Genomic DNA, 55788 nt, shown 5'->3' on the forward strand with positions numbered 1-55788 from the left:
CAACGATAGCAATATCCTTGCCCTGGCACGGGTTGTGCCATTCAGGAGTGGTGATGGAGTTCTTTGATATCCGTAAAATGCCGGTCAGCCTGTGGCGCAATGGTGCGGGTGAAACGCGTGAGATTTGTTGTTTCCCTCCCGCGACGCGTGATTTTCACTGGCGTGCCAGTATCGCGACTATCGCCAGCAACGGCGAATTCTCCTCTTTCCCCGGCGTCGATCGGGTGATTACCTTGCTGGAAGGTGGGGAGGTGACGCTGGATGCCGGTCAGGCGTTCTTCCATACCCTGAAGCACCATCAGCCCTATAGTTTTGCCGGCGACCTGCCGGTGAAAGCGCTGCTGTCCGATGGGCGGATGGCGATGGACTTCAACATCATGACCCGTCGCGACTGCTGCCGGGCGAAGGTGCGCGTGGCTGACCGTACCTTTACCACCTTTGGCACACGCGGGGGCGTGGTGTTTGTGTTAAGCGGGGCGTGGCAACTGGGTGATAAATTGCTGACGGCCGATCAGGGCGCCAGCTGGGAGGAAGGTACCCATACGCTGCGTCTGCTGGAGGCTCAGGGTACCTTATTGTTCAGCGAAATCACGTGGCTGCCAGGCCATTGAGTTCAATGATCTCAAACTTACCGGCCAGCACAGGTTTACAGAGAATTTTGTAGCCATCGTGGTCAAATCCGGCGGGCGTGCGCAGCAGGGTTGCCGCGTCGTTGATATCGTCTACAGCGCCCAGCCAGAGCCAGTTATTGACGATGTGGTACTGGGTCATCGCGTCACCCACTTCTTTGAGCGCAACGGCGCTTTCCCAGGGCCAGCACTTCACGCTGATGGCCCCCAGACCGGAGAGGAGCCGTGCGTGGTGCGCCTCAACGCTCTCTTTGCCACAGCAGGCACCGGCACAGCGCTTCAGCGCGGATCGAAAACAGGCGCGTCCGCGCGTGGTCGCCTCCAGGCCCAAAAGGCTGTAGCAAAGCTGGAGCTCGTCCGCCAGCGTCTGCAGCGCCTGAAGTGCGGCACGTTTATTGGCGAACAGTCCGTAGAGATTCGGGGCATGAGAAAAATCGACGTCGCGCGCGTAGACGACCTGTGGCTTGCCTTCGTTGATCTGCAGGGAGCAGAGCTGACGGTTGCGGCGCAGGCGCTTGTTGAAAAGCGGCTGTTGTTCTTTTATCAACCGCGCCTCCAGCAACAGCGCGCCCATTTCTCCCGCCGTCTGGAACCAGGTAATGCGTCGCGACTGGCGCAGCATGGCGGCCTCGTCCGGCGTACGCAGATGGGATAATACCCGACTGCGAATGTTAACGCTCTTGCCGATGTAGAGCGGCAGGGTGTCGCTTTCGCCGTGAAAGATGTACACGCCCGGCTGTTTAGGCAATGCTTCAAGCCAGGGGCGAAGGTGCTCGGGATATTCGTAGATAGCCGCCGCTTCAAACTCAAGACGCGGGGCGGATTGACGCCTGCTCACATACTGCTCCATATACTGTTCAGGTATACAGTGTAGCAGGAGTGTGGTGGTTAAAAAAGAGCCGGGTGGCGGCGACGCCTTACCCGGCCAGGACGTGCGGCCTGATGCCCTCACCCCAACCCTCTCCCACGGGAGAGGGCGCAAACACAAAAAACGGTAACCTTGGTTACCGTTTTGCCTTTATTTCCAGAAGTCGTCAAACACCGTAATCGGTGGGCGACGCTTGTGCTCGGTTTTCAGATACCAGCCTTCGATGATCTTCGCGGTGCCTTCATCCAGCTTTTTGCCTTCCAGATAATCATCAATGTTGTCGTAGGTGACGCCAAGGGCCGCTTCATCCGGCAGGGAAGGGCGATCGTCTTCAAGGTCAGCTGTCGGTGCTTTCTTATACAGATGCTCAGGGCAGCCCAGCGCGGCAAGCAGTTGCTTGCCCTGACGCTTGTTCAGGCGGAAGATCGGGTTAATGTCGGTGCCGCCGTCGCCATATTTGGTGAAGAAGCCGGTGATCGCTTCGGCCGCATGGTCGGTGCCGACCACGACGCCTTTGGTCATCCCGGCGATGCTGTACTGCGCTTTCATGCGCTCGCGTGCCTTTTCATTGCCGCGAACGAAATCGCTTAACTCAATGCCCGCCTCGCGTAACGCCTGCTCGCTTGCCAGCACCGAGCCTTTAATATTCACGGTCAGTACGCGGTCAGGCTGAATGAAGGCAATGGCGTCCTGGCAATCCTGCTCGTCTGCCTGTACGCCGTAAGGAAGGCGCACAGCGATAAACTGCAGCGTCTCATCGCCCGTCTCTTCGCGAAGCTCTGAAATTGCCATCTGGCAAAGCTTGCCGGTCAGCGTTGAATCCTGGCCGCCGCTGATGCCCAGCACCAGAGATTTCAGGAAAGAGTTCTTCTTTAAATACGCTTTTAAAAAATCCACGCTGCGGCGGATCTCTTCATGTGCATCTACCGCAGGCTTCGCGCCCAGCGCCTGGATAATCTCTTGTTGCAGAGTCATCACGCTCTCCATAAACAGAATGTGTTAACTGTTAAAACTAACCCTTTGGGCGAGAAACGACAAGGATCACAGTTTCGAGTGCGCTATTTTGCGCCGATTTAGCAGCTTATCGTTGTTTTATTAGAATTTTCCGAAATTCGTCTGGCGTAACGCACAAAGTTGAACAATAGTACTTTTTATCCCATGCTTAGATAACACGCTGATAAACAAGAGGACGGAATATGAACAAGAACGTAGCAGGAATTCTTAGCGCAGCGGCGGTACTGACTATGCTGGCAGGGTGTACGGCTTACGATCGCACCAAGGATCAGTTTACGCAGCCCGTAGTAAAAGACGTTAAAAAGGGGATGACCCGTTCGCAGGTGGCTGCGATTGCCGGTAAACCTTCTTCTGAAGTCACCATGATTCATGCGAAAGGGACCTGCCAGACCTATATCCTGGGTCAACGTGATGGTAAGGCAGAAACCTACTTTGTCGCCCTGGATGATACCGGTCATGTGATCAACTCCGGCTATCAGACCTGTGCTGAATACGACACCGATCCGCAGGCACCTAAGGCGTAGTCACCCTGCTTGCCTGAGGATGTTAACAAACCGGCCCCGGGGCCGGTTTTTTTATGCATCAGAAAATCTTATTTCTTTTCGCGAATTATTTACCCGAAATGTGAGGGTAGTCAACAAGCCAGGTCAATGAGAGACAATTCTAGTCTATCCAGAATTATCCCCTGTCTGTACCATTGCGTATACTCACTCCAACGATAAACAACAGTACGCAAACTACCTGTCTGCCGGGACAGCGAGTCGAGTGATAGCGCGATGGCAGGTAGTCATACAAGAGGGAAATCACGATGGAAAAGAAACATATCTACCTGTTCTGCTCAGCGGGCATGTCAACCTCGCTTCTGGTCTCAAAGATGCGTGCGCAGGCTGAAAAGTATGAAGTCCCTGTGGTGATCGAAGCGTTCCCAGAGACGCTGGCGGGCGAAAAAGGTCAGACAGCCGATGTTGTTTTACTGGGACCGCAAATTGCCTATATGTTGCCCGAAATTCAACGACTGTTACCTAATAAACCGGTCGAAGTGATCGACTCGGGGCTGTACGGCAAAATTGATGGTTTAGGTGTTCTTAAAGCTGCTGTGGCAGCCATTAAAAAAGCTGCTAATTAATTTTTATTTTTCCCGTCAAAGAGTTATTTCACACACAATACGCCGTAACATGCGTTACGGCATTTAAGGGTATTTTCCTATGAGTAAAGTCATCGCTTCACTTGAAAAGGTACTCCTTCCTTTTGCTGTTAAAATAGGAAAGCAGCCTCACGTTAATGCCATCAAAAACGGCTTTATTAAATTAATGCCGTTGACGCTGGCCGGGGCCATGTTCGTTTTAATTAACAACGTTTTTCTGAGCTTTGGTGAAGGTTCCTTCTTTTATTCATTAGGAATTCGGTTAGACGCTTCCACTATTGAAACCCTTAATGGTTTTAAAGCCATCGGCGGCAACGTCTATAACGGTACGTTGGGAATTATGTCGCTGATGGCGCCTTTCTTTATTGGGATGGCACTGGCAGAAGAGCGTAAGGTCGATCCGCTGGCCGCCGGGTTATTATCCGTCGCCGCCTTTATGACCGTCACGCCTTACAGCGTGGGTGAAGCCTATGCCGTTGGCGCCAACTGGCTGGGTGGGGCTAACATCATCTCCGGTATTGTTATCGGCCTGGTGGTGGCAGAGATGTTCACCTTTATCATCCGTCGAAACTGGGTGATTCGCCTGCCGGATAGCGTACCGGCTTCTGTATCCCGTTCATTTTCCGCGTTGATTCCAGGCTTCATTATTCTCTCCATCATGGGGATTATTGCCTGGGCGCTCTCTCACTGGGGCACAAACTTCCACCAGATCATCATGGACTCTATCTCTACGCCGCTGGCGTCGATGGGTGGCGTGGTCGGTTGGGCGTATGTGATTTTCACCTCTCTGCTGTGGTTCTTTGGCGTGCATGGTTCACTGGCACTGGCTGCGCTGGACAGCGGAATTATGACCCCATGGGCACTGGAAAACGTTGCACTTTATCAGCAGTACGGCTCCGTTGACGCGGCGCTGGCAGCGGGTAAAACCTTCCATGTGTGGGCGAAGCCGATGCTTGACTCCTATATCTTCCTGGGCGGTACCGGGGCGACCTTGGGTCTGATCATCGCGGTCTTTATTGTCTCTCGTCGTGCTGATTACCGTCAGGTCGCGAAGCTGGCGCTGCCATCAGGCATCTTCCAGATTAACGAACCGATCCTGTTCGGTCTGCCAATCATCATGAACCCGGTCATGTTCATTCCGTTCATCCTGATTCAGCCGCTGCTGGCCGCTATCACCCTGACGGCGTACTACATGGGCATCATTCCACCGGTTACCAACATTGCACCGTGGACCATGCCGGCGGGTCTGGGCGCCTTCTTCAACACCAACGGCAGCGTCGCGGCCTTCCTGCTGGCGATATTCAACCTCGGGATTGCCACCCTGCTGTACATGCCATTCGTGGCGATTGCGAACAAAGCCGCCACCATCATTGATGAAGAAGAGAGCGAAGAGGATATTGCCCTCTCACTGAAATTCTAAGATTGACGGCGCGGGGAAACCCGCGCCAGCCACAAGGAGCTTAAAGATGTTAGATTTGGATAGTATTGTCGCAGACGACGCCGCCGAGAACGATCTGGAAGAAGTGGTGATGGGGCTTATCATCAACTCTGGGCAGGCCCGCAGCCTGGCCTATGCCGCACTGAAGCAGGCCAAGCAGGGGGATTTCGCCGCGGCAAAAACCATGATGGAACAGTCCCGCACGGCGCTGAACGAAGCGCACCTGGTGCAGACAAAGCTGATTGAAAGCGATCAGGGCGAAGGGAAGATGAAGGTCAGCCTGGTGCTGGTTCACGCGCAGGATCACCTGATGACCTCGATGCTGGCACGTGAGCTGGTGGCGGAGCTCATTGAGCTTCACGAGAAGATGCAGTAAGTCAGACTGAGTAGCAGGAGGTCAGCACGATGGAAATTAAAACCGCACTTGAACAGCAGCTGTTTAATGGCAAAAATTTTCACGTGGTTATCTACAACAAGACGGAGAGCGCCAGTGGTCTGCATCAGCATGACTACTACGAGTTCACGATTGTTCTGACCGGTCGCTACTATCAGGAGATCAACGGTAAGCGCGTCCTGCTTGAACGAGGGGATTTCGTCTTCCTGCCGATGGGGTCTTATCACCAGAGCTTTTACGAATTTGGTGCCACCCGCATTCTGAATGTGGGCGTCAGCAGACGTTTCTTCGAGAAGCACTATCTGCCGCTGGTGCCGTTCTGCTTTGTGGCCTCTCAGGTCTATCGGGTCAAAAACGAGTTCATGACCTGGATTGAAACGGTGATCGCCTCGCTTAACTTCCGCGACAATGAATTTGATGAGTTTATTGAAACGGTGACCTTCTACGTGATGAACCGGCTGCGTCATCATCGTGAAGAGCAGCAGGTGACGGATGATATTCCGCAATGGCTACGCAGCACCGTTGAGCTGATGCACGACAAAGGCCAGTTCAGCGAAAATGCGCTGGAAAATATGGTCTCCCTGTCGGGCAAATCCCAGGAATATCTGACCCGTGCGACGCAGCGTTATTATCGTAAAACGCCCGTGCAAATTATTAATGAAATCCGCATTAATTTTGCTAAAAAACAGCTGGAAATTACCAACTATTCTGTCACCGATATTGCTTACGAGTCAGGATACAGCAGTCCCAGCCTGTTTATTAAAACCTTTAAGAAATTGACGTCATTCACACCGAACAGTTACCGGAAAAATTTGACGGTAATTAATTAACTTTCGGCGGATTACCCGCCACGAATATTGCTTTAATGGCTTGCCCAAATAGCGGGAAGAGCACGCTATACCTTGCAGGCGATTAACCTGATACGCTAAGGAAGATATTATGCAGAAGAAATTAAAAGTCGTAACCATTGGTGGCGGCAGCAGCTACACCCCGGAATTACTTGAAGGTTTCCTGAAACGTTATCATGAATTACCGGTCAGCGAATTATGGCTGGTGGACGTTGAGGAAGGTCAGGAGAAGCTGAATATTATTTTCGACCTGTGCAAGCGCATGGTGGAAAAAGCGGGCGTGCCTCTGACCGTGCATAAAACCCTCGATCGTCGTCTGGCGCTGAAAGATGCGGATTTCGTCACCACCCAGCTGCGCGTCGGCCAGCTGAAGGCACGTGAGCTGGACGAGCGTATTCCGCTGAGCCACGGGTATCTGGGGCAGGAGACTAACGGCGCGGGCGGCCTGTTTAAAGGCCTGCGTACTATCCCGGTCATTTTCGACATCGTCAAAGACGTACAGGAAATCTGCCCGAACGCGTGGGTCATTAACTTCACCAACCCGGCCGGCATGGTCACTGAAGCGGTCTATCGTCATACCGGCTTCAAACGTTTTATCGGCGTCTGCAACATTCCGATCGGCATGAAGATGTTTATCCGCGACGTGCTGGCGCTGACCGACAGCGACGATCTCTCCATCGATCTGTTTGGCCTGAACCACATGGTATTTATTAAAGATGTCATCGTGAACGGAAAATCGCGCTTTGCCGAGCTCCTCGACGGCGTAGCCTCCGGTCGTCTGACGGCGGCATCGGTGAAAAACATCTTTGACCTGCCGTTCAGCGAAGGGCTGATCCGCTCGCTGAATCTGCTGCCTTGCTCGTACCTGCTTTACTACTTCAAGCAGAAAGAGATGCTGGCCATCGAAATGGGCGAGTATTATAAGGGCGGCGCGCGTGCGCAGATCGTTCAGAAGGTTGAGAAGCAGCTGTTCGATTTGTATAAAGACCCGAACCTGAACGTCAAACCGAAAGAGCTGGAGCAGCGCGGCGGGGCCTACTACTCCGATGCGGCGTGTGAAGTGATCAACGCCATCTACAACGACAAGCAGGCGGAGCACTATGTCAACGTGCCGCACCACGGCCATGTCGACAATATTCCGGCTGACTGGGCCGTCGAAATGACCTGCATCCTGGGACGCGAGGGGGCTAAACCGCATCCTCGTATCACCCACTTCGATGACAAGGTCATGGGGCTGATCCACACCATCAAAGGCTTTGAAGTGGCGGCAAGCAACGCGGCGCTGAGCGGTGAGCTCAATGACGTGCTGCTGGCCCTGAACCTCAGCCCGCTGGTGCATTCTGACCGCGACGCGGAGCAACTGGCCAGCGAGATGATCCTGGCGCATGAAAAATGGTTGCCGAACTTTGCCGCCACGATCGAGAAGCTGAAGTTCAAACAGCAATAAGAGGACGCACAATGGAAAACCTGCTGATCGTTAATGCTGATGATTTTGGCCTCTCGAAAGGTCAGAACTACGGCATTATTGAAGCCTGTCGCCGGGGGGTTGTGACCTCTACAACGGCGCTGGTTAATGGTGAGGCGGTTGAACACGCGGCGCAGCTGAGCCGCGAGGTGCCGGAGCTGGGCGTAGGCATGCATTTTGTGCTGACGCTCGGGATGCCGCTTTCGCCAATGCCGGGCCTGACGCGCGATGGCCAGCTGGGTAAATGGATTTGGGAACTGGCGGAGCAGGGTGCTCTGCCGCTCGAAGAGATTGCCCGCGAGCTGGAGTGTCAGTTCAACCGCTTCGTTGATGTGTTTGGTCAGACGCCGACGCACATCGACAGCCATCACCACGTGCATATGATCCCGGCGATTTTCCCGCTTGTTGCCGGGTTTGCACAGCGCAAAGGCGTGGCGATGCGCGTGGATCGCGAGGTGCACGGATTGCCGGACTGTGCTGTCACCACCACTGAGGGGTTCAGCAGCGCGTTTTACGGCGACGAGATCGACGACGCGCTGTTCCTGAAGGTGCTGGATGATTCCGCCGCGCGGGGTGAACGTTCGCTGGAGGTCATGGCACATCCTGCCTTTGTCGATAACACCGTGCGTAAAAGCGCCTACTGCTGGCCGCGTCTGGCGGAGCTGGATGTGCTGACGTCGCCGTCGTTGAAATTCGCGATTGCCGAGCGCGGGTATCGGTTGGGGACGTTCGGGGATCTTTGAAATAAAGCCCGGTGGCGGCTTCGCCTTACCGGGCCTACAAAACCAATCGAATGTAGGCCGGGTAAGCGCGAGCGCCACCCGGCTTTTTTTACGCCGGAATCTGATCGATCTTGCTGCTTCGCGACCAGACACGGTGCGCGGCGAGCAAATCAAACAGCTTCGTCATAAAGGCATCGTCAACGTTATCTCCCTCGACAATCCCGTCCTCACCCTGATCGGCCACCTTCAGCTGCGCTTTGAACTGCCGCGCGTCGCCGGACAGCGCGATCGGCTTCAGGTGCTTATAGGCTTCCAGCAGATAATAGACGGCGTCGCCGTTGGTCAGCAGGCTGGCAATATCCCCGCACGGCACGATCACCGCATCGACGGTCAGTGATGGCGCACCGGCAAAGGTCGCCGCGACCGGCAGCACAGAACCATCGTTGGCCGTCACTTCACCCATGCGGGAATAGAGCAGTTTGGCATGCACGCCCTGGGTTTTCAGCGCCTGCATAATCCCCAGCACGTCGCTGGCGCGGGTTTTATCGTTCAGCAGAATGGCGACCACACGGCCTTTAATCGAGCCGCCCGGCACCGCATACAGGCTCAGCGACGGATCTTTCTTCACGCCGTTAACCTCTTTCGGCGGAGCAAGGTTACGCTGCTCGTCGGTCAGCGTAATGCCCAGGTTGTCCGCGACACTCTGGGCAAGCTGAACATCAATATGCGCCAGCTGATCAACCACGCGCTCGCGGATGTAGGTGCGCACCACTTTGCTCAGCTCGAAGCTGAAGCCGCCGATGATGTGCTGTTGCTCAATCGGCGTCTGGCTGTTCCAGAACAGGCGAGGGTGGGCGTAATACTCACCGAACGAGGGGCTGCGCTCGCGAATTTTATTGCCATCGATACGCTCCTGATACGATTCGAATCCACCGCGTTTCGGTCCGGGAGGCGTTTCACGCGGCCAGTTATCGTTGATGGAGTTCGGCTCATAGTTTGCCGGGTTGGTATCAATATCCTGACGGTGCATCCCGTCGCGCTGGAAGTTGTGATACGGGCAGGTTGGGCGGTTAATCGGAATTTCGTGGAAGTTCGGCCCGCCGAGTCGGCTAATCTGCGTATCGGTATAGGAGAAAAGGCGTCCCTGCAGGAGCGGATCGTTGGTGAAGTCCAGCCCCGGCACGATATGCCCCGGGTGGAACGCGGCCTGCTCGTTTTCGGCAAAGAAGTTATCCGGGTTACGGTTAAGCACCATTTTACCCACCAGCTGCACCGGCACCAGCTCTTCCGGGATCAGCTTCGTCGGGTCCAGAAGGTCGAAATCGAACTTAAATTCGTCCTCTTCCGGTATGAGCTGCAGGCCAAGTTCGTATTCCGGGAAGTCGCCCGCTTCAATGGATTCCCACAGCTCGCGGCGATGGAAGTCCGGATCGCGCCCGGTCAGCTTCTGCGCCTCGTCCCACACCAGCGAGGCTTTACCCGCGACAGGCTTCCAGTGGAAGCGGACAAACGTGGCTTTCCCCTCGGCATTGATCAGACGGAAGGTATGGATGCCAAACCCTTCCATGGTGCGGTAGCTGCGCGGAATGCCGCGGTCTGACATCGCCCACATCACGTTGTGTAAGGTTTCAGGCTGCAGGGAAACATAGTCCCAGAAGGTGTCGTGCGCACTTTGTCCCTGCGGTATGGCCCAGTGGGGCTCCGGTTTTACCGCATGGACAAAGTCAGGAAATTTATGCGCATCCTGAATGAAAAACACCGGCGTGTTATTGCCGACCAGATCGAAAATACCCTCTTCGGTATAAAACTTGGTGGCAAAGCCGCGGATATCCCGGACGGTATCTGCCGACCCCGCGCCACCCTGCACGGTGGAGAAACGCACAAACACCGGGGTGATTTTATCCGGGTCGGAGAGGAAATCCGCTTTGGTGATCGCTTTCAGGCTCTTGTAGGGCTGAAAGTAGCCGTGCGCAGCGGAACCGCGCGCGTGGACGATGCGTTCTGGTATCCGCTCGTGGTCAAAATGGGTGATTTTTTCCCGCAGGATAAAGTCTTCCAGCAGGGTTGGCCCGCGCGCGCCTGCGCGAAGGGAGTTTTGATCGTCAGCAATGCGTACGCCCTGATTGGTCGTGAGCGCGAAACCTTCACCGCCTTTTCGGTGTGGTTCAAGAGATTTCAGCTTCTCGTTTCCCGTGTCCGGCGATTTCATGCTTCCCGGTGCGGTAGGCTGTTCGCCCGGTGCGGAGGGGCCAGGGGAGGGGCGGTGAGAGCCGTCAGCGGGAGCGAGAGAGTCCATACCCGGTTGAGATTCTTCAGTGCCATGAATGGGTGATTGATGTGTTTTATCTTTGTTCGACATTGCACGCTTCTCCTTTATCCATTGCTAAAAACCCTATTAAGGATAGAACAATGTCGCGACATGGTTCGCGAACTAAGAGTTTTCATATGCCGTGATTAGCGAAAGGAGCCATCTCACCCACTCGGAGCGCGACGGAAGGCAGCAGGATCGGCTATCATAGAATTTTCCTGCTTCAAGAATTTGCTTTAGTGAATCCGTTGCTTATGAAACCTCTTCGTCAACAAAACCGCCAGGTTATTAGCTATGTGCCCCGCGTTGAGCCCGCGCCGCCAGACCATGCCCTGAAAGTGGAGGGCTTTCGCGATGTGTGGCAGTTACGGGGGAAATACGTGGCCTTTGTGCTGGTCGGCGAGCATTTCCGTCGCTCTCCCACCTTTACGGTGCCGGAGTCCGCACAGCGGTGGGCGATGCAAATCCGCCAGGATGAAGAGGTTGAAGAATAACAGCCATAAAAAAACCGCCATCAGGCGGTTTTTTTATTTCTAACGTGTTTAGCGGTGCGCCAGCTCGGCGTCGTCTTCACTTTCCAGAATCGCTTTGTCGGTCTGCTTCAGCCACTGGCTGGTCAGCGTACCGGCGGTCATGGAGCCGCTCACGTTCAGCGCTGTACGACCCATGTCGATCAGCGGCTCAACGGAGATCAGCAGGGCGACCAGCGTCACGGGCAGACCCAGCGCAGGCAGCACAATCAGCGCGGCGAAGGTTGCACCGCCGCCAACACCCGCAACGCCTGCGGAGCTTACGGTGACAATCCCGACCAGCGTGGCGATCCAGACCGGATCCAGCGGGTTGATGCCGACTGTAGGAGCAACCATTACCGCCAGCATCGCCGGGTACAGACCCGCACAGCCGTTCTGACCGATGGTGGCACCAAAGGAGGCAGAGAAGCTGGCGATAGATTCAGGCACGCCCAGACGACGGGTTTGCGCTTCAACGTTCAGCGGGATAGACGCGGCGCTGGAACGGCTGGTGAAGGCAAAGGTCAGTACCGGCCAGACCTTACGGAAGTACTTCAGCGGGCTGACGCCGTTCACGCCCAGCAGGATGCCGTGCACCACAAACATAATGCCAAGGCCCAGGTAAGAGGCGACAACGAAGCTGCCCAGCTTAATGATGTCCTGCAGGTTAGAGCCGGCAACCACTTTGGTCATCAGCGCCAGCACGCCGTAAGGGGTGAGCTGCATGACCAGACGGACCAGCTTCATCACCCAGCTTTGCAGGGTGTCAATTGCGGTCAGCACGCGTTCGCCTTTTGGCGCATCGTCTTTCAGCAACTTCAGCGCCGCTACGCCCAGGAACGCGGCGAAAATAACCACGCTGATGATTGAGGTTGGGCTCGCACCGGTCAGGTCAGCAAACGGGTTCTTCGGAATGAAGGAGAGCACCATCTGCGGCACGGTCAGGTCAGCCACTTTCCCAACGTAGTTGGTCTGAATCGCGGTCAGACGCGCCGTTTCAGCGGTACCCTGAACCAGACCTTCTGCAGTCAGGCCAAACAGGTTAGTGACCAGCACACCCACCAGCGCGGCAATCAGCGTGGTGAACAGCAGCGTGCCGATGGTCAGGAAACTGATTTTTCCCAACTGGGTCGCGTTATGCAGGCGGGCAACGGCGCTCAGAATAGAGGCGAAGACCAGCGGCATAACGATCATCTGCAGCAGCTGGACATAGCCGTTACCGACAATGTTGAACCACTGAATGGAATCTTTCAGAACTGGATTATCGGAGCCATAAATTGCCTGTAATGCCAGACCAAATACGACACCCATGGCCAGACCAACCAGCACCTTTTTCGCCAGGCTCCACTGTTTGTGGCGCGCCTGCGCGAGAAGCAATAGCAATACAGCGAACACAACGACGTTCGCGATGAGTGGAAAATTCATCCCCGTTCTCCTGATTTATTATCGGGTCGGTTTTTACCGATCCTGTTGGCGGAAGGTTAGCAGAAGTGTGATGTAGCGCTTATATCCAAATGGAATGGGTTATGACAAATGGGATAATTTTGTTGGTTTACTGTTCAATCTGGTGATGAATAAAGCGATTGAACTGAAATTGCAGCGAATTAATCATCTGGGAAGACCAGCGGACTGCACTGTTTTCGGGCAACGTTTGCGGCATCCAGACGGCGTAAGCAAACAGCGCCATGCACAAGACGCGCTCCAGCTGGTTCCCTTTCTGCGGTGCCAGGATGGGAAAACGGAAGCGCCAGCGGCAGGGCCACAGCAGCGGTACGCCCGCGGGCGTCAGCATATCGGCCAGAATATGGCTTAAATATCCCAGCACCATTCCCTGAATGGCATCACCGGGGACGATCCAGCTTTCGGGCACTTTTAAATAGAAAAGCGTCAGCAGGCCAAACACGGCCAGCAAGCTGTGCGTAAACCCCCGGTGGCCGAACGCGCGGGCGATGGGTTTCGATACCCACTTCAGGCGCTGTCCGAGGAACGACTTGGGATGGTCGATGTCGGGCAGCAGACAGGTCAATACGGCGGAAGGGACGATATGCCACCAGTCCCCCTGTGCCAGCACGGGGGTGAGTTCAGCGTTTTTGGCAAATACTGCGCACGCGATAGAAAAAAGCAGGTGGCCTTCCGCCGTCATGATAAAACCCACAAAACTGTCAATTCATACAGTATAGGGTTTTTATACAGTAGGCGGAAGAGGTGACGGTGTAACTGTTTGTCACAAACCGGAGGAGGGCGTTAACCGCCCTGCAGGTGGCGCGCCGTCAGTTCTGCCAGTGAATGTAGCTTCACATCGGCAAGCGCGAACCGGGGATCGTGGCGGCCTTCTTCCGCAGGCACCACAATGGAGCGCATCCGCGCGGCTTTAGAGGCCACCATGCCGTTAACGGAATCTTCCAGCGCAACGCAGTTGAGGGGATCCAGGCCGAGCTTAGCGGCACAGTCCAGATAGACCTGCGGGTGCGGCTTGCTGTAAGGCAGTTTCTCAGCGGAGGCAAGCGCGTCGAAACTGTCGCGCAGTTCAAACATGATGAGCACTTTTTCCAGCATATGCAGCGGTGACGCCGAGGCCAGGCCGACCTTCAGCCCCTGGGCTTTACACAGCGCGACTGCCTCACGAACGCCGGGCAGCAGCGGCTTGCTCTCTTCTACCAGCGAAATGGCGCGGCTGATAATGCGCGCGGTCACTTCATCACGACCTGGTCCAGCCCACGGCTGTTGGGCATACCACAGGTCAACCACCATATCGATGCGCAGGCCCAGCGTATCGGGAAGTTCATTACGGCGGCTGATATCCACGCCCAGGCTGGCCATGACGTCCAGTTCAGCGCGATCCCACAACGGTTCGGAATCGATCAGTAATCCATCCATGTCAAAAATTGCGGCAAGAATTTGGCGCGGTGTCGACATCACAACGTCTCCTTATCCAGGGTGTTCGACAGACGATAAGTGCTAAGCACACTCTGCAATTTAGCATATTGCTTTTAAAGAGCGGGCGAAATTGATGACCAGCAGGTAGACTAAGGCACAAATAACGCGTCTTTATGAAGAGGAACTGATGACGTATCAACAAGCTGGACGCATTGCGGTCTTAAAACGTATTGCTGGCTGGGTGATTTTTATTCCTGCCGTCATTTCTACGCTGATTTCTGTACTCAAATTTATGTACGATCACAGCGAAAAACAGCCGGGTATCAATGCGGTTATGCTTGATTTTGCGCATGTGATGATTGAGATGATGCGTTTCAATACGCCATTTTTGAATGTCTTCTGGTTTAACTCACCCACCCCGGATTTTCACCATCAGCTGAATATCGGCTTTTGGGTGATATACGCCCTGATCTTTGTTGCGCTGGCGCTGCAGGCCTCTGGCGCGCGAATGAGCCGTCAGACGCGCTTTTTACGCGAGGGCGTTGAGGACCAGCTCATTCTGGAGCAGGCCAAAGGCCCGGAAGGCATGAGCCGGGAGCAGATTGAATCCCGCATTGTTGTGCCGCGCCACACTATTTTCCTGCAAATCTTCCCGCTCTATATCCTTCCCGTGATGATCATTGTGGCAGGATACTTCTTCTTCTCACTGCTCGGTTTTCTGTAACCGATACGGGTGGCGGCAAGGCCACCCGTTCGCGTCTCAGGCGGCAAGCATGCGCTCAAGCGCACGCTGTGCGTTAACCAGGTGCTCCCCACCAAAAAGTATGGCGCGGTTCATCAGCGTATAAAGCTGGTACACCGGTTGACGGTCGAGGAAGCCGGGCGGCAGGGGAGAAACCGACTGATAACCGTCATATATCTGCGGCGGTTGTTCAGGGTGCAGCGGCAGCATGGCAAGGTCACACTCTCGGTCACCCCAGTAGCAGGCCGGGTCGAAGATATAGGGGCCGTTGGGCCCCAGCGCGCAGTTATCGGACCACAAATCACCGTGGAGCAGAGACGCCTGAGGCTGGTGGGAGGCCAGACGCTGCTGCACGTGCTCGACGATGGCGTCTATATTGCCAAATTCCAGCCCTTTCTCGGCGGCAAGCTCAAGCTGCCAGCCAATACGCTGCTCGGCAAAAAAGGTCGACCAGCGACGCTGCCAGGCATTGGGCTGTGGCGTGGTGGAGAGGTCATTGTCAAAATCGAGACCAAACTGCGGCTGGTCGCTCCACTGATGGAGGCGTGCTAGCTGCTGGCCAAGAATGAAAGCGTTATGGGCATCCAGCGGACGGGCGGGGAGATATTCCATGACCAGAAAACTGTAATCGCGGTCGCTACCGACGGCCAGCACCTGCGGGACCGTCACCGTTTTACTGCGCGACAACAGTTCAAGCTGATCGGCTTCGGCGGTAAATATCGGAAGCAGTTCACGTTCATCGCATTTTACGAAGAGATCGCGCCCTGCGTAGCGTAAATGCCACGCGGCGTGGATCTCTCCGCCTGGCAGTTCGTTACGCAGTTCAATTTCACCTTCACCCAGCTGCTCACTTAAAAGATGACTGATAGCCTGCCACATGTTGACTCTCCCATGTTGTCTGCCAGATCATAAAGTTAGCGCATTATTGCGGTAAAAAAATACGAACTAACGCACACCTGAGCGGTTTAATTTCATACAGGGCACTTATTGTTCTTTTTTCTGCCAGTTTTCCCAGGTGTCGACGTCAATTTCGGCTGGCTTGTCGGTCACACTTTCCACCAGACTGGCGGCCAGCGCATGAACCTCTTCTTTATTCAGGGCACCGATCAGACCAAATGCCAGGGTGCCTAAATCATGAATATTGCCCTCGTCATCCGTGAGCGTGAGGAGAAAATTAGCCCGGGTGAAGGCGTTGTTGAGCTCATTCAGCTCGGTCAGCGATGCTTCATGAAGGTTGACGGTTACGACGTAGCGGGTGATGTCACCACTGCTCATAATTCACCTCATTGTTATCATGGAAGTTTTCTTAGCATAGTCGATAGTTTGCGTTTGGCGACTCGGTGATGACATTCCCCTCCATAAGGATGAAGGGGAACAGGGGTTAATTTCGGGACAGATAATCGACAATTTTTTGCGTATCGGCCAGCGAACAGAGACGCGTGCCCTGGTTGATGGTAGCGGCGCTACCCGCCGCCACGCCGTAGCGCGTCATCTCCAGCAGTGACGCGCCCTGCGCCAGCTTAAGCGTCATCGCGCCTACCATGCTGTCACCCGCGCCAACCGTGCTCTGGCTCTTCATTGGCGGAGGAACAACCTGAACGGACGACGTTTCATCGACGGCCAGTGCCCCCTGCGGACCAAGGGAAACCACCACGCGCCGCGCTTTGCCGCTGCGCACCAGCTCCTGCGCGGCGGTGCGCACATCGTCAGGCTGCGTCAAGTCGCGGTTGACCAGCGCGCTTAACTCTTTCTGGTTGGGTTTGACCAGTTCAAGATTGCCCGGCACTAAGGCCGCCTGCAGGGCCTCGCCGCTGCTGTCAACGATGCAGCGGATACCGCGTTGCTGCGCCGCCTGAATAAGCGCGGTTAATTTTTCCGTGCTGACGCCGGGGGGCAGGCTGCCGCTTACCACCAGCAGCGCGCCGCTTTCAATGGTCAGTACTTTCTCTTCAAGCTGACGAAACTCGTCATCGGTGAGTTTCGCGCCCGGCATGACAAACCGGTACTGCTCGCCGCTGGATTCAACGTGGACATGCAGGTTTTGCCGCGTCCAGTCTTTCGCCTCGACGGTCTCTACGGCAACCTGTTCATCTGCCAGCAGAGAGACCAGGTGTTCGCCGGTGGCACCGCCTGCGGGAAAAATGGCCGTGGCCTTGCCCCCGAGGTGGGTAATGGCGCGCGCCACGTTGATACCGCCACCGCCGGGCTCAAAGACCGGGGCGCTACAGCGCAATTTACCTTCCGGGTAAATCTGCGGCGTCAGGGTGGCGGAATCAAGGGAAGGGGAGAGCGTCAGGGTGTAGATAGAAACCATCATTACCTCCTTTTAGCATGGGTTCCTTTTAGTCTGGCACCATTTGTCAGGAAGGCAACGTAAATAACAGTATGATTTTAAATATGAATACTGAATAAAAGTAAGACCGGAGATATATAAAATAAAACGCTTTTTGGGATCGTTCTTATTCAAAAAATGAAATAAGAAATCATTGCTATGTTATTTGCGGCTTTTTATAATTTGTTACCTTTCTCTGGACGCCTTGTCATTGATCCTCAAGAAAGATTCCGGGACCGTGTGGTCTCTTTTTTTGTTGTACGGACTCCTTAATAAAATGAAGCTTTTAAAGACAGTTCCCGCTGCACTGATGCTGGCGGGTGGCGTGTTTGCGGCTATGAACGCGACCGCCGATGATTCCGTTTTTACTGTCATGGACGATCCCTCCACCGCGAAAAAACCGTTTGAAGGTAACCTGAACGCTGGGTACCTGGCACAATCCGGTAACACGAAAAGCTCTTCTCTGACGGCGGACAGTACGCTTACCTGGTACGGTAATACCACCGCCTGGTCTCTGTGGGGTAATGCCAGCAATACGTCCGCTAATGACGAGCGTTCTTCCGAGAAATATGCGGTAGGCGGACGTAGCCGTTACAACATGACCGACTATGATTACCTGTTTGGTCAGGCAAGCTGGTTAACCGACCGTTACAATGGTTATCGCCAGCGTGACGTGTTCACCGCGGGTTATGGTCGTCAGTTCCTGAACGGTCCGGTACACAGCCTCCGTTTTGAATTCGGTCCGGGTGTGCGTTATGACGAGTACACCAATGGCGATACCAAAACCCAACCGCTCGGTTACGCTTCCGGCACCTATGCCTGGCAGATGACTGACAACACCAAATTTACCCAGGGTGTTTCTGTATTTGGTGCCGACGATACGACGCTGAACTCTGAGACGGCGCTGAACGTGGCCATTAACGAACACTTTGGTCTGAAAGTCGCCTACAACGTGACCTGGAACTCTTCACCACCCGAATCTGCACCGGATCATACCGACCGCAGAACCACGGTTTCACTGGGTTATAGAATGTAATGAAGACGGGCCGATGATCATGTCGGCCCGTTTATTCTGTCTGGTCTTGTGACGTCCCTTCTGATGAGCAGTATTCGCCCCTAACCCCAAATCATTGCCGCCCAACGGAGTAACAGCATTGCGCCGCAGATGGCGATCAGCACCAGCACCATTTTCCAGTGTTTTACGGCAAATCGTTTTGTTGGCATAACCTAATCCTTGTTCGTTGATACCCACAGTCTACCAAACAGGGCCGAAATATGCCCCTACTCAGGAACGATTGGGTTATGCCAGCGCAGGGTTCGGCTCAGAACCAGTGGAATCGTTCGGCGAGAATCAACAATAAACCGGTGGCGGAAAGGATGTTTAAAATCACAACCGTTCTACTGGATACGTTCATAGTATGCACCTTTGGGTTTAAAGACCTGTTCAAGATTAGCCCAGCATCTTTGAAATGCGAGCACCGGGATCATGCGACCTGCAAATTCATGCGAAAGTGCCAGCACATCAATCTGCCAGCAGAGGGTGCAATCTCCCTTTTGTTAGTGTTAACATTGCAAGGCTTGCCGTATATCCGGCGTTGTCTGATTTTCCGGCAGGTGAATGATGACGAACCAATTTGACGATTGTTGGTCAGATGGTGTCGTAATCTATTGTCAAATCACGATTATTTTCTTTGTATATGCTCTTATGTGTGGGGCATCACTGCAAATAAGGATATAAAATGCCTGTAATTACTCTTCCTGATGGCAGCCAACGCCATTTCGACCGTGCTGTTAGCCCAATGGATGTTGCCCTGGACATCGGTCCTGGTCTCGCGAAAGCGACTATCGCCGGCCGCGTTAACGGTGAGCTGGTAGATGCCTCCGATCTGATCGAAAACGATGCGACGCTTGCGATCATCACCGCAAAAGATGAAGAAGGTCTGGAGATCATTCGTCACTCCTGCGCGCACCTGTTAGGCCATGCCATCAAACAGCTGTGGCCAAACACCAAAATGGCGATCGGTCCGGTTATCGATAATGGTTTCTACTACGACGTTGACCTTGACCACACCCTGACTCAGGAAGATATCGACGCGCTCGAAAAACGTATGCACGAGCTCGCCGAAACAAACTATGACGTCATCAAGAAGAAAGTCAGCTGGCACGAAGCGCGTGAAACCTTCGTGAAGCGTGGCGAGAGCTATAAGGTCTCGATTCTTGACGAAAACATTTCGCATGATGACAAGCCTGGCTTGTACCATCACGAAGAATACATCGACATGTGCCGTGGACCGCACGTGCCGAACATGCGCTTCTGTCATCACTTTAAGCTGATGAAGATCGCTGGCGCCTACTGGCGTGGTGACAGCAACAACAAGATGTTGCAGCGTATCTATGGTACCGCGTGGGCCGATAAAAAAGCCCTGAACGCCTACCTGCTGCGCCTGGAAGAGGCGGCGAAGCGTGACCACCGTAAAATCGGTAAGCAGCTTGACCTGTACCACATGCAGGAAGAAGCGCCGGGAATGGTGTTCTGGCATAACGACGGCTGGACCATCTTCCGTGAACTGGAAACTTTCGTACGCTCCAAGCTGAAAGAGTACCAGTATCAGGAAGTGAAAGGCCCGTTCATGATGGACCGTGTGCTGTGGGAAAAAACCGGCCACTGGGACAACTACAAAGATGCGATGTTCACCACCTCGTCTGAGAACCGTGAATACTGCATCAAGCCAATGAACTGCCCGGGGCACGTTCAGATCTTCAACCAGGGTCTGAAATCCTACCGTGACCTGCCGCTGCGTATGGCGGAGTTCGGTAGCTGCCACCGTAACGAGCCATCAGGTGCGCTGCACGGTCTGATGCGTGTGCGTGGCTTTACGCAGGATGATGCGCATATCTTCTGTACCGAAGATCAGGTTCGTGACGAAGTTAACGCCTGTATCCGTATGGTCTACGATATGTACAGCACCTTTGGCTTCGAGAAGATCGTGGTCAAACTCTCAACGCGTCCGGAAAAACGTATCGGTAGCGATGAGACCTGGGATCGCGCAGAAGCGGATCTCGCCGTGGCGCTGGAAGAGAACGGCATTCCGTTCGAATACCAGCTGGGCGAGGGCGCATTCTACGGTCCGAAAATTGAATTTACCCTGTATGACTGCCTCGATCGCGCATGGCAGTGCGGTACTGTACAGCTGGACTTCTCCCTGCCGCAGCGTTTAAGCGCCTCTTATGTTGGCGAAGACAACGAGCGTCAGGTGCCGGTAATGATTCACCGTGCCATTCTCGGTTCTCTGGAGCGCTTCATCGGCATCCTGACCGAAGAGTTCGCCGGCTTCTTCCCAACCTGGCTTGCGCCGGTGCAGGTGGTGGTGATGAACATTACCGATTCTCAGGCAGATTACGTTAAAGAATTGACGCAGAAACTACAAAATGCGGGCATTCGCGTAAAAGCAGACTTGAGAAATGAGAAGATTGGCTTTAAAATCCGCGAGCACACTTTACGTCGTGTCCCGTATATGTTGGTCTGTGGTGATAAAGAGGTGGAAGCAGGCAAAGTTGCCGTTCGCACCCGCCGTGGTAAAGACCTGGGCAGCCTGGACGTAAGTGAAGTGATTGAGAAGCTGCAACAAGAGATTCGCAGCCGCAGTCTTCAACAACTGGAGGAATAAGGTATTAAAGGCGGAAAACGAGTTCAAACGGCACGTCCGAATCGTATCAATGGCGAGATTCGCGCCCAGGAAGTTCGCTTAACAGGTCTGGAAGGCGAGCAGCTGGGGATTGTGAGTCTGAGAGAAGCAATCGAAAAGGCTGAAGAAGCTGGAGTAGATTTAGTTGAAATCAGCCCTAACGCCGAACCGCCAGTTTGTCGTATCATGGACTACGGCAAGTTCCTTTATGAAAAGAGTAAGTCTTCTAAGGAACAGAAGAAGAAGCAAAAAGTTATCCAGGTTAAGGAAATCAAATTCCGTCCTGGTACCGACGATGGCGATTATCAGGTAAAACTCCGCAGCCTGATTCGCTTTCTGGAAGATGGCGATAAGGCCAAGATCACACTGCGTTTCCGCGGTCGTGAGATGGCCCACCAACAGATTGGTATGGAAGTGCTTAACCGCGTCCGTGACGATCTGAGTGAACTGGCAGTAGTCGAATCCTTCCCTACGAAGATCGAAGGCCGCCAGATGATCATGGTGCTCGCTCCTAAGAAGAAACAGTAAGGCCTTCAAGCAGCAAAATCTGTGGAGCCTTCGGGTTTCATAGGTTTTGTTCGCCTATGTTTCGTTTATTTAACAATGCGAAGTGGAAGTTATTAAAATGCCAAAAATTAAGACCGTACGCGGTGCTGCTAAGCGCTTCAAAAAAACCGGTAAAGGTGGTTTTAAGCACAAGCACGCTAACCTGCGTCACATTCTGACTAAGAAAGCTACCAAGCGTAAACGTCACCTGCGTCCAAAAGCCATGGTTTCTAAAGGCGATCTGGGCCTGGTCATCGCGTGCCTGCCGTACGCATAAGTCGTTTCGTTTAACTTTTTTAACTTAGAATAGATACAGGAGAGCACACATGGCTCGCGTAAAACGTGGTGTAATTGCACGTGCACGTCACAAGAAAATTTTGAAACAAGCTAAAGGCTACTACGGTGCGCGTTCACGCGTATACCGCGTTGCCTTCCAGGCTGTTATCAAAGCAGGTCAGTACGCTTACCGTGACCGTCGTCAGCGTAAGCGTCAGTTCCGTCAACTGTGGATTGCGCGTATCAACGCAGCAGCACGTCAGAACGGTATTTCTTACAGCAAATTCATCAACGGCCTGAAAAAAGCCTCTGTTGAAATCGACCGTAAGATCCTGGCTGACATCGCAGTATTCGACAAAGTAGCGTTCACCGCTCTGGTCGAAAAAGCGAAAGCAGCACTGGCATAAGCCAGTTGAGAGAGGGGGCCTGGCTCCCTCTTTTCATATAACCCTGTAAGAAGATTGACATTTACCCGTGCAGGCTTTTCAATAAGGTCTCAACGGTTTTTACCCAACAAGGTAACGCAAGCATGAATGCTGCTATTTTCCGCTTCTTCTTTTACTTTAGCACCTGACTTCAGGAGGCTAGCGCGTGAAAGATGAAACGAAAAACAGCGCCAGATAAGCCTCCCGATGGAGGCTTTTTTTGTGCCTGAATTTGAGAGAATAACTCCACCAAATCGGTGTCTGCACCGACATAATGAGGAAAATCATGTCACATCTCGCAGAGCTGGTTGCCAGTGCAACAGCCGCCATTAATCAGGCCTCAGATGTTGCCGCGTTAGACAATGTCCGCGTCGAATATCTTGGGAAGAAAGGGCACTTGACCCTTCAAATGACAACCCTGCGTGAGCTGCCGCCAGAAGAGCGCCCGGCAGCGGGGGCGGTGATTAACGAAGCCAAAGAGCAGGTACAGCAGGCGCTGAACGCACGCAAAGCCGAGCTGGAAAGCGCGGTGCTGAATGCGCGTCTGGCCGCAGAGACGATCGACGTCTCTCTGCCGGGTCGCCGCATCGAGAACGGCGGTCTGCACCCGGTTACCCGTACCATCGATCGCATTGAAAGTTTCTTCGGTGAGCTCGGCTTTACCGTGGCGACTGGCCCGGAAATCGAAGATGATTACCACAACTTCGATGCCCTGAACATTCCTGGCCATCATCCGGCACGCGCTGACCACGACACTTTCTGGTTCGACGCGACGCGTCTGCTGCGTACCCAGACCTCCGGCGTTCAGATCCGTACCATGAAGGATCAGGCACCGCCAATCCGTATTATCGCGCCGGGCCGCGTCTATCGTAACGACTACGATCAGACCCACACCCCAATGTTCCACCAGATGGAAGGCCTGATTGTTGATAAAAACATCAGCTTCACCAACCTGAAGGGCACGCTGCACGATTTCCTGAACAACTTCTTTGAGGAAGATCTGCAGGTTCGTTTCCGTCCGTCCTACTTCCCGTTCACTGAACCGTCTGCGGAAGTTGACGTGATGGGCAAAAACGGCAAATGGCTGGAAGTGCTGGGCTGCGGCATGGTGCATCCAAACGTACTGCGTAACGTGGGTATCGATCCGGAAGTTTACTCCGGCTTTGCCTTTGGTATGGGCATGGAGCGTCTGACCATGCTGCGCTACGGCGTGACCGACTTACGTGCATTCTTCGAAAACGATCTGCGTTTCCTCAAACAGTTTAAATAAGGGCAGGACAGAACAATGAAATTCAGTGAACTGTGGTTACGCGAGTGGGTGAACACCACGCTGGACAGCGACGCGCTTTCTAACCAGATCACCATGGCAGGTCTGGAAGTGGACGGCGTTGAGCCGGTTTCCGGCGCATTCAACGGCGTGGTCGTCGGCGAAGTGGTAGAGTGCGGTCAGCATCCTAACGCGGACAAACTGCGCGTAACAAAAGTAAACGTAGGCGGTGACCGTCTGCTGGATATCGTCTGCGGTGCGCCAAACTGCCGTCAGGGGCTGAAAGTGGCCGTGGCGACCGTCGGTGCGGTACTGCCGGGCGATTTCAAAATCAAAGCGGCTAAGCTGCGCGGCGAGCCGTCTGAAGGCATGCTGTGTTCCTTCTCCGAGCTGGGTATTTCCGACGATCACAACGGCATCATTGAGCTGCCGCTGGATGCGCCAATCGGCACCGATATCCGTGAGTACCTGAAGCTTGATGACAACACCATCGAAATCAGCGTCACGCCAAACCGTGCCGACTGTTTAGGGATCATCGGCGTGGCGCGCGACGTTGCTGTGCTGAACCAGACCGAACTGAACGCGCCGGACATTGCGCCGGTTGAAGCGACCATCAGTGACGTGCTGCCTATTCAGGTTGACGCTGCGGATGCCTGCCCGCGCTACCTCGGTCGCGTGGTGAAAGGCATCAATGTTAAGGCGCCAACCCCGCTGTGGATGAAAGAGAAGCTGCGCCGCTGCGGTATCCGCTCTATCGACGCCGTGGTTGACGTGACCAACTACGTTCTGCTGGAGCTGGGCCAGCCAATGCACGCGTTCGATAAAGATCGTATCGAAGGCGGCATTGTGGTGCGCATGGCGAAAGAGGGTGAAACCCTGGTTCTGCTGGACGGCAGCGAAGCGAAACTGAACGCCGACACACTGGTGATTGCTGACCACAGCAAAGCGCTGGCAATGGGCGGTATCTTCGGTGGCGAACATTCGGGCGTCAACGACGAAACCCAAAACGTGCTGCTGGAGTGCGCGTTCTTCAGCCCGCTCTCTATCACCGGTCGCGCACGCCGTCACGGTCTGCACACCGATGCGTCTCATCGCTACGAGCGTGGCGTTGACCCGGCGCTGCAGTACAAAGCAATGGAGCGTGCCACCCGCCTGCTGATCGACATCTGCGGCGGCGAAGCGGGCCCGGTGATCGACGTCACCAACGAAGCGACGCTGCCGAAGCGTGCGACCATCACCCTGCGCCGCAGCAAGCTGGATCGCCTCATTGGGCACCATGTTGCTGATGCGCAGGTGACCGATATCCTGAAGCGTCTGGGTTGCGACGTGACCGAAGGTCAGGGCGAGTGGAAAGCCGTTGCGCCTTCTTGGCGTTTCGACATGGAAATTGAAGAAGATCTGGTGGAAGAAGTGGCCCGTGTTTATGGCTACAACAACATCCCTGACGAGCCTGTCCAGGCCGGTCTGGTGATGGGCACCCACCGTGAAGCCGACCTGTCCCTGAAGCGTGTGAAAACCATGCTGAACGACAAAGGCTACCAGGAAGTGATCACCTACAGCTTTGTTGATCCAAAACTGCAGCAGCTGATCCACCCGGGTCAGGAAGCGCTGATCCTGCCAAGCCCAATCTCCAGCGAAATGTCCGCGATGCGTCTGTCCCTGTGGACGGGCCTGTTGGGCACTATCGTTTATAACCAGAATCGCCAGCAAAACCGCGTGCGAATTTTCGAAAGCGGTTTGCGCTTTGTACCGGATAATCAGGCAAATTTAGGCATCCGTCAGGATCTCATGCTGGCTGGCGCCATCAGCGGTAACCGCTATGAAGAACACTGGGACCTGGCAAAAGGCACGGTTGATTTCTACGATATGAAGGGCGATCTGGAAGCGATTCTGGATCTGACCGGTAAATTATCTGAAATTGAATTCCGCGCAGAAGCCATTCCGGCCCTGCATCCAGGCCAGAGCGCTGCCCTCTATTTAGACGGCAAACGCATTGGTTTTATTGGGGTTGTTCACCCTGAGCTGGAGCGTAAACTGGACCTGAACGGCCGTACCATCGTGTTCGAGCTGGAATGGAACCTGGTGGCAGACCGCGTGATTCCTCAGGCTCAGGACGTCTCCCGCTTCCCGGCAAACCGCCGTGATATCGCGGTTGTGGTCGCGGAAAATGTGCCCGCAGCAGATATTTTGGCCGAATGTAAGAAAGTTGGCGTAAATCAGGTAGTTGGCGTAAACTTATTTGACGTGTACCGCGGCAAGGGCGTAGCAGAGGGCTTTAAGAGCCTGGCTATCAGCCTGATCCTTCAGGATACCAGCCGTACACTCGAAGAAGAGGAGATTGCCGCTACCGTCGCCAAATGTGTAGAGGCATTAAAAGAGCGATTCCAGGCATCATTGAGGGATTGAACCTATGGCGCTTACAAAAGCTGAAATGTCAGAATATCTGTTTGATAAGCTTGGGCTTAGCAAACGGGATGCCAAAGAGCTGGTAGAGCTGTTTTTCGAAGAGATCCGTCGTGCTCTGGAAAATGGTGAGCAGGTAAAACTCTCCGGTTTTGGCAATTTTGATTTGCGCGACAAAAACCAACGTCCGGGCCGCAACCCGAAGACGGGGGAAGATATTCCCATTACAGCCCGCCGCGTGGTGACCTTCAGACCCGGCCAGAAGTTAAAAAGCCGTGTCGAAAACGCAACGCCCAAAGCAGAGTAATATGAACTAACTAAAAAGGCCGCCCACGCGGCCTTTTTTCTTTGCGCTCTTTGGTAAACCCGCCGTAAAATCAATTACATCTCACGCTACTAAAACCGTACACATGCTTGATTATGCCCATCACCAGCACCGTTCCGATCGGCGTCGCCTGCTTTTGCTGGCGCTGCTGCTCATTATTGCCGCAGGCGTTAGCCTCTGCGCCGGTGACCGATGGATAGGGCCCGAAAGCTGGTGGGGGCCTGACGGACAGCTCTTCGTCTGGCAAATTCGTCTGCCGCGGACCGTCGCGGTGATGCTGGTGGGCGCCGCGCTGGCGCTGTGCGGCACCATAATGCAGGCATTGTTTGAGAATCCCCTGGCGGAGCCCGGGCTGCTCGGCGTGTCCAACGGTGCGGGCGTGGGGCTGATTGCGGCGGTAATGCTGGGCGGAGGCGAACTCTCCGGATGGCGTATTAGCCTGAGCGCGATCCTTGGCGCATTACTGATAACGCTCATCCTGCTTCGTTTTGCCAGACGGCATTTATCGACCAGCCGTCTGCTGCTTGCCGGCGTTGCGCTGGGGATCATCTGCAGCGCGCTGATGACCTGGGCGGTCTACTTCTCGACCTCCTTTGACCTGCGGCAGCTCATGTACTGGATGATGGGCGGCTTTGGCGGCGTCGACTGGCAGCAGGGCTGGCTGATGGCGCTGCTGGTGCCGGTCATCGTGTGGGCTGCCCTGCAGGCGCAGCCGCTGAATATGCTCGCGCTGGGTGAAACCTCAGCCCGCCAGCTGGGCATGCCGATTGGGTTCTGGCGTAATGCGCTGGTGATCGCCATTGGCTGGCTGGTCGGCGTCAGCGTGGCCCTGGCGGGCGCGATTGGCTTTATTGGCCTGGTGATCCCGCACATGCTCCGTCTGTGCGGCCTCACGGACCATCGAACCTTGCTTCCGGCCTCGGCGGTTGCCGGGGCCGTCACGCTGCTGGTGGCTGACATCATCGCCCGGCTTGCCCTGACGGCTGCAGAGCTGCCCATCGGCGTGGTGACCGCCACGCTGGGCGCGCCGGTCTTTATCTGGCTACTATTAAAAGCTGGACGTTAAATCGACAACCTGAGGAAATGCTATGCAGTCAGATATCCTGAATACTGAAGTGACCACCATTGATGGCGATAAAACCACGTTGGAAGGCTACAAAGGCAACGTGTTGCTGATCGTCAACGTGGCATCCAAATGCGGCCTGACGCCGCAGTACGAGCAGCTGGAAAACATTCAGAAGGCCTGGGAAAAAGACGGTTTCACCGTGCTGGGCTTCCCCTGCAACCAGTTCCTGGGCCAGGAGCCGGGCAGCGAAGAGGAGATTAAAACCTTCTGCAGCACCACTTACGGGGTGACGTTCCCGCTGTTCAGCAAAATCGATGTCAACGGTGAAGGCCGCCATCCGCTGTATGCGAAGCTGATCGCTGCCGCACCGAAAGCCGTTGCGCCGGAAGGCAGCGGTTTTTATGAACGCATGGCCAGCAAAGGCCGCGCGCCGCTTTACCCGGACGATATACTCTGGAACTTCGAAAAATTCCTGATTGGTCGCGACGGCCAGGTCGTTCAGCGTTTTTCACCGGATATGACCCCTGAAGATCCGATCGTCATGGAATCTATCAAGCTGGCGCTGGCGAAATAATGTCACTGCTGATGCAGCTCACGGACGTTGCCGAGAAGGGACGTCTGGAGCCGATAACCGGCACCGTCAATGCGGGAGAAATCCTGCATCTTGTCGGGCCAAACGGCGCCGGAAAGAGCACGCTGCTGGCACGGATGGCGGGCATGACTGCCGGAGAAGGGCAGATAACGTTGCTGGAGCATACGCTGGCCGACTGGTCTCCGGTCTCACTGGCGCATCGGCGCAGCTATCTCGTGCAGCAGCAGGTGCCGCCTTTTGCGATGCCGGTCTGGCAGTATCTGATGCTGCATTTGCACGACAAACACCGTACGGCGCTGCTGGCGGACGTGGCCGCGGCGCTGGGGCTGGAAGATAAACTCTCCCGGCATGTCAGCCAGCTATCCGGCGGCGAATGGCAGCGGGTACGTCTGGCGGCTGTCATCGTCCAGATCCACCCGGCCGGTAACCCGCATGGTCGGATGCTGCTTCTCGATGAACCGATGAGCGGTCTGGATGTGGCGCAGCAGGCGGCCCTGGATACGCTGCTAAGCGCGCTGAGCCGAAAAGGCATCGCCGTGGTGATGAGCAGCCATGACCTCAACCACACCTTGCGACATGCCCATCGGGTGTGGCTGCTGGCGAAGGGGAAGATGATCGCCAGCGGTACGCGGGATCAGGTTCTGACGCCGCCCAATCTTGCCCGCGCATACAACATGTCGTTCCGCAGGCTGGATATCGAGGGCCATAAGATGCTGATTTCGACCGGGCAGGAGTAAGCGTTTCTTGCCTGTGAGCACAGTTGCACGCTAAATTACGAAAAGAACAATAAAAGCAGAGGATTCGTCTGAAAATGCGATTCTGGTTTCTCCTGATGGCCACACTTTTTCTTGCGGGATGCAGTAGCCATCGTGCACCGCCGCCTAACCCACGGCTTTCAGATTCGATCACCGTCATCGCCAGCCTCAACGATCAGCTGAGCAACTGGCGCGGCACGCCTTATCGCTACGGCGGTATGAGCCGTGGCGGTGTGGACTGCTCCGGCTTCGTTCTGATGACCTTCCGCGACAAGTTTGATTTACAGCTGCCGCGCGAAACGCGCAAACAGGCAGAAATCGGCACGGAAATTGATAAAGACGATCTTCTGCCCGGGGACCTGGTTTTCTTCAAAACCGGATCGGGGGAAAGCGGTCTTCATGTGGGCATTTATGACACTGACAACCAGTTCATTCACGCGTCAACCAGCCGCGGCGTGATGCGCTCTTCCCTGGATAATGTCTACTGGCGTAAAAATTTCTGGCAGGCACGACGTATATAGTCTTCGTCGTATACCTCTCTTATGACGGCATGGAAACGAATAAAACATGCCGTTTTTTCTCAAATAAGATGATTAAAGTTAAATTTATCTAAAATTAGCGAATCCCGCATGTGTCTGTTTTATCTAAAACTGGCTATTATTCTGCAACCAGGATAAGATTATTTTAGATTCAGGGATAAATCTGAAAATTAATACGGAACTAATGAAATTAATCTTATTAAAATCAAGACAGTGGAATTGTGTCGGCAATTGCTCCAGGATGTCCTCTCTCATCTTTAATGCGGGGCGAGTGCAATGATAATTACGCTAGATAATGCTTACCAGTCTGAACTACTGCTTCTGCCTGCCCGTAATAGCGCAGGGGAGCTTAAAGGTTTAGAAATTCTGGTTAACTTTACTGGCGTCGGCAGCGATGTGCGGATCCCCACTGAGCTTGTTATCCCACGACTTTCAGCGGCTGAAGAGTTAACGCTGTTTAACGAAAAACTGCAATTGCTTGATACCTGTAAACTGTTTTTTATTCAGCATCAGTTAATTGCATGGATCAATATTACACCTGCAATAGTTGAATTTTTATTAAGTAATGGAAACGCTGTTTCAATTCTTGAGCGTTATCCGTTTCTTGAGTTTACTGTTAATGAGAATTATCCAGGTTTAAATAACGGAAAGGACGATCTTCAGCTGGCGAGAATGGCGATCCATTTTCCGTTGGTGCTGGCAAACTTTGGCGCAGGCGCGGCATCGCTCAAGGCGGTCTACGATGGATTATTTAAACGGGTCATTCTCGATAAAGGCTTCATTCAGCAGCGTGCGGCGGAACTCTCTTTTGAGCCCTTTATGCGCGCCATCCTCTGGCAAATCACGCCACACTGCCAGTCTGTGATTGTCTCAGGCATTGATGACCACGGCCTCTTACAGCGCGTGCTGTCCTTTAATTTTGGCGCCATGCAGGGGACACTCTGGCCTGCCGTCTCGGCGGGACACGTCACTACGCTGGTTCAGCAGCGATAACCCTTGCTTTCGCCCGTGTTTAAGTCCGGGTAAACCCTCTACACTAAAAGCAGGAGGACTTATGACCCTGTCTTTTACTGCTCGCTGGCATGACGAGTTGCCGGGATTTTATACCGCACTCAAACCCACACCATTACAAAATTCACGTCTTATCTGGCATAACGATCGGTTGGCAGAAGAGTTGGCCATTCCGCCTGAGCTGTTTCAGCGTTCAGAGAGCGCTGGCGTCTGGGGAGGCGAAACGCTTCTCGCCGGTATGCAACCCCTGGCTCAGGTCTATAGCGGACATCAGTTTGGCGTCTGGGCAGGACAGCTGGGCGACGGCAGGGGGATCCTGCTCGGTGAACAACAGCTTCCCAACGGGGAGACGGTTGACTGGCACCTCAAAGGCGCGGGCCTGACGCCGTATTCGCGGATGGGCGACGGGCGTGCGGTTCTGCGTTCAACGATCCGCGAGAGCCTGGGCACCGAAGCGATGCATGCCCTGGGGATCCCCACCACCCGAGCGCTGTCGATCGTGACCAGCGACACACCGGTTGTGCGCGAAACCGTGGAAAAGGGCGCCATGCTGATGCGTATCGCGCAAAGCCATCTGCGCTTCGGCCATTTTGAGCACTTTTACTATCGTCGCGAGCCGGAAAAGGTGCGCCAGCTGGCAGACTTTGCCATTCGTCACCACTGGGCGCACTGGCAGGACGAGGCGGATAAATACGTTCTCTGGTTCAGGGACGTGGTGGCCCGTACCGCCACCCTGATTGCCCGCTGGCAAACGGTAGGCTTTGCCCATGGCGTCATGAATACCGACAACATGTCGCTTCTCGGGTTGACCTTTGACTACGGCCCGTTTGGTTTCCTGGATGATTATCAGCCAGGCTATATCTGCAACCACTCCGACTATCAGGGGCGCTACAGTTTTGACAATCAGCCCGCGGTGGGCCTGTGGAACCTGCAGCGGCTTGCGCAAACCCTGTCGCCGTTTATCGACGTTGATGCCCTGAATGATGCGCTCGACAGCTATCAGGAGATCTTACTGCGGGAATATGGCACGCTGATGCGCAATAAGCTGGGGCTGGTGACGCAGGAGAAGGGCGATAACGACATCCTCAATGGCCTGTTTGCCCTGATGGCGCGCGAGGGCAGCGATTACACGCGCACCTTCCGGATGCTGGGGCAGACGGAGCAGCACAGCGCCGCCTCGCCGCTGCGCGATGAGTTTATTGACAGACAGGCGTTTGACGACTGGTTTGCATCCTACCGCGCGCGGCTGCAGCAGGAGCAGGTGGATGACGCGACCCGCCAGACGCAGATGAACGCCACGAACCCGGCGATGGTGTTGCGCAACTGGCTGGCACAGCGGGCGATTGAGCAGGCAGAGCAGGGCGAGTATGACGAGTTACACCGTCTGCACGTGGCGTTGCGCACGCCGTTTGCCGACCGGGGTGATGATTACGTCAGCCGCCCGCCTGACTGGGGCAAGCGGCTGGAGGTCAGCTGCTCAAGCTAGTCTTTTGGCCGGGGGGCGGATTCGTCTTACCCGGCCTGAACATCACTGCGCGACCCAGCCGCCGTCCATATTCCACGCGGCGCCGCGAACGTTAACGGCGCTGTCGCTGCACAAAAACAGCGCCAGTTCACCCAGCTGCTCCGGGGTAACAAACTCGCCCGAAGGCTGTTTCTCCGCCAGAAGCTGTTCGCGAGCGTGCTCCGGCGGTACGCCGTCAGCGATACGTTTGTCAATTTGCTGCTGCACCAGCGGGGTCAGCACCCAGCCGGGACAGATCGTATTGGCGGTAATGCCGGTGCGCGCGGTTTCCAGCGCCAGCGATTTCGTAAAGCCCACCACGCCGTGCTTGGCTGCCACGTAGGCCGACTTCTCTTTTGACGCGACCAGCCCGTGAACGGAGGCGATATTAATGATGCGCCCCCAGTTTTTCTCGCGCATGGCAGGGAGCGCCAGCCGGCTGGTGTGAAACACCGACGAGAGGTTAATGGCGATAATGTCGTTCCATTTCTCCACCGGAAACGCGTCAACCGGTGCCACGTGCTGTATGCCAGCGTTGTTGACGAGAATGTCCACGCCGCCAAACTGCGATTCGGCGTAGCGCATCAGGGCTTCTATTTGCAGGACGTCACGCAGGTCTGCATCGTGATAGCCCGGCTTTTTGCCCAGTTGCGCAATCTCAACAATTGCTGATTCACTGTCGCCGAAACCGTTGAGGATCAGCTGCGCCCCGGCCTTCGCCAGCACGCGGGCGATCCCCAGGCCAATGCCGCTGGTCGAGCCGGTGACCAGGGCGGTTTTACCGTTCAGATTCATCTTTCTCTCCTTACACAATGCCGGTCAGATAGAACACGGCAATGACAAAAAGCACTGCCAGACTTTTAATAATCGTGATAGCAAAAATGCCGCCGTAGGCCTGGCGATGGCTCAGGCCAGTGATAGCCAGCAGGGTAATCACCGCCCCGTTATGGGGTAGGGTATCCATTCCCCCGCTCGCCATTGACGCCACGCGGTGCAGCACCTCAAGCGGGATATTGGCGGCGTGTGCGGCGGCGACAAACGTGTCGGACATGGCGGCGAGCGCAATACTCATCCCGCCGGACGCCGAGCCGGTGATCCCCGCGAGAACGGTCACGCTGATGGCTTCATTCAGCAGCGGATTCGGAATGGCCGCCAGCGCGTGGGATAACACCAGAAAACCGGGCAGGGCGGCGATAACCGCGCCGAAACCGTACTCCGAGGCGGTATTCATCGCCGCCAGAATGGCACCGCTCACCGCCGTCCGGCTGCCTTCTGCCAGGCGTCCCCGGATGTTGCGGAAGCCAAAAATCAGTACCAGCACGATACCGGCGATCAGCGCCGCCTCCACGGCCCAGATGGCGGTGATCTTGCTCACCTCGGTCACGATCGGTTTCGCCAGACCGGGAAGGGTCAGCTCGTGGCTCGTGCCGTACCAGCCGGGGATCCAGCGGGTAAACAGCAGGTTGAGTATGCCCACCACCAGCAGCGGGGCGATGGCAATCAGCGGATGCGGAAGGTTAATGTTGTCCGGCGTCTCCGGTTCATTTTTCAGATCCGTGCCGTAACCTTCGTTGTTGCTGAGCGCCTTACGCCGCTGGCGTTCCAGCCAGAGCAGGCCAAAGACGATAATGAACAGAGAGCCGATAAGCCCCAGCCACGGCGCGGCCCAGGCGTTGGTACCAAAGAAGCTGGTGGGAATGATGTTCTGGATCTGCGGCGTGCCGGGCAGGGCATCCATGGTAAACGAGAATGCCCCCAGCGCCACCGTGGCCGGGATCAGCCGTTTAGGGATACCGCTCTGGCGGAACAGTTCCGCGGCGAACGGGTAAACTGCAAACGCCACCACGAACAGCGACACGCCGCCGTAGGTTAACAGCGCACACACCAGGACAATCACCGGGATGGCGTGGCGACGGCCGAGGATCTGAATCGCGGCGGCAACGATGGAGCGCGAGAAGCCGGAAAGCTCAATCAGTTTGCCAAACACCGCCCCCAGCAGGAACACCGGGAAGTAGAGCTTGACGAAGCCCACCATTTTTTCCATGAACAGACCGGTAAACGTCGGGCCAACGGCGCCCGGATCGGTCAGCAGTACGGCACCGAGCGCCGCAATCGGCGCAAACAAAATCACGCTATATCCGCGATAGGCCGCCAGCATCAGCAGCGCCAGCGCCGCCAGGGCAATTAATACACTCATCACGACTCCTCACTGTCATTATTATTCGGGTACCAACGAGATGTTTAACGCTCGACGGTGAGGGCAATGCCTTGCCCGCCGCCTACGCACAGGGTGACGAGCCCCTTTTTGACGTCACGGCGCTGCATTTCGTACAGCAGCGTCACGAGGATGCGGCTGCCGGAAGCGCCAATCGGATGACCGAGGGCGATCGCGCCGCCATTAACGTTCACCCTGCGTTCATCCCAGCCGAGCTGCTGGCCCACAGCCAGCGCCTGGGCGGCAAAGGCTTCATTGGCTTCAATGAGGTCCACGTCATCGAGCGTCCAGCCCGCCCGCGCCAGCGCCGTCTGACAGGCACTGACCGGCCCGATGCCCATCACCGACGGGTCAACGCCCGTCACGGCATAGCTCACGATGCGCCCCAGAATCGGCAAACCGCTCTCCCGCGCCTTTTCGCCGCTCATCAGCAGCACCGCCGCGGCGCCGTCGTTGAGCGTGGAGGCATTTCCCGCCGTGACCGTGCCTTCCTCCTGCAAAAAGGCGGGGCGCAGCTGCGCAAGCTGCTCGGCGGTGGTGCCTGGCCGGGGCTGCTCGTCACGGCTGACAATAAGTGGCGGCTTTTTACCCTGCCTCACCGTCACCGGGGCTATCTCGGCATCAAACCGGCCCGCTTCGGCGGCGGAGGCCGCTTTTTGCTGCGACCGGGCAGCGAAGGCGTCCTGCTGCTCGCGGGAAATGCCGTACTGCCGGGCGACGTTTTCAGCGGTGATCCCCATGTGGTAATCGTTGAACGCGTCCCACAGACCGTCCGTGATCATGCTGTCCTGCAGGCCCGTATGGCCAAAACGCAGCCCTGAACGCGCGCCGTCCAGCAGATAGGGGGCGTTGCTCATGCTCTCTTGTCCGCCGGCAATCATTACCTCAGCGTCGCCGCAGCGGATCGCCTGCGCGGCGAGCTGCACCGCTTTTAATCCCGCGCCGCACACCAGGTTGACCGTTGTCGCTGGCGTGCTGACGGGTAATCCGGCGGCGATGGCCGTCTGACGCGCAGGGTTTTGTCCGCATCCCGCCGTCAGCACCTGGCCGAAAATCACCTCATCTATCGTCTCAGCAGGAAGACCGCTGTTTTCAAGCAGACGATGAACCGCGACGGCCCCCAGCTCAGCCGCAGAGAGGGGCGCGAGCGATCCGCGAAAACTGCCAATGGGGGTCCGCGTTGCCCCGACAATCATGACCTCTTTCATCCTGAGTCCTCAGCTAAAGCGCATCTCGCGAACGTCGTCCGCCACAATCATTTTTCCGGCCGTCTTAGCCGCTATTTCGTCGATACTGACGCCGGGGGCGTATTCCCGCAGGATGAACGCGCCGTCCGCGATCTCGAGCAGCGCGAGGTCGGTTAAGACCCGGCGGATGCAGCCCGCGCCCGTAAGCGGCAGCGTGCAGCGAGACAGCAGCTTTGACTCACCGCTTTTTGACGCGTGGGTCATCACCACGATAATGTTCTGCGCCCCGGCGACGAGATCCATCGCGCCGCCCATCCCCTTGACCATCTTTCCGGGGATCATCCACGAGGCGATATTGCCTTCGACGTCCACCTCAAACGCACCCAGCACCGTCAGGTCAACATGGCCGCCGCGGATCATGGCAAACGACTGGGCCGAGTCGAAAATGGCCGCGCCCGTCCGTGCGGTCACGGTCTGTTTACCGGCGTTGATCATGTCGGCGTCGAGGCTCTGCTCGTCAGGGAACGCGCCCATCCCCAGCAGCCCGTTTTCCGACTGAAGCATCACGTCCATTCCTTCCGGAATGTAGTTCGCCACCAGGGTAGGAATGCCGATCCCCAGGTTGACGTAATATCCGTCGCGCAGCTCGCGGGCGACGCGCATGGCCATCTGTTCACGGGTTAACATCGTCACACTCCTTCCGCGCGCAACGTGCGCTGTTCAATGCGTTTTTCAAACTGGCCAACAATCAGCCTGTCGACGTAAATGCCCGGGGTATGAATGGCCGACGGGGGAAGCTCACCCGGCGCAACAATCTCTTCCACCTCGACGACCGTTATCCGGCCCGCCGTGGCCATCAGCGGATTAAAGTTTTGCGCGGTATGCCGGTAGACGACGTTGCCGTACCAGTCCGCTTTCCAGCCCTTGATCAGCGCGAAATCCCCCGTAATGGCCTCTTCGAGGATGTAATGCTTACCGGCAAACTGGCGCACGTCTTTGCCTGCAGCCACGGGGGTGCCGTAGCCGGTGGCCGTGTAAAATGCCGGAATACCCGCGCCGCCCGCGCGCACCTTTTCCGCCAGCGTGCCCTGAGGCGTGAGTTCAATCTCCAGTTCACCGCTCAGTACCTGCTGCTCGAACAGCGCGTTTTCGCCGACGTAAGAAGCCACTACCTTACGAACCTGCCGCGTCTCAAGCAGGAGCCCGAGACCGAAGCCGTCCACGCCGCAGTTGTTTGATACCACCGTCAGATCTTTCACCTGACGGCGTCTGACCTCTGCAATCAGGTTCTCCGGAATACCGCACAGGCCAAAGCCGCCCGCCAGCAAAGTCATCCCGTCCGTCAGCCCATCCAGCGCCTGCGCATAGCTGTCGACGCGCTTATCCAGTCCCGCCATCGTCATTCCTCCTCTTAACCGTGGCGGTATCATTAGGGGCGGCAACTCATTTGTTAATTTTGAATTTGTGACCCACTCATTTGGTTTTTTTATTAATTTCCTGTTAACTAAATTTTTTCAATTAGTTAACAGGATGAAAAATGAGAATGAGTGTCAAACAGTTACGCGCGTTTTTAGCGGTAGCTCACACTCTGAATTTCGCCCACGCCAGCGAACGGCTGAATCTCTCCCAGCCAGCTCTGAGCCTGACGATTAAAGCTCTGGAGGACGCGCTCGGCGGACCGCTGCTGCAGCGGAGCACGCGCAAGGTCGCGCTGACGCAGGAGGGCGAGACGTTTTTGCCGATGGCGCGGCAGCTGCTTGCCGACTGGGATAATGTCGAAGAGGCGATGCACCAGTGCTTTACCCTGCAGCGCGGTAAAATCTCGGTCGCGGCGATGCCGTCGTTTGCCGCGAATGTCCTGCCCGAGGTGCTGAAAGCGTTTCGCGATCGCCATGCCGGGATCAACGTCACCGTGCATGACGTGATTAACGAGCAGGTGATTGAGATGGTGCGGGAAGGGCGGGTCGAGATGGGCATCGCCTTTGAGCCCGCGCCCACGCACAACTTGCTGTTTACCCCGCTGGGTCTCGACCGCTTTGTTGCTATTGTGCCGAAAGATTCCCCGCTGGCGGGCAAAAAACGCCTGACATGGGAAGCGCTGCTGACGCTGGATTTCATCACCCTGCAGCGCCCGTCGGCGGTGCGTCTGATGATGGAAGAGGAGCTGGCGCGAAGCGGCAGAAAGCTGGACGTCGCGCTTGAAAGTCATCAGCTGGTGACGGTCGGGCGGATGGTCGCAAGCGGGCTGGGCGGCAGCGCCGTACCGGCGCTCTGCAAGACGCAGATGGCGTCGCTGGGCGCGGTCTGTATTCCGCTGGACAGTCCGCCTATTGAAAAGTGTATCGGGGTGATCCATCCCGGGCACACGCAGCTTTCAAAAGCGGCGCATGCCCTGCTGGAAACGCTGAAGGATTTTTACCAGCCCGATTAAGGGACGAGAAACACCTGCGGCGCGGCGTGAGCCGGGTGCCTGCCGACGTGAACCTGTGCGCCGTACCAGCACGCCAGCGCATCGGCCTGCAAAACGGTTTCCGGCTCTCCCTGAGACACGATCCTGCCGCTGTGCAGGAGCAGGAGGCGATCCGCCCACAGCGCTGCCAGGTTGAGGTCGTGCAGCACCGCGCAAACGTGCAGATGTCCCCGGCTGGTCAGGGATTTCAGCAGGCGCAGGAGATGCTGCTGGTGATAGAGATCGAGCGCAGAGGTGGGTTCATCAAGAAACAGCCAGCCGCGCGGCGCACCGTCGCACCAGAGCTGAGCCAGCGCGCGGGCGAGCTGAACGCGCTGCTGCTCGCCGCCGGAGAGCGCGGCAAACTGCCTGCCCGCCAGCGGTAAACAGCCGGTGATGGCCATGACCTCCTCGATCACCGTCGCTTCTGGCGTGCGGGTCCAGGGCGCACGCCCCATACCGACGACCGCCTCAACCGGCCAGTCAAATCCGAGCTGCGTGTTCTGGCGCATCACCGCCCGGTAGCGGGAGAGCTTGTCCGGCGACCAGGCCGCAAGCGGTGTGCCCGCCAGGCTGCACCGTCCGCCCGCAGGTTTAAGGTAGCCGGTAAGCAGCCGCAACAGCGTCGATTTCCCGGCACCGTTGGGGCCAATCAACGCCACCAGCTCGCCCTGAGATAAGGTCAGCGACACGTCGTGAATCAGCGTGCGTTGCCCGGCGCGAAAAACAAGGTTTTCTGCACAATAGCGTTCAGCCATGCGCACCTCCGCGACGAAAGATAAGCCACAGGAACCACGGCGCGCCGAGAAGGCTGGTCAATAAGCCGACCGGCATTTCCGCTGGGGCGACCAGGCTACGCGCCAGCGTATCGGCCACCAGCAGGAGCAGCGCACCGGCCAGCACCGAGCCGGGGAGCGTGGCCCGGTGGTCGGCTCCCAGCCACATGCGCACCAGGTGCGGCACCACCAGGCCGACAAAACCGATCACGCCGCTGACCGCAACGGCGGCAGCCACCAGCAGGGCACTGCACAACAGCAGGATCCGCTGCACGGCTGGAACCTCCACGCCGAGATAGTGCGCCTCTTCATCGCCCAGTTGCAGCAGGTTGAGGGGCCCTGCCAGACGCCAGATCGCCAGCAGGGTGGGGATCATCAGCGACGCGACGGCCAGCAGCGTCGACCACTGCGCCTGGCCGAGGCTGCCCATTCCCCAGAGGGAAAGCTGGCGAAGCTGGGCATCATTGCTGAGCCATGACAGCACGCCGACGGCGGCACCGCACAGGGCGTTGATGGCAATGCCCACCAGCAGCAGGCGCGACAGGGAAGCGTCACGCTGTCGGCTGAGCAGGAAAATCACGACGGTGGCGGCCAGCGCGCCGAGAAAAGCCGCCAGCATCGGGGCATACAGCATCACCAGCGCTGGCAGCGAGAGCGGAAGCACTACCCACAGGGCGACGGCAAGCGCCGCGCCGCTACTGATGCCGAGCAGGCCCGGGTCCGCCAGCGGGTTGCGAAACAGCCCCTGCATCACGCAGCCCGCCAGCGCCAGCGAACCGCCGATCGCCAGTGCCAGCAGCACGCGAGGCAGGCGGATCGTCAGCCAGATCTGACGCAGGGCCTCGTCGGTGCCGTTCCACAGCAGGCTGACCGGCAGGCGCAGCGCGCCAATACCGCTGGCCGTCAGCGTCGTGACGACCAGCAGCGCGGCCAGCATCCATAATGACAGTGCGGCTCGCCGGGACATCAGGGCAGTTGCTCCGCTTTGGCACGCAACTCCCGGATGGCTTCCGGCGTTCGCACGCTGAAGCCCAGCAGCGCCATGTCATCAATCGCCAGCACCTGCCTGTTCCGTCCTGCCGGGGTTTGCGCCAGGCCGGGCAGCGTCCACAGATTCGCTTCCCCACCCAGGGCGTTGATGCCGTCCTGCGAAATCACCACCAGATCGGGTCGGCTGGCAATCGTGCCTTCCTGAGACAGCGGCTGATAGCGGGTGAACCCCTGCATCGCATTCTGCAGCCCCGCCGCACGAATGGCCGCGTCCGCGCCGGTCTGTTGTCCGGCAGCCATGGCGGTCATTCCGCCGTGGTTGAGAATAAACAGCACCCGCTTATTGAGCGGCGACGCGGGAAGCGCCGACAGCGCCTGACGCAGCGTCTTGCGCAAGGCTTCCCCCTCGGCCTCGCGGTGCGTCGCTTCAGCGACGATCCGTACCTTTTCGTCAATGACGCTCAGATCGTTACCGGCAGGAATTGCGATGACCCTGACGTGGCTTTGCTCAACCTGCTTGAGCGCCAGAGACGGCTGCGCCTGGGCGCTGGCCAGCACCAGCGTAGGGCGCATGGATAAGATCCCTTCCGCGTTGAGCTGGCGCAGATAGCCCACGTCCGGCAGTGCGGTTGCCGCCTGCGGCCACTGGCTGGTGCTGTCGCGGGCCACGAGGGAAGAAGCCGCGCCGAGGGCGTAGACAATCTCGGTGACGTCGCCGCCGAGCGTGATGATTTTCTCCTGCGGCGCAGCAAACGCCAGCAGGGGCAGGGCGCTGAACAGGGCAAGCCACCGTTTCATGCGGCCAGCCCTTTCGCCGTTAAGGCGTCAATCTGGCTGCGCCACTGGCTCTGCTCCGGCTCGCCTTCCGTACGCTGGCCGTACAGCTGGGCGATTTGCGTCCCATCGGCGGCAAACAGCTCCAGGCTGGTGACATGCCCGTCCGCGGTCGGTTTGCGCGTGACCCACGTCTCGGCAATCGCGTCTTCAAGCAGGTGCAGGGTAAAGGTTGGGTTGAAGATGTTCAGCCAGCCTTTCATCGGCGCCAGCTTTTCCACCACGCCGGTGAAAATTTGCACGCAGCCGCGGTTGCCGACGAAGACCATGATTTCATTGCCGTCCCGACGCGCCGTCTCCAGCAGCTGCGCCAGCGCGCTGTTCTCTACCCGACAGGCCAGATCGTCCCCCACCAGGCGAAACGCCTGCTGGCGGCTGAGGTTATGACGTTTGAGCAGGCTAAAGAACTGATGCACGTCGGTCATGGCGCGCCACTCTTTGTCCACGAGGGCGGCTTGTGGGCTTTCCGCGTGAGCAGGGGCATCGGGCGCCTTTAACGCCAGCGGTGGATTATCGGCAAAGATAAAACGGGTCAGCACGTCGCCCCAGGCGGAAAGGTCGGTGTTGTCCGTGGCGTAGACCTTCAGCAGGGCATCGCCCTGATGGTCGAAGAACTGAATGCTTTGCCGCTCGCCGCGGGCGGTGGCTTCACTGATGTGAAACGCGCTTGCCCACTGGTTGAGGAACAGGCGCAGATCCAGCGCGCGCGGGTTCAGCACCAGCCCGGCATGGCCGTTCAGGTGCTGGTTGGTGAAGTTCCCGACCTGCTCGTGAACGGCGTAGTCGTTGCGGCAGATACATTTGGTTTCGCCCACCGCCTCCAGCGCGCCCAGGATCTCGCGCATTTCACCGTGCAGTCGCCAGGCGTCGTGGCCCACGCGGGCAAAGGTCAGCTCCGCTTCGCTGATGTTCATTAGCCCTGCAAGGTCGCGCGCGTACTTACCCGGATTTTCTTCTTTTAGCTCAAGCCAGCGTGTGTAGTGATTCATTGTCTCTTCCTTTCAAAGCAATGCCCCGGTCAGCCGGGGCGAAGGGATTACCATTGATAACTGACGAAAATCTTCCCGTTACGGCCGTCCTGCGGAATGCCCTGAGGTGACCAGTACGCTTTGTCGAAGGCGTTGCCGAGTACCAGCGTCGTGGTCACGCCTTTGAGCCGTTCCTGGCCCTTATAGCTGACATAGAAGTCATTGACCGCATAGCCCGGCTGCTCGCTGTAGCTGCTGCTGATATGCGTTGAGCGATCGACAAAGGTGCCAATCCAGCCGACGGAAAAACCGCTCTGTGCCACCGGAATGTCCAGCTTGCTGGTGACGGTATCCGGGTTGATGCTGGAGATGTACTCGCCCGTATCGGTATCTTTCCCGCGCGTGCGGTTGTAGGCCAGGTCGAGGTTGAAGAGGTCGGCAGAGTATTTTGCCATCATGTCCCAGCCCCAGATTTTGGCGTTCGGGACGTTATACGACATGGTGGTTGCCGCCGCGAAATTGACGGTGGTGGAGATGTAGTCTTTGGCTTTGGTATCGAAATAGCTGGCTTTAAACTCCAGCGCATCGTTGGCAAGCAGCAGATCGTCAAAGCGCAGACCGAAACCAAACTCCTGCGTTTCGTTGGTTTCCGGGCGCAGGTTCGGGTTCGGCACCCAGTAGTTGGTATAGAAGCGGCCAATAGAGAAGTGTTTGGCGTCGTTGTACATCTCACCCATGGTGGGCGCGCGGAACGCCTGTGCGTAAGAGCCAAACAGCATCAGCCAGTCGGTCGGGCTGACGGTCAACCCGGCGCGGGAGGACCACTTGTCGGCATCGACATCGTCGTAGCCATTGCTGCTGCCGCGGTAGTTGTCATACCGCGTGCCGCCCAGCAGGGTGACTGGCAGATCGCGCAGGGTAATTTCGTCCTGCAGCCAGCCGGAGCTGAAGTCGATTTTCGCCTCCGGGAAGCCGGTGGTTGCCCCGCCCGGATGTTGCTCCTGACGATAATATTCCCCGCCGTAGGTCAGAAGGTGTGATGCTAAGGTGTCGCTGAACAGGCGGGTGCGGTTTTCCACCTTGCCGCCTTTGGTGGTCTGCTTGCGGAACTCACCGCTGTTGTCGATATTCTGGGCATTAATGCGCGCTTCGGACCAGTAGACCTTCGCGTCGGCGTTCAGCCAGTCGTTACCTTCCGGGGCGATGTGATAGCCCACCTGCGCGTCACGCTGAATGGTGGAGCGATCGGTCATCGGGTTGCTGCTGTCCGCCCCGGGGGTTTGCGGGTTTTTCGGTTCCTGAGCGTCATTATTGTAGTAGCGCAGGGAGCCGCTCAGGGTCTGGGCCGGGTCGATTTTCCAGCTGCCTTTCGCCAGCATGTTATTGATGGATTCGTCGTTAGGGGCGGTTGCTCCGTCGCTCTGGCGAATATCACCGCGATCCCGGCTGGACCAGGCCACCAGACCGTCCAGGCTGTCGGTGCGGCCGTAGGCGCTGGCCCCCATGCCGAGACTGTGATCGCCCGTCGCGCCTGTCCCAAACACGCGGTAGCCGCTGTTTTTACCCGGCTCCAGCAGATCTTTCGCATCGGCGGTATCATAGGAAATCACGCCGCCCAGCGCGCCGCTGCCGTACAGCAGGGCCGAAGGGCCGCGAACCACTTCGATACGTTTAATCAGCGCCGGATCGAGGAACGTGCTGTTCAGGTGACCGGTGTCGGTGCCCTGACGCACGCCGTCAACCAGCACCAGCACGCCGCGACGGTCATAGCCGCGCAGGTTCACGTCCTGCCCGTTGGTGCGCCCGGTGCCGTCCAGCGTCAGGCCGGGGACGCTACGCAGCAGGTCGGCCGCCGAGCTGGCGGTTTGCTTCTCCGGCGCGCTGGCGTCAATCACGCTCACCATCATGGGGGCTTCAAAGGCGCTGCGGGCGTTGCCCGTGGCGGTGACGGTAATGTCATCTGTGGCAGCAAACGCCGCGGTCGGCAGGGCGCTGACAATTGCCAGCGTCAGAAGTGACGGGCGTAAAGACGCGGAAGACAGGTGTGGCATAGCAACTCTCCATTAGAATTGAAAAGCGCTGGCTGCCTGGGGTTTACCTGGGTGGCTGGCGTAGTTTTTTGTGTTGTTTATTTTGTGAGGATCAGTTTTCCGGCATGGGTCTGGCGCAGCAGATAGTGCTGGCCGTCATGCTCGATAATGACCCGGCCCTCATCGCCGAGCAGGGTTTTGCTGTCAATCCGACGCTCGGTTGGGGCTGGTGCTGTGTCTGTTTTTGCTGGCGTTGCCGCGCTGTTATCCGTACGTGACATAATGTTTATAAATAACAATCAATGTAACAATGATAATCATTATCAATAAACTACAAATTCACGGCAAGCGTTTTTGTGAAAAAAGGGTGAGAGGATCAAATTTGGGGGTGAGGTGCGGTCTGATGCCCTCACCCCGACCCTCTCCCACAGGGAGAGGGAGAAGGGCACGAATCGTAGGCCGGGTAAGCGCAGCGCCACCCGGCAGGATGTTAAAAGCGTGTGTCCACGGCTGCTGCGAGTTTCTCCAGCAGCAGCTCGCTATCTTCCCAGCTCAGGCACGGGTCGGTGATCGACTGGCCGTATACCATCTGCTGGCCAGCAACGATTTTCTGCGTGCCTTCTTTGATAAAGCTCTCCGCCATAATCCCTGCAACGGCGGTTGAACCGCTGCGGATCTGCTGGCAGATCTCATCGCAGACGTCCAGCTGGCGGCGATGCTGCTTCTGGCAGTTGCCGTGGCTGAAGTCCACCACCAGATGTTCCGGCAGGTCGAACTCGGCTAGGGTTTCACAGGCCGCCGCAATATCTTGTGCATGGTAATTGGGTTTCTTGCCGCCGCGCATGATGATGTGCCCGTACGGGTTACCGCTGGTCTGGTAGATGGTCATATGACCGCTCTTGTCCGGCGACAGGAACATGTGGCTGGCACGGGCAGCGCGGATGGCATCAACCGCAATACGGGTATTGCCATCGGTCCCGTTTTTAAAGCCGACCGGACAGGAGAGGGCGGAGGCCATCTCGCGGTGGATTTGGCTTTCGGTGGTGCGTGCGCCAATCGCGCCCCAGCTGATCAGATCGGCGATAAACTGCCCGGTCACCATATCAAGAAACTCGGTGGCGGTCGGCACGCCCAGCTCGTTGACCTGCAAAAGCAGCTTACGTGCCAGCTCAATGCCGTGGTTCACGCGATAGCTGCCGTTCAGGTCAGGGTCGGAAATCAGCCCTTTCCAGCCCACCACGGTCCGCGGTTTTTCAAAGTAGGTTCGCATCACAATCTCAAGGCGGTGCTGATACTTATCCCGCAGGCCCTGAAGCCGTTTTGCATAATCCATCGCGGCATCCAGATCGTGGATGGAGCAGGGACCAATCACCACCAGAAGACGCTTGTCTTCACCATTCAGTATTTTTTCAATGCGGCGGCGGGAGGCCGTTACGTGTTCCGCAACGGCAGCGGAAACAGGATGCCGCTGGGCCAGTTCAGCCGGCGTGACCAGGCTGTCAATGCGCGCAGTGCGGAGTTCATCGGTTTTATTCATGGAATGTCTCAGAAAATTTTTGCTTCATCGGCAGACTACCGGGAAGTGATGGGCATCACCTTAAACCAATCCCTGCTGATTTCAAGTTCGGGGCGACACCGCCCCGTGGTTGCCGATGATGATACCTGAATCTGAGCTAATGTACTAGCATATTAGTACATGCGGCGGTTAAGTCCCATGATGTCGAGAATTTTGGTGGCAATTTCTTCCACAGAGTAGTTGGTGCTGTTCAGCCACGGGATTTGATTTTTGCGGTACAGGGCTTCCACTTCGGAGACCTCCATACGGCACTGGCGCATGGAGGCGTAACGGCTGTTCTCGCGGCGCTCTTCGCGAATGGCAGCAAGGCGTTCCGGATTAATGGTCAGCCCGAACAGTTTGTGCTGCAGCGGCTTAAGGGCGGCGGGCAGCACCAGGTTATCCATATCGTCAGCAATAAACGGGTAGTTGGCGGCGCGAATGCCGAACTGCATCGCCAGGTAGAGGCTGGTCGGCGTTTTGCCGCAGCGCGACACGCCAAGCAGGATCACCTGCGCCTGGTCGAGATTTCGCAGAGAGATACCGTCGTCGTGCGCGAGGGTGTAATCGATGGCGGCGATACGCGCGTCGTACTTGGTCAGGTTGCCGGGGTTCAGTCCGTGGGTACGGTGGGCGATAGGCGTCGGGTCGAGCTTCAGCTCGCTTTGCAGCGGAGCCACCAGCGCCTGCACGATATCCTGACAGAAGCCTTCACTCTGCAGAATGATGGCGCGAATCTCGGGGATCACGATGGAGTAGAACACCAGCGGGCGGACGCCGGTCTGCTGGTAAATGGCGTCGATCTGGTCCTTCACCGCTTTGGCGCGGCTCTCATTTTCGACAAACGGCAGCGTAATGCTGTTGATCGATACGGGAAACTGCGACATCACCGCGTGGCCCAGCACCTCGGCGGTGATCGCCGTACCATCAGAAATATAAAAAACGTGACGATCGACAGCACTATCCATTTTACCCACCCTGAATATCAGACGTAATTGTCTGAAAGCATAAATTAAAAAAGTAATTTACACAGCAAAGAACTTATCCTAATTATGAATGAAACGCTGTTTTTGATTTTCCTGAAAAGTGGATTTCATTTTTCAAAGAGCGACTTTATTTTTGGGGTTTCTGGCTGAATATAGAGGAATCATCGGGTTAATCGTTGATGGGAAAGTATCCGAAAAGTTGAAATTTTAAATTGCTTACACGATTCACCGTTTTTTTAGCGGAAATAAATATGCCAGTATAAATACGTAGTCAGGTGTTACTTACTCCGATCAAATATCACAAAAGGATTGTTTCGATGTCCAACAATGGCTCGTCACCGCTGGTGCTTTGGTATAACCAACTCGGCATGAATGATGTAGACAGAGTTGGGGGCAAAAATGCCTCCCTGGGTGAAATGATTACAAACCTGTCGGGTATGGGTGTCTCCGTACCGAACGGGTTTGCCACCACCGCCGATGCCTTTAACCTGTTTTTAGACCAGAGCGGTGTTAACCAGCGCATTTACGACCTGCTGGATAAAACGGATATTGATGACGTCAGCGAGCTTGCCAAAGCCGGGGCGCAGATCCGCCAGTGGATCATCGACACACCTTTCCAGCCGGAACTGGAAAAAGCCATTCACGACGCATACAACCAGCTCTCTGCTGACGATGCTCAGGCCTCCTTTGCCGTGCGTTCCTCTGCGACCGCGGAAGACATGCCGGACGCCTCGTTTGCCGGGCAGCAGGAAACCTTCCTGAACGTCCAGGGTTACGATGCGGTGCTGGTGGCTGTGAAGCACGTGTTTGCTTCCCTGTTTAACGACCGTGCCATCTCCTATCGCGTGCACCAGGGCTACGACCATCGCGGCGTGGCACTTTCCGCTGGCGTGCAGCGCATGGTGCGCTCGGACGTGGGCTCATCCGGCGTGATGTTCTCCATTGATACCGAATCCGGCTTCGACCAGGTGGTGTTTATCACCTCCGCGTGGGGTCTGGGTGAGATGGTTGTGCAGGGTGCGGTTAACCCTGACGAATTCTACGTTCACAAGCCTACGCTGGCCGCTGGTCGTCCGGCGGTGGTGCGCCGCACCATGGGCTCGAAAAAAATCCGCATGATCTATGCCCCGACCCAGGAGCATGGCAAGCAGGTTAAAATTGAAGACGTACCGCAGGAGCAGCGCGACCGCTTCTCCCTGACCGACGCCGAAGTGCAGGAGCTGGCGAAGCAGGCGGTGCAGATTGAAAAACACTACGGCCGTCCGATGGATATTGAATGGGCGAAAGACGGGAACACCGGCAAGCTGTTTATCGTGCAGGCGCGTCCGGAAACCGTCCGCTCACGCGGCCAGGTGATGGAGCGTTATACGCTGCACGCCCAGGGCAAAATCGTGGCGGAAGGCCGTGCTATCGGTCACCGCATCGGGGCCGGTCCGGTGAAAGTGATCCACGACATCAGCGAGATGAACCGTATTGAGCCCGGCGACGTGCTGGTGACCGACATGACCGACCCGGACTGGGAACCGATCATGAAGAAAGCGGCGGCTATCGTCACCAACCGCGGCGGCCGTACCTGTCACGCGGCGATCATTGCACGCGAACTGGGTATTCCTGCGGTTGTCGGCTGCGGTGATGCTACCGAGCGCATGAAGGACGGACAGAACGTGACCGTCTCCTGTGCCGAAGGCGATACCGGCTACGTGTATGCCGATATCCTCGACTTCAGCGTGAAGAGCTCCAGCGTGGATACCATGCCGGATCTGCCGCTGAAGATCATGATGAACGTCGGTAACCCGGACCGCGCATTCGACTTCGCCTGCCTGCCGAACGAAGGCGTAGGCCTGGCGCGCCTGGAATTTATCATCAACCGTATGATCGGCGTTCACCCGCGTGCGCTGCTGGAGTTTGACGACCAGGAGCCGAAGCTGCAGAACGAAATCCGCGAGATGATGAAAGGCTACGACTCGCCGAAAGAGTTCTACGTTGGCCGTCTGACCGAAGGGATCGCGACGCTGGGTGCCGCTTTCTATCCGAAACGCGTGATTGTGCGTCTGTCTGACTTTAAGTCTAACGAATACGCCAACCTGGTCGGCGGCGAGCGCTACGAGCCGGAAGAAGAGAACCCGATGCTGGGCTTCCGCGGGGCCGGACGCTACGTGTCCGATAGCTTCCGCGACTGCTTCGCGCTGGAGTGTGAGGCGGTGAAGCGCGTGCGCAACGACATGGGGCTGACCAACGTGGAGATCATGATCCCGTTCGTACGTACCGTGGATCAGGCGAAAGCGGTTGTGGACGAGCTGGCGCGTCAGGGTCTGAAGCGCGGCGAGAACGGGCTGAAGATCATCATGATGTGTGAAATTCCGTCCAACGCCCTGCTGGCCGAGCAGTTCCTGGAGCACTTCGACGGCTTCTCTATCGGTTCGAACGACATGACGCAACTGACGCTGGGTCTGGACCGCGACTCCGGCGTGGTCTCCGAGCTGTTCGATGAGCGTAACGAGGCGGTGAAGGCGCTGCTCTCCCTGTCCATCCGCGCGGCGAAGAAGCAGGGCAAATACGTCGGGATTTGTGGTCAGGGTCCATCCGACCATGAAGACTTCGCTGCCTGGCTGATGGAAGAGGGGATTGATAGCCTGTCCCTGAACCCGGATACGGTGGTGCAAACCTGGCTGAGCCTGGCGGAACTGAACAAGTAACCGCTTAAAAACGGATAAAGGCGAGGAGATATCTCCTCGCCTTTTTTATTTTCCCTCTTATTTGCTCCCCATCACAAATAAAGTAAAAAACCAAATATCATAATTTGTCTGTCAATTTAGACAATTGTTAGCGCGCAACGCGTTGCTAATACTTGAGCCTTACTGCGCATTTCCCTTTCAGTGATGCGCAACTGGTTGAAATACGTTTTAACCTGATAAAAAGGCAAATAACAATGACACTCTCCTCTGTATTGCGTACCAAAGATAAAATAGGTTATGGCTTAGGTGATATGGCCAGCGCGCTGGTCTGGCAAACGGCAACCTTATTTCTCGCTTATTTCTATACGGACGTTTTTGGGCTCCCCGCCGCCATCATGGGCACCATGTTTTTAGTGGTGCGTGTGGTTGATGCGTTTGTCGACCCGTGCATTGGAGCCCTGGTGGATCGCACCCAGACGCGTCACGGTCGTTTCCGTCCCTGGCTGCTGTGGTTCGCCATTCCGTTTGGCGTAAGCTGCCTCATCACTTTCTATGTACCGGAGGTGGGGCCGACGGCGAAAATCGTTTATGCCTGTGTGACCTACGCGATCTTAAGCCTGATTTACTCCGCCATTAACGTACCTTACTGCGCCATGCCCGGCGCGCTGACGCTGGATCCGCGCGAGCGTCACTCCCTGCAGTCGTGGCGCTTTGGCCTGTCGTTTATCGGCGGGTTGATTGTGACGGTGATTGCCCTGCCGCTGGTCTCACTGTTAGGCCAGGGCAACGTGCAGAAAGGCTATTTCTATGCCATGAGCCTGATGGGGTTGCTGGGCATTGTGCTCTTTTTCTGCTGTTTCCTCATGACCCGAGAGCGCTATTCGCCGCGCAATGATACCTCCGGCTCGATGCTCACCGATTTAAAACTGCTGGCCGGAAACAGCCAGTGGCGCATTGTTTTCCTGTTTAATATTTTGCTGTTAACGGCGGTGGTGACGCGCGGTTCCGCCACGATGTATTACGTGAACTACGTGCTGTTGCGCCCGGAACTGGTTTTTGCCTTTATTGTTTCCGGAATGGTCGCCTCCTTAAGCGGCGCATTATTATCTGAACGGCTGCTGGGGAAATTTGATCGCGTGCGCGCCTACCAGTGGACCATTATTTCCTTCGTCATTTTCGGCGCGCTGATTTTCTTCCTGCCGCCTTCGCAGGTGTGGCTGATTTTTGGCCTCAACATCGTCTTTAGCTTTGTGCAAAACCTGACCACGCCGCTGCAGTGGACCATGTTCTCCGATGTGGTCGACTACGAAGATCATCGCAGCGGCCGCCGCCTGGACGGCTTGGTCTTCTCCACCGCACTGTTTGCCATCAAATTCGGCCTGGCGCTGGGTGGCGCGGTGGTCGGCTGGGTGCTGGGCATGGTGGATTACGCCCCGGGACAGGCAACTCAGGCACCCCACGTACTCTCTACGATTAACGCGCTGTTCACCCTTATCCCTTGCGCGCTGTTCCTTTGCATGGTCGCGCTGCTTGCTATCTACAAGCTCAACAGTCGGCTGGTGGATTCCATCGCCCGGGAGTTGGCCAGCAAGCGTGAGGTGAGACCCGACGCGGGGCAGCTCAGCCCAACAATCCCTTCCGCACTACAGGAGTAAAACATGACAGCTATCTATAAGGACGCGGGACGTCCCGTGCACGAGCGCGTCGCCGATTTACTGGCGCGTATGACCCCGGAAGAGAAGTTCACCCAGATGCATGCCTACTGGCTGATCCTCGATGAAAACGGCAACCACCGCGAGCGCAGCGACCTCAGCGATGAATTCGCCGGCGTGAGCGAGCAGGCTGCGCTGAGCGAACGGCTAAAGCTGGGCGTCGGGCAGATCACCCGTCCGCTGGGTACCCATATCGTTGACGCGAAAACCGGGGTGCGCGCCGCTAACCGCCTGCAGCGCATGATGATGGAAGAGACACGCCTCGGCATTCCGGCATTGTTCCATGAAGAGTGCCTGGTGGGGCTGCTGTGCAAAGACGCCACGCTATTCCCGTCGTCGCTTAACTACGGCTCTACCTGGGATCCTGAACTGGTACAGCGCGCGGCAGAGCAGATCGGTGTAGAGGCGCGGTCCGTCGGCTGTCAGCAGGGGCTGGCGCCGGTGCTGGACGTTTCCCGCGACGTGCGCTGGGGGCGAACCGAAGAGACCTTCGGGGAAGATCCCTGGCTGGTGGGGGTGATGGCAACCGCCTACGTGAAAGGGTTGCAGGGCGATAGGCGTGATCTGCTGGCGACGCTCAAGCACTACGTGGGCCACTCGTTCAGCGAAGGGGCGCGCAACCATGCACCGGTACATCTGGGCTTTAGCGAACTGAACGACACCTTCCTACTGCCGTTTGAAATGGCGGTGAAGCTGGCCAATGCCGGGTCGGTGATGCCGGCCTACCACGATATCGACAATCAGCCGGGGCACAGCGACAGCTTCCTGCTGACCACCGTCCTGCGCGAACAGTGGGGGTTCGACGGCATTATTGTCGCGGATTACGGCGGCGTCAGCCTGCTGCACCAGCATCATGGTGTGTCCCACGATGCGGCCGAATCCGCCGCGCTGGCCTTTAACGCCGGGCTGGACGTCGAGTTGCCGAAAGATGACTGCGCGCGCCATCTGGCGGACGCCGTTGAGCGCGGGCTGATTTCTATGACCAGGGTGGATGAGATCGTGGCGCGCGTGCTGACCGAAAAATTCCGCCTGGGCCTGTTTGAAAACCCGTACGCGGATGAAAATGGTATCGATCTGCAAAATGACACCACCCGACAGGTTGCGCGGGAGGTGGCGACGAAATCGGTCACGCTGCTGGAAAACAACGGTATTTTACCGCTCGGCGGTAAGCCTCGCGTGGCGGTGGTGGGGCCGACGGCAGACGATCCGCTGGCGCTGCTCAGCGGCTACAGCTTCCCGGTGCATCTGATCATCAGCGATATGGTGGAAGAGACCTCGCAGGTAACGACCCCGCGCGCGGCGCTGGAACATTACCTCGGCGCGTCGCAGGTCCGTTACGCCAAAGGGTGTCACATCATCGAGAAACGGATGGCGGGTGCGCCGGTCTTCCCGGGCGACAGCGGCGGTAAGCCGATGCAGCAGTCGCCGGTCTCGCAAAGCACCGCGCTGATCCCCGAGGCTGTGAACGCGGCGCAGGAGAGTGACGTGGTGGTGGCCTGTGTGGGCGATCTCGCCGGGCTGTTCCAGAGCGGAACCGTGGGGGAAGGTTCCGACACCGACTCCCTGAATCTGCCGGGCGTGCAGCAACAGCTGCTGGAGGCGCTGGTGGCGACGGGCAAACCGGTGATTGTCGTGATGACCGGCGGGCGCCCGTACAACCTGCAGGGGCTGGAGGATAAGATCGCAGCGCTGCTGGTGGCGTGGGCGCCAGGGCAGGAAGGGGGCTGGGCGATCGCGGACGTGCTAACGGGACGCGCAGAGCCGCAGGGGCGTCTGGTGGTGAGCGTGCCGAAAAGCGCCGGGGCAATGCCGTATTACTACAATCACAAGCTCAAAAGCGGCGGCACGCCGTTTGCGTTCCACTTCGGTTCACGTTATCCGTTTGGCTTCGGCCTTGGCTGGACGACGTTTAGCTGGGGGGCTGCCCGCGTAGCTGAAAGCAGCGTGCCGGTCGACGGCGAGGTGACGCTGAGCGTGGATATCACCAATGCCGGGGAACGCAGCGGCAGCGAGGTGGTGCAGGTTTACGTCAGGGATAAGGTCGCCACCCAGGTGCGACCGCTTCAGGAGCTGAAAGCCTTCCAGCGCGTCACGCTCTCGCCGGGCGAAACCGCCACTCTCAGCTTTACGCTACCGGTTGAGATGTTCAACTTTACCCGTCGGGACGGGAAACGCATCGTTGAGCCGGGTGAGTTTGAACTGCAGGTTGGCGCATCGTCGGCGGATATTCGCGCGGCGGTGACGGTTAATGTGACAGGGGAAACACGGGTGCTGCCTGTTGAGTGGCGGATGCTCAGTACCTGTGACGTTAAGCGCGCGTAGTCAGGATAAAAAAAAAGCCCATCGTGGGAGATGGGCAAAGACTACACACAGCAATTCGTTGTTTCACTCAGGGGATTTCCATGCTTATAAATCAAGGTGTTGATCTATAACCGTGTCCTAATAGTAGGCATGTCATCTTTTAGCGTCGATCGGATTCGTCTCAATAGTTAAAGAGACGTAAAGATTTTTTAAGGTGAATAGCGGACTTAGAGCAAAAAAGGCGGGTCTGACCAGTGAACAACGAATAAATACTTTAGCAGCGTTAAAGTATTATGAGGGGGAATGTAGGCCGGGTAAGCGTTAGCGCCACCCGGCAAAAAAACTTAATGCGTGTTCTTCTCTTCCAACTCTTCCAGTTCGCTCAAAATCACGTCCGGGTCTGTTCCCGGAGGCGGAATTTCATGCACCCAGGCGGAGAACAGACGCCAGGTGACGGCGAGCAGCACCGGGCCAATAAACAGGCCTATCATGCCAAAGGCAATCAGTCCGCCAATGACCCCGGAGAGGATCAGGATCAACGGCAGGTCAGCACCCATGCGGATAAGTATCGGACGAATGACGTTATCCATGGTGCCGACCACGCAGCTCCAGACCAGCAGCACCGTTCCCCACGTGGTATCACCCGTCCAGTATAGCCAGATAATACTAGGGACCAGCACCAGCAGCGGTCCCAGTTGCGCAAGACAGGTCATCAGCATGACCACGGTGAACACGGTGGCGTACGGTACGCCGGAAATCGCCAGACCGATACCACCCAGCACCGCCTGCACCAGCGCGGTCACCACCACGCCCAGCGCCACCGCACGCACGGCCTGCGCAGCCAGTAAAACCGCCGCGTCACCCCGTTTGCCCGCCAGGCGGGTGGCAAAGTGACGAACGCCTAAAGCCACCTGCTCGCCGCGCCAGTAGAGCAGGGCGCTGAAGAGCAGCATCAGGGTACAGTGCATCATAAACCGGCCGATATGCGCCGCCTGACCCACAAACCAGGTCGTGGTCGTGCCTATATACGGGCGGACTTTTGCCATCAGCGCGCTGCCGCCCATCTCCAGCAGGCTATGCCAGCCGCTGTAGAGCTTGGCGCCCACCACCGGAATGCTGTTCAGCCAGGCGAGATCCGGCAGCGTCAGGTCACCGCTGCTAATAGCGCGAATAACGGGGCCACTGGAATCCACCAGGCTATTCACCAGCAGGGCAATCGGAATAATAAACAGCAGGAACAGCAGGAGCGTCATGACCAGCACCGCTAACCCGCGGCGGCCGAACAGCAGCTTCTGCAAACGCAGCAGCAGAGGCCACGTGGCAACGACAACGGTCGCGGCCCAGGCGAAGCCGAGAATAAAGGGTTGAACAATCCACAGACACGCAATAATCATGAGGGCCAGGAACAGCACCGACAGCAAAATTTGCGCAACATCCCTGGGCTGGCGAAGATTGACCATAAATGAAACTTTCCTTAAAAGAACGCCAGCATGGCTGGCGGGAACGGAAAACCGCGTCTCTCTAATCATTGATGATCTCAGCGGTTTTTGACAGGCGGATTTTGCCTGTAATTCGGCAGAGATTATAAGAAAAAAATGTGATAAAACTTTTAAGATACACGCAAACGATTTCATACAACTCTAATTAGGGTCGACAGTTATGATCCCACAGATTTCTCAGGCACCTGGCGTCGTTCAGCTGGTGCTTAATTTTTTGCAAGCACTGGAGCAACAGGGTTTTACAGGTGATACCGCCACGAACTATGCCGACAGGCTGACGATGGCGACCGATAACAGTATTTACCAGCTTCTTCCCGACGCCGTCGTTTTCCCTCGTTCAACGGCTGACGTGGCGCTGATTGCCCGGCTGGCCACACAGGAGCGCTTTGCCTCTCTGGTCTTTACGCCGCGCGGCGGCGGCACCGGGACCAATGGTCAGGCGCTGAACCAGGGCATCATTGTTGATATGTCGCGCTATATGAACCGCATCATTGAGATCAACCCGGAAGAGGGGTGGGTGCGGGTCGAAGCGGGCGTTATCAAAGATCAGCTTAACCAGTACCTCAAGCCTTACGGTTACTTTTTTGCCCCGGAGCTTTCCACCAGTAACCGCGCGACCCTTGGCGGGATGATCAACACGGATGCCTCCGGTCAGGGCTCGCTGGTCTACGGCAAAACCTCCGATCACGTGCTGGGCGTGCGTGCCGTTCTGCTGGGCGGCGATATTCTCGATACGCAGCCGATGCCGGTCGAACTGGCGGAAACGCTGGGCAAAGATAACACGGCCAGCGGACGCATCTATCGTACCGTGCTGGAGCGCTGCCGCGACAACCGCCAGCTTATTCTCGATAAGTTCCCCAAACTGAACCGCTTCCTGACCGGGTACGACCTGCGTCACGTCTTTAACGACGACCTGACCCAGTTTGATTTAACCCGCGTGCTCACCGGCTCCGAAGGGACGCTGGCGTTTATCACCGAGGCGCGGCTGGATATCACCCGCCTGCCGAAGGTGCGTCGTCTGGTGAACGTCAAATATGACTCCTTCGATTCCGCGCTGCGCAATGCGCCGTTTATGGTGGAAGCGAAAGCGCTGTCGGTGGAAACGGTTGACTCCAAAGTGCTTAACCTGGCCCGGGAAGATATTGTCTGGCACTCCGTCAGCGATCTCATTACCGACGTGCCGGATAAAGAGATGCTCGGTCTTAACATCGTGGAATTTGCCGGCGACGATGCGGCGCTGATTGAGAGCCAGGTCACCACGCTCTGCCAGCGGCTGGATGAGCTGATTGCGCAGGGCGAAGGCGGCGTGATCGGCTGGCAGCTCTGTAACGATCTGGCCGGGATTGAGCGTATCTATGCGATGCGTAAAAAAGCCGTGGGCCTGCTCGGCAATGCGAAAGGGGCGGCGAAGCCCATTCCCTTTGCCGAAGACACCTGCGTGCCGCCTGAGCATCTGGCGGATTATATCGTCGAGTTTCGCGCCCTGCTGGACAGCCACGGCCTGAGCTACGGCATGTTCGGCCACGTCGATGCCGGGGTACTGCACGTGCGTCCGGCGCTGGATATGTGCGACCCGCAGCAGGAGATTCTGATGAAGCAGATCTCCGACGATGTGGTGGCCTTAACCGCCAAATATGGCGGTCTGCTCTGGGGAGAGCACGGGAAAGGATTCCGCGCGGAATACAGCCCCGCATTCTTCGGCGAACAGCTCTATGCGGAGCTGCGCAAGGTGAAGGCGGCTTTCGACCCGCATAACCGCCTCAACCCGGGCAAAATCTGCCCGCCTGAAGGCGTGGACGCGCCAATGATGCAGGTGGATGCCGTCAAGCGCGGCACATACGACAGACAGATCCCGATTGCGGTGCGCTCCTCCTGGCGCGGCGCGATGGAGTGTAACGGCAACGGCCTGTGCTTTAACTTTGATGT

General features: G+C 56.8%; 55 protein-coding genes, 1 other RNA gene and 1 other annotated feature (1 of these 57 only partly in view). Of the genes, 30 read left to right on the forward strand and 26 right to left on the reverse strand.

The annotated features are described in order from the left end of the window. Positions 1–53 precede the first annotated feature (53 nt). Positions 54–611, forward strand: coding sequence for an environmental stress-induced protein Ves (ves, locus tag ACMGGU_RS07110; RefSeq protein WP_021241069.1), 558 nt, complete (start codon positions 54–56; stop codon positions 609–611). On the opposite strand, the gene cho is transcribed toward ves, so the two are convergent. Together cho and nadE are read right to left on the reverse strand one after the other, a co-directional pair. Next, on the reverse strand, positions 589–1467 hold the full coding sequence (gene cho, locus ACMGGU_RS07115) for an excinuclease Cho (RefSeq protein ID WP_045910612.1): 879 nt from the start codon (positions 1465–1467) through the stop codon (positions 589–591). The two genes, ves and cho, sit on opposite strands and share 23 nt — an antisense overlap. Before the next feature lie 180 nt (positions 1468–1647). After that, positions 1648–2472 (reverse strand): ammonia-dependent NAD(+) synthetase, encoded by an 825-nt coding sequence (gene nadE / locus ACMGGU_RS07120; RefSeq protein ID WP_032651538.1) that lies wholly within the window; start codon positions 2470–2472, stop codon positions 1648–1650. A gap of 221 nt (positions 2473–2693) precedes the next feature. Between nadE and osmE the strand changes: the two genes are divergently transcribed. The 7 genes from osmE (at position 2694) to chbG (ending at position 8543) form a co-directional block, all read left to right on the forward strand. Further along, on the forward strand, positions 2694–3035 hold the full coding sequence (gene osmE, locus ACMGGU_RS07125) for an osmotically-inducible lipoprotein OsmE (RefSeq protein ID WP_008500677.1): 342 nt from the start codon (positions 2694–2696) through the stop codon (positions 3033–3035). Positions 3036–3319: 284 nt separating this feature from the next. Beyond that, complete coding sequence (gene chbB, locus ACMGGU_RS07130; protein ID WP_008500676.1) at positions 3320–3637, forward strand: PTS N,N'-diacetylchitobiose transporter subunit IIB; 318 nt, start codon at positions 3320–3322, stop codon at positions 3635–3637. 79 nt (positions 3638–3716) lie between these two features. Further along, positions 3717–5075, forward strand: a complete 1359-nt coding sequence (chbC, locus tag ACMGGU_RS07135; protein ID WP_023311283.1) for a PTS N,N'-diacetylchitobiose transporter subunit IIC — start codon at positions 3717–3719, stop codon at positions 5073–5075. Positions 5076–5121: 46 nt separating this feature from the next. Further along, positions 5122–5469, forward strand: a complete 348-nt coding sequence (chbA, locus tag ACMGGU_RS07140; protein ID WP_032639846.1) for a PTS N,N'-diacetylchitobiose transporter subunit IIA — start codon at positions 5122–5124, stop codon at positions 5467–5469. 29 nt (positions 5470–5498) lie between these two features. After that, positions 5499–6317: a transcriptional regulator ChbR gene (chbR, locus tag ACMGGU_RS07145; protein ID WP_029740446.1), complete on the forward strand. Its 819-nt coding sequence runs from the start codon at positions 5499–5501 to the stop codon at positions 6315–6317. 109 nt (positions 6318–6426) lie between these two features. Further along, positions 6427–7782, forward strand: a complete 1356-nt coding sequence (locus tag ACMGGU_RS07150; protein ID WP_045910256.1) for a 6-phospho-beta-glucosidase — start codon at positions 6427–6429, stop codon at positions 7780–7782. Positions 7783–7793: 11 nt separating this feature from the next. Continuing rightward, entirely contained in the window at positions 7794–8543 is a 750-nt protein-coding gene (gene chbG, locus ACMGGU_RS07155) for a chitin disaccharide deacetylase (protein WP_048027527.1), read from the forward strand. Between the two features lie 88 nt (positions 8544–8631). On the opposite strand, the gene katE is transcribed toward chbG, so the two are convergent. Beyond that, positions 8632–10881, reverse strand: coding sequence for a catalase HPII (gene katE, locus ACMGGU_RS07160; RefSeq protein ID WP_048027528.1), 2250 nt, complete (start codon positions 10879–10881; stop codon positions 8632–8634). A gap of 167 nt (positions 10882–11048) precedes the next feature. Between katE and cedA the strand changes: the two genes are divergently transcribed. Continuing rightward, entirely contained in the window at positions 11049–11324 is a 276-nt protein-coding gene (cedA, locus tag ACMGGU_RS07165) for a cell division activator CedA (protein WP_258526576.1), read from the forward strand. Between the two features lie 48 nt (positions 11325–11372). Here cedA and ACMGGU_RS07170 read toward each other — a convergent pair whose 3' ends face one another. From ACMGGU_RS07170 to hxpB, 3 genes are all read right to left on the reverse strand, one after another. Continuing rightward, positions 11373–12764, reverse strand: coding sequence for an L-cystine transporter (locus ACMGGU_RS07170; protein ID WP_045336125.1), 1392 nt, complete (start codon positions 12762–12764; stop codon positions 11373–11375). Between the two features lie 127 nt (positions 12765–12891). Further along, positions 12892–13482 carry a metal-dependent hydrolase gene (locus ACMGGU_RS07175; protein WP_032644865.1) on the reverse strand — a complete coding sequence of 197 codons (591 nt, stop codon included), beginning with the start codon at positions 13480–13482 and terminating at the stop codon, positions 12892–12894. Positions 13483–13583: 101 nt separating this feature from the next. Beyond that, positions 13584–14255: a hexitol phosphatase HxpB gene (gene hxpB, locus ACMGGU_RS07180; protein WP_048027532.1), complete on the reverse strand. Its 672-nt coding sequence runs from the start codon at positions 14253–14255 to the stop codon at positions 13584–13586. 148 nt (positions 14256–14403) lie between these two features. Here hxpB and ACMGGU_RS07185 point away from each other — a divergent pair, with 148 nt between their 5' ends. Then, positions 14404–14940: a YniB family protein gene (locus tag ACMGGU_RS07185; protein WP_048027534.1), complete on the forward strand. Its 537-nt coding sequence runs from the start codon at positions 14404–14406 to the stop codon at positions 14938–14940. Between the two features lie 36 nt (positions 14941–14976). Here ACMGGU_RS07185 and ACMGGU_RS07190 read toward each other — a convergent pair whose 3' ends face one another. The 3 genes from ACMGGU_RS07190 to pfkB all read right to left on the reverse strand — a co-directional run bounded on the left by ACMGGU_RS07190 (position 14977) and on the right by pfkB (position 17272). Then, positions 14977–15837, reverse strand: coding sequence for a fructosamine kinase family protein (locus ACMGGU_RS07190; protein WP_008500662.1), 861 nt, complete (start codon positions 15835–15837; stop codon positions 14977–14979). Between the two features lie 105 nt (positions 15838–15942). Continuing rightward, positions 15943–16233: a type V toxin-antitoxin system endoribonuclease antitoxin GhoS gene (ghoS, locus tag ACMGGU_RS07195; protein ID WP_048027535.1), complete on the reverse strand. Its 291-nt coding sequence runs from the start codon at positions 16231–16233 to the stop codon at positions 15943–15945. Between the two features lie 106 nt (positions 16234–16339). Next, positions 16340–17272 (reverse strand): 6-phosphofructokinase II, encoded by a 933-nt coding sequence (pfkB, locus tag ACMGGU_RS07200; RefSeq protein ID WP_045336121.1) that lies wholly within the window; start codon positions 17270–17272, stop codon positions 16340–16342. 295 nt (positions 17273–17567) lie between these two features. Between pfkB and ACMGGU_RS07205 the strand changes: the two genes are divergently transcribed. Next, a complete protein-coding gene (locus ACMGGU_RS07205) occupies positions 17568–18326 on the forward strand; it encodes a DUF481 domain-containing protein (RefSeq protein WP_021241081.1) in 759 nt (252 codons plus the stop codon). Between the two features lie 80 nt (positions 18327–18406). Here ACMGGU_RS07205 and yniD read toward each other — a convergent pair whose 3' ends face one another. Both yniD and yncL read right to left on the reverse strand, forming a co-directional pair. Beyond that, positions 18407–18514 carry a small membrane protein YniD gene (gene yniD / locus ACMGGU_RS07210; RefSeq protein ID WP_008500658.1) on the reverse strand — a complete coding sequence of 36 codons (108 nt, stop codon included), beginning with the start codon at positions 18512–18514 and terminating at the stop codon, positions 18407–18409. Between the two features lie 98 nt (positions 18515–18612). Further along, positions 18613–18705: a stress response membrane protein YncL gene (gene yncL / locus ACMGGU_RS07215; protein ID WP_021241082.1), complete on the reverse strand. Its 93-nt coding sequence runs from the start codon at positions 18703–18705 to the stop codon at positions 18613–18615. Positions 18706–19029: 324 nt separating this feature from the next. Here yncL and thrS point away from each other — a divergent pair, with 324 nt between their 5' ends. From thrS to selO, 14 genes are all read left to right on the forward strand, one after another. After that, positions 19030–20958, forward strand: coding sequence for a threonine--tRNA ligase (gene thrS, locus ACMGGU_RS07220; RefSeq protein ID WP_063621415.1), 1929 nt, complete (start codon positions 19030–19032; stop codon positions 20956–20958). Between the two features lie 3 nt (positions 20959–20961). Beyond that, positions 20962–21504, forward strand: coding sequence for a translation initiation factor IF-3 (gene infC / locus ACMGGU_RS07225; RefSeq protein ID WP_023616141.1), 543 nt, complete (start codon positions 20962–20964; stop codon positions 21502–21504). 97 nt (positions 21505–21601) lie between these two features. Continuing rightward, a complete protein-coding gene (rpmI, locus tag ACMGGU_RS07230) occupies positions 21602–21799 on the forward strand; it encodes a 50S ribosomal protein L35 (protein WP_001124225.1) in 198 nt (65 codons plus the stop codon). Between the two features lie 49 nt (positions 21800–21848). Further along, positions 21849–22205 carry a 50S ribosomal protein L20 gene (rplT, locus tag ACMGGU_RS07235; RefSeq protein ID WP_000124850.1) on the forward strand — a complete coding sequence of 119 codons (357 nt, stop codon included), beginning with the start codon at positions 21849–21851 and terminating at the stop codon, positions 22203–22205. Positions 22206–22322: 117 nt separating this feature from the next. Continuing rightward, positions 22323–22447 (forward strand) — a sequence feature (Phe leader region). Continuing rightward, positions 22328–22372, forward strand: a complete 45-nt coding sequence (gene pheM, locus ACMGGU_RS07240; protein ID WP_001386830.1) for a pheST operon leader peptide PheM — start codon at positions 22328–22330, stop codon at positions 22370–22372. It overlaps the preceding feature by 45 nt. 62 nt (positions 22448–22509) lie before the next feature. Further along, entirely contained in the window at positions 22510–23493 is a 984-nt protein-coding gene (pheS, locus tag ACMGGU_RS07245; RefSeq protein ID WP_021241084.1) for a phenylalanine--tRNA ligase subunit alpha, read from the forward strand. Positions 23494–23508: 15 nt separating this feature from the next. After that, positions 23509–25896 (forward strand): phenylalanine--tRNA ligase subunit beta, encoded by a 2388-nt coding sequence (pheT, locus tag ACMGGU_RS07250; RefSeq protein WP_063621416.1) that lies wholly within the window; start codon positions 23509–23511, stop codon positions 25894–25896. 4 nt (positions 25897–25900) lie between these two features. Beyond that, a complete protein-coding gene (gene ihfA, locus ACMGGU_RS07255) occupies positions 25901–26200 on the forward strand; it encodes an integration host factor subunit alpha (RefSeq protein ID WP_003857805.1) in 300 nt (99 codons plus the stop codon). Positions 26201–26303: 103 nt separating this feature from the next. Continuing rightward, complete coding sequence (gene btuC / locus ACMGGU_RS07260; RefSeq protein WP_045910264.1) at positions 26304–27284, forward strand: vitamin B12 ABC transporter permease BtuC; 981 nt, start codon at positions 26304–26306, stop codon at positions 27282–27284. A 22-nt stretch (positions 27285–27306) separates the two neighbouring features. Further along, positions 27307–27858 (forward strand): glutathione peroxidase, encoded by a 552-nt coding sequence (locus ACMGGU_RS07265; RefSeq protein WP_048027541.1) that lies wholly within the window; start codon positions 27307–27309, stop codon positions 27856–27858. Beyond that, positions 27858–28613 carry a vitamin B12 ABC transporter ATP-binding protein BtuD gene (btuD, locus tag ACMGGU_RS07270; RefSeq protein WP_045910266.1) on the forward strand — a complete coding sequence of 252 codons (756 nt, stop codon included), beginning with the start codon at positions 27858–27860 and terminating at the stop codon, positions 28611–28613. Before ACMGGU_RS07265 ends, btuD begins: the two co-directional genes overlap by 1 nt. A gap of 74 nt (positions 28614–28687) precedes the next feature. After that, positions 28688–29152 carry a C40 family peptidase gene (locus ACMGGU_RS07275; protein WP_023335377.1) on the forward strand — a complete coding sequence of 155 codons (465 nt, stop codon included), beginning with the start codon at positions 28688–28690 and terminating at the stop codon, positions 29150–29152. 294 nt (positions 29153–29446) lie between these two features. Beyond that, positions 29447–30163, forward strand: a complete 717-nt coding sequence (locus tag ACMGGU_RS07280) for an EAL domain-containing protein (RefSeq protein ID WP_420300349.1) — start codon at positions 29447–29449, stop codon at positions 30161–30163. Positions 30164–30224: 61 nt separating this feature from the next. Further along, positions 30225–31667: a protein adenylyltransferase SelO gene (gene selO / locus ACMGGU_RS07285; protein ID WP_420300350.1), complete on the forward strand. Its 1443-nt coding sequence runs from the start codon at positions 30225–30227 to the stop codon at positions 31665–31667. Between the two features lie 42 nt (positions 31668–31709). Here selO and ACMGGU_RS07290 read toward each other — a convergent pair whose 3' ends face one another. The 5 genes from ACMGGU_RS07290 to ACMGGU_RS07310 are packed head-to-tail and all read right to left on the reverse strand — an operon-like array spanning position 31710 to position 36484. Continuing rightward, positions 31710–32480 (reverse strand): 3-hydroxybutyrate dehydrogenase, encoded by a 771-nt coding sequence (locus ACMGGU_RS07290; protein ID WP_045910269.1) that lies wholly within the window; start codon positions 32478–32480, stop codon positions 31710–31712. 10 nt (positions 32481–32490) lie between these two features. Further along, positions 32491–33885: a GntP family permease gene (locus ACMGGU_RS07295; RefSeq protein ID WP_176252831.1), complete on the reverse strand. Its 1395-nt coding sequence runs from the start codon at positions 33883–33885 to the stop codon at positions 32491–32493. A gap of 41 nt (positions 33886–33926) precedes the next feature. Next, entirely contained in the window at positions 33927–35108 is a 1182-nt protein-coding gene (locus ACMGGU_RS07300; RefSeq protein ID WP_420300351.1) for an acetyl-CoA C-acetyltransferase, read from the reverse strand. A 9-nt stretch (positions 35109–35117) separates the two neighbouring features. Further along, complete coding sequence (locus ACMGGU_RS07305) at positions 35118–35774, reverse strand: CoA transferase subunit B (protein ID WP_045910272.1); 657 nt, start codon at positions 35772–35774, stop codon at positions 35118–35120. Positions 35775–35776: 2 nt separating this feature from the next. After that, positions 35777–36484, reverse strand: coding sequence for a CoA transferase subunit A (locus tag ACMGGU_RS07310; RefSeq protein WP_045910273.1), 708 nt, complete (start codon positions 36482–36484; stop codon positions 35777–35779). Between the two features lie 140 nt (positions 36485–36624). On the opposite strand from ACMGGU_RS07310, the gene ACMGGU_RS07315 reads away from it, so the two are divergent. Then, complete coding sequence (locus ACMGGU_RS07315) at positions 36625–37518, forward strand: LysR family transcriptional regulator (protein ID WP_032645461.1); 894 nt, start codon at positions 36625–36627, stop codon at positions 37516–37518. Here the strand turns inward: ACMGGU_RS07315 and ACMGGU_RS07320 are convergent. From ACMGGU_RS07320 to ppsR, 8 genes are all read right to left on the reverse strand, one after another. Beyond that, positions 37515–38294, reverse strand: a complete 780-nt coding sequence (locus tag ACMGGU_RS07320) for a heme ABC transporter ATP-binding protein (RefSeq protein ID WP_420300352.1) — start codon at positions 38292–38294, stop codon at positions 37515–37517. The two genes, ACMGGU_RS07315 and ACMGGU_RS07320, sit on opposite strands and share 4 nt — an antisense overlap. Next, on the reverse strand, positions 38287–39279 hold the full coding sequence (locus ACMGGU_RS07325; RefSeq protein ID WP_048222666.1) for a FecCD family ABC transporter permease: 993 nt from the start codon (positions 39277–39279) through the stop codon (positions 38287–38289). The genes ACMGGU_RS07320 and ACMGGU_RS07325 overlap by 8 nt, the downstream gene beginning before the upstream one ends. Beyond that, complete coding sequence (locus ACMGGU_RS07330; RefSeq protein WP_252077282.1) at positions 39279–40100, reverse strand: heme/hemin ABC transporter substrate-binding protein; 822 nt, start codon at positions 40098–40100, stop codon at positions 39279–39281. The genes ACMGGU_RS07325 and ACMGGU_RS07330 overlap by 1 nt, the downstream gene beginning before the upstream one ends. Continuing rightward, on the reverse strand, positions 40097–41125 hold the full coding sequence (gene chuS, locus ACMGGU_RS07335; protein ID WP_343665870.1) for a hematinate-forming heme oxygenase ChuS: 1029 nt from the start codon (positions 41123–41125) through the stop codon (positions 40097–40099). The genes ACMGGU_RS07330 and chuS overlap by 4 nt, the downstream gene beginning before the upstream one ends. Positions 41126–41172: 47 nt before the next feature. Next, on the reverse strand, positions 41173–43155 hold the full coding sequence (locus ACMGGU_RS07340; protein ID WP_420300353.1) for a TonB-dependent hemoglobin/transferrin/lactoferrin family receptor: 1983 nt from the start codon (positions 43153–43155) through the stop codon (positions 41173–41175). A gap of 77 nt (positions 43156–43232) precedes the next feature. Continuing rightward, positions 43233–43415, reverse strand: coding sequence for a hemin uptake protein HemP (gene hemP / locus ACMGGU_RS07345; protein WP_048222676.1), 183 nt, complete (start codon positions 43413–43415; stop codon positions 43233–43235). Between the two features lie 209 nt (positions 43416–43624). After that, positions 43625–44671, reverse strand: a complete 1047-nt coding sequence (gene aroH / locus ACMGGU_RS07350) for a 3-deoxy-7-phosphoheptulonate synthase AroH (protein ID WP_008500645.1) — start codon at positions 44669–44671, stop codon at positions 43625–43627. A 152-nt stretch (positions 44672–44823) separates the two neighbouring features. Then, the gene (gene ppsR / locus ACMGGU_RS07355) at positions 44824–45657 is read right to left on the reverse strand and encodes a posphoenolpyruvate synthetase regulatory kinase/phosphorylase PpsR (RefSeq protein WP_008500644.1); all 834 of its coding nucleotides are present in this window, start codon (positions 45655–45657) and stop codon (positions 44824–44826) included. Between the two features lie 335 nt (positions 45658–45992). Between ppsR and ppsA the strand changes: the two genes are divergently transcribed. From ppsA to ACMGGU_RS07370, 3 genes are all read left to right on the forward strand, one after another. Then, positions 45993–48371, forward strand: a complete 2379-nt coding sequence (gene ppsA, locus ACMGGU_RS07360; RefSeq protein WP_420300354.1) for a phosphoenolpyruvate synthase — start codon at positions 45993–45995, stop codon at positions 48369–48371. Positions 48372–48604: 233 nt separating this feature from the next. Beyond that, on the forward strand, positions 48605–50005 hold the full coding sequence (locus tag ACMGGU_RS07365; protein ID WP_420300355.1) for an MFS transporter: 1401 nt from the start codon (positions 48605–48607) through the stop codon (positions 50003–50005). 3 nt (positions 50006–50008) lie between these two features. Continuing rightward, positions 50009–52384 carry a glycoside hydrolase family 3 N-terminal domain-containing protein gene (locus tag ACMGGU_RS07370; RefSeq protein WP_420300356.1) on the forward strand — a complete coding sequence of 792 codons (2376 nt, stop codon included), beginning with the start codon at positions 50009–50011 and terminating at the stop codon, positions 52382–52384. Positions 52385–52390: 6 nt separating this feature from the next. Here ACMGGU_RS07370 and rprA read toward each other — a convergent pair. Beyond that, an RNA gene (rprA, locus tag ACMGGU_RS07375) (antisense sRNA RprA) lies at positions 52391–52498 on the reverse strand. A gap of 209 nt (positions 52499–52707) precedes the next feature. Continuing rightward, positions 52708–53823: an AI-2E family transporter YdiK gene (gene ydiK, locus ACMGGU_RS07380; protein WP_045910283.1), complete on the reverse strand. Its 1116-nt coding sequence runs from the start codon at positions 53821–53823 to the stop codon at positions 52708–52710. Positions 53824–54022: 199 nt separating this feature from the next. On the opposite strand from ydiK, the gene ACMGGU_RS07385 reads away from it, so the two are divergent. After that, a protein-coding gene (locus ACMGGU_RS07385; protein ID WP_420300357.1) for an FAD-binding and (Fe-S)-binding domain-containing protein crosses the window boundary here: on the forward strand, positions 54023–55788 show its 5' portion. Its footprint extends 1291 nt past the window's final position; the window shows 1766 of its 3057 coding nt (coding positions 1–1766); it begins with the start codon at positions 54023–54025; the stop codon falls past the right edge of the window.

It is taken from the genome of Enterobacter sp. BNK-8, assembly GCF_048685095.1.
Taxonomy (GTDB): domain Bacteria; phylum Pseudomonadota; class Gammaproteobacteria; order Enterobacterales; family Enterobacteriaceae; genus Enterobacter; species Enterobacter quasiroggenkampii.

What these genes read in the sequence shown, in the direction of transcription:
- ves (WP_021241069.1), top strand. Translation starts at nt 54, where the DNA reads ATGGAGTTCTTTGATATCCGTAAAATGCCGGTCAGCCTGTGGCGCAAT.
- nadE (WP_032651538.1), bottom strand. Translation starts at nt 2,472, where the DNA reads ATGACTCTGCAACAAGAGATTATCCAGGCGCTGGGCGCGAAGCCTGCG.
- osmE (WP_008500677.1), top strand. Translation starts at nt 2,694, where the DNA reads ATGAACAAGAACGTAGCAGGAATTCTTAGCGCAGCGGCGGTACTGACT.
- chbB (WP_008500676.1), top strand. Translation starts at nt 3,320, where the DNA reads ATGGAAAAGAAACATATCTACCTGTTCTGCTCAGCGGGCATGTCAACC.
- chbC (WP_023311283.1), top strand. Translation starts at nt 3,717, where the DNA reads ATGAGTAAAGTCATCGCTTCACTTGAAAAGGTACTCCTTCCTTTTGCT.
- chbA (WP_032639846.1), top strand. Translation starts at nt 5,122, where the DNA reads ATGTTAGATTTGGATAGTATTGTCGCAGACGACGCCGCCGAGAACGAT.
- chbR (WP_029740446.1), top strand. Translation starts at nt 5,499, where the DNA reads ATGGAAATTAAAACCGCACTTGAACAGCAGCTGTTTAATGGCAAAAAT.
- ACMGGU_RS07150 (WP_045910256.1), top strand. Translation starts at nt 6,427, where the DNA reads ATGCAGAAGAAATTAAAAGTCGTAACCATTGGTGGCGGCAGCAGCTAC.
- chbG (WP_048027527.1), top strand. Translation starts at nt 7,794, where the DNA reads ATGGAAAACCTGCTGATCGTTAATGCTGATGATTTTGGCCTCTCGAAA.
- katE (WP_048027528.1), bottom strand. Translation starts at nt 10,881, where the DNA reads ATGTCGAACAAAGATAAAACACATCAATCACCCATTCATGGCACTGAA.
- ACMGGU_RS07170 (WP_045336125.1), bottom strand. Translation starts at nt 12,764, where the DNA reads ATGAATTTTCCACTCATCGCGAACGTCGTTGTGTTCGCTGTATTGCTA.
- ACMGGU_RS07175 (WP_032644865.1), bottom strand. Translation starts at nt 13,482, where the DNA reads ATGACGGCGGAAGGCCACCTGCTTTTTTCTATCGCGTGCGCAGTATTT.
- hxpB (WP_048027532.1), bottom strand. Translation starts at nt 14,255, where the DNA reads ATGTCGACACCGCGCCAAATTCTTGCCGCAATTTTTGACATGGATGGA.
- ACMGGU_RS07185 (WP_048027534.1), top strand. Translation starts at nt 14,404, where the DNA reads ATGACGTATCAACAAGCTGGACGCATTGCGGTCTTAAAACGTATTGCT.
- ACMGGU_RS07190 (WP_008500662.1), bottom strand. Translation starts at nt 15,837, where the DNA reads ATGTGGCAGGCTATCAGTCATCTTTTAAGTGAGCAGCTGGGTGAAGGT.
- ghoS (WP_048027535.1), bottom strand. Translation starts at nt 16,233, where the DNA reads ATGAGCAGTGGTGACATCACCCGCTACGTCGTAACCGTCAACCTTCAT.
- pfkB (WP_045336121.1), bottom strand. Translation starts at nt 17,272, where the DNA reads ATGGTTTCTATCTACACCCTGACGCTCTCCCCTTCCCTTGATTCCGCC.
- ACMGGU_RS07205 (WP_021241081.1), top strand. Translation starts at nt 17,568, where the DNA reads ATGAAGCTTTTAAAGACAGTTCCCGCTGCACTGATGCTGGCGGGTGGC.
- yniD (WP_008500658.1), bottom strand. Translation starts at nt 18,514, where the DNA reads ATGCCAACAAAACGATTTGCCGTAAAACACTGGAAAATGGTGCTGGTG.
- yncL (WP_021241082.1), bottom strand. Translation starts at nt 18,705, where the DNA reads ATGAACGTATCCAGTAGAACGGTTGTGATTTTAAACATCCTTTCCGCC.
- thrS (WP_063621415.1), top strand. Translation starts at nt 19,030, where the DNA reads ATGCCTGTAATTACTCTTCCTGATGGCAGCCAACGCCATTTCGACCGT.
- rpmI (WP_001124225.1), top strand. Translation starts at nt 21,602, where the DNA reads ATGCCAAAAATTAAGACCGTACGCGGTGCTGCTAAGCGCTTCAAAAAA.
- rplT (WP_000124850.1), top strand. Translation starts at nt 21,849, where the DNA reads ATGGCTCGCGTAAAACGTGGTGTAATTGCACGTGCACGTCACAAGAAA.
- pheS (WP_021241084.1), top strand. Translation starts at nt 22,510, where the DNA reads ATGTCACATCTCGCAGAGCTGGTTGCCAGTGCAACAGCCGCCATTAAT.
- pheT (WP_063621416.1), top strand. Translation starts at nt 23,509, where the DNA reads ATGAAATTCAGTGAACTGTGGTTACGCGAGTGGGTGAACACCACGCTG.
- ihfA (WP_003857805.1), top strand. Translation starts at nt 25,901, where the DNA reads ATGGCGCTTACAAAAGCTGAAATGTCAGAATATCTGTTTGATAAGCTT.
- btuC (WP_045910264.1), top strand. Translation starts at nt 26,304, where the DNA reads ATGCTTGATTATGCCCATCACCAGCACCGTTCCGATCGGCGTCGCCTG.
- ACMGGU_RS07265 (WP_048027541.1), top strand. Translation starts at nt 27,307, where the DNA reads ATGCAGTCAGATATCCTGAATACTGAAGTGACCACCATTGATGGCGAT.
- btuD (WP_045910266.1), top strand. Translation starts at nt 27,858, where the DNA reads ATGTCACTGCTGATGCAGCTCACGGACGTTGCCGAGAAGGGACGTCTG.
- ACMGGU_RS07275 (WP_023335377.1), top strand. Translation starts at nt 28,688, where the DNA reads ATGCGATTCTGGTTTCTCCTGATGGCCACACTTTTTCTTGCGGGATGC.
- ACMGGU_RS07280 (WP_420300349.1), top strand. Translation starts at nt 29,447, where the DNA reads ATGATAATTACGCTAGATAATGCTTACCAGTCTGAACTACTGCTTCTG.
- selO (WP_420300350.1), top strand. Translation starts at nt 30,225, where the DNA reads ATGACCCTGTCTTTTACTGCTCGCTGGCATGACGAGTTGCCGGGATTT.
- ACMGGU_RS07290 (WP_045910269.1), bottom strand. Translation starts at nt 32,480, where the DNA reads ATGAATCTGAACGGTAAAACCGCCCTGGTCACCGGCTCGACCAGCGGC.
- ACMGGU_RS07300 (WP_420300351.1), bottom strand. Translation starts at nt 35,108, where the DNA reads ATGAAAGAGGTCATGATTGTCGGGGCAACGCGGACCCCCATTGGCAGT.
- ACMGGU_RS07305 (WP_045910272.1), bottom strand. Translation starts at nt 35,774, where the DNA reads ATGTTAACCCGTGAACAGATGGCCATGCGCGTCGCCCGCGAGCTGCGC.
- ACMGGU_RS07310 (WP_045910273.1), bottom strand. Translation starts at nt 36,484, where the DNA reads ATGGCGGGACTGGATAAGCGCGTCGACAGCTATGCGCAGGCGCTGGAT.
- ACMGGU_RS07315 (WP_032645461.1), top strand. Translation starts at nt 36,625, where the DNA reads ATGAGAATGAGTGTCAAACAGTTACGCGCGTTTTTAGCGGTAGCTCAC.
- ACMGGU_RS07320 (WP_420300352.1), bottom strand. Translation starts at nt 38,294, where the DNA reads ATGGCTGAACGCTATTGTGCAGAAAACCTTGTTTTTCGCGCCGGGCAA.
- ACMGGU_RS07325 (WP_048222666.1), bottom strand. Translation starts at nt 39,279, where the DNA reads ATGTCCCGGCGAGCCGCACTGTCATTATGGATGCTGGCCGCGCTGCTG.
- ACMGGU_RS07330 (WP_252077282.1), bottom strand. Translation starts at nt 40,100, where the DNA reads ATGAAACGGTGGCTTGCCCTGTTCAGCGCCCTGCCCCTGCTGGCGTTT.
- chuS (WP_343665870.1), bottom strand. Translation starts at nt 41,125, where the DNA reads ATGAATCACTACACACGCTGGCTTGAGCTAAAAGAAGAAAATCCGGGT.
- ACMGGU_RS07340 (WP_420300353.1), bottom strand. Translation starts at nt 43,155, where the DNA reads ATGCCACACCTGTCTTCCGCGTCTTTACGCCCGTCACTTCTGACGCTG.
- hemP (WP_048222676.1), bottom strand. Translation starts at nt 43,415, where the DNA reads ATGTCACGTACGGATAACAGCGCGGCAACGCCAGCAAAAACAGACACA.
- aroH (WP_008500645.1), bottom strand. Translation starts at nt 44,671, where the DNA reads ATGAATAAAACCGATGAACTCCGCACTGCGCGCATTGACAGCCTGGTC.
- ppsR (WP_008500644.1), bottom strand. Translation starts at nt 45,657, where the DNA reads ATGGATAGTGCTGTCGATCGTCACGTTTTTTATATTTCTGATGGTACG.
- ppsA (WP_420300354.1), top strand. Translation starts at nt 45,993, where the DNA reads ATGTCCAACAATGGCTCGTCACCGCTGGTGCTTTGGTATAACCAACTC.
- ACMGGU_RS07365 (WP_420300355.1), top strand. Translation starts at nt 48,605, where the DNA reads ATGACACTCTCCTCTGTATTGCGTACCAAAGATAAAATAGGTTATGGC.
- ACMGGU_RS07370 (WP_420300356.1), top strand. Translation starts at nt 50,009, where the DNA reads ATGACAGCTATCTATAAGGACGCGGGACGTCCCGTGCACGAGCGCGTC.
- ydiK (WP_045910283.1), bottom strand. Translation starts at nt 53,823, where the DNA reads ATGGTCAATCTTCGCCAGCCCAGGGATGTTGCGCAAATTTTGCTGTCG.